The sequence below is a fragment of the Trichocoleus sp. FACHB-591 genome (genome assembly GCF_014695845.1).
GTDB lineage: Bacteria > Cyanobacteriota > Cyanobacteriia > FACHB-46 > FACHB-46 > Trichocoleus.
The window spans coordinates 1-49,633 of the sequence record NZ_JACJPA010000085.1; the positions used below are offsets into that span (position 1 = coordinate 1).

Annotated in this window: 49 protein-coding genes and 1 pseudogene; 23 read left to right on the forward strand and 27 right to left on the reverse strand. The window is 49.3% G+C overall.

What is annotated here, in order from left to right:
• Window positions 1-150 (forward strand): transposase (locus H6F90_RS15430; RefSeq protein ID WP_190550225.1); only part of this gene is annotated, 150 nt, incomplete at its 5' end.
• Here H6F90_RS15430 and H6F90_RS15435 read toward each other — a convergent pair.
• Window positions 131-922, reverse strand: coding sequence for a cache domain-containing protein (locus H6F90_RS15435; RefSeq protein ID WP_190553299.1), 792 nt, complete (start codon window positions 920-922; stop codon window positions 131-133). The two genes, H6F90_RS15430 and H6F90_RS15435, sit on opposite strands and share 20 nt — an antisense overlap.
• 359 nt (window positions 923-1,281) lie before the next feature.
• Here H6F90_RS15435 and H6F90_RS30740 point away from each other — a divergent pair, with 359 nt between their 5' ends.
• The 5 genes from H6F90_RS30740 (at window position 1,282) to H6F90_RS15460 (ending at window position 10,603) form a co-directional block, all read left to right on the forward strand.
• On the forward strand, window positions 1,282-3,477 hold the full coding sequence (locus tag H6F90_RS30740; RefSeq protein WP_190553300.1) for an ATP-binding protein: 2,196 nt from the start codon (window positions 1,282-1,284) through the stop codon (window positions 3,475-3,477).
• Window positions 3,478-3,689: 212 nt separating this feature from the next.
• On the forward strand, window positions 3,690-4,073 hold the full coding sequence (locus tag H6F90_RS15445) for a tyrosine-type recombinase/integrase (protein ID WP_242024489.1): 384 nt from the start codon (window positions 3,690-3,692) through the stop codon (window positions 4,071-4,073).
• Window positions 4,074-4,635: 562 nt separating this feature from the next.
• Window positions 4,636-7,488, forward strand: coding sequence for a hybrid sensor histidine kinase/response regulator (locus tag H6F90_RS15450; RefSeq protein ID WP_190553301.1), 2,853 nt, complete (start codon window positions 4,636-4,638; stop codon window positions 7,486-7,488).
• Window positions 7,439-9,787: a GAF domain-containing protein gene (locus H6F90_RS15455; RefSeq protein ID WP_190553302.1), complete on the forward strand. Its 2,349-nt coding sequence runs from the start codon at window positions 7,439-7,441 to the stop codon at window positions 9,785-9,787. The genes H6F90_RS15450 and H6F90_RS15455 overlap by 50 nt, the downstream gene beginning before the upstream one ends.
• Before the next feature lie 450 nt (window positions 9,788-10,237).
• Window positions 10,238-10,603 carry a hypothetical protein gene (locus H6F90_RS15460; RefSeq protein WP_190553303.1) on the forward strand — a complete coding sequence of 122 codons (366 nt, stop codon included), beginning with the start codon at window positions 10,238-10,240 and terminating at the stop codon, window positions 10,601-10,603.
• 301 nt (window positions 10,604-10,904) lie between these two features.
• Here H6F90_RS15460 and H6F90_RS15465 read toward each other — a convergent pair whose 3' ends face one another.
• From H6F90_RS15465 to H6F90_RS15475, 3 genes are all read right to left on the reverse strand, one after another.
• On the reverse strand, window positions 10,905-11,903 hold the full coding sequence (locus tag H6F90_RS15465) for an alpha/beta fold hydrolase (protein WP_190553304.1): 999 nt from the start codon (window positions 11,901-11,903) through the stop codon (window positions 10,905-10,907).
• Window positions 11,904-12,169: 266 nt separating this feature from the next.
• Window positions 12,170-12,946: an SDR family oxidoreductase gene (locus H6F90_RS15470; RefSeq protein ID WP_190553305.1), complete on the reverse strand. Its 777-nt coding sequence runs from the start codon at window positions 12,944-12,946 to the stop codon at window positions 12,170-12,172.
• Window positions 12,947-13,089: 143 nt separating this feature from the next.
• On the reverse strand, window positions 13,090-13,473 hold the full coding sequence (locus H6F90_RS15475; RefSeq protein WP_190553306.1) for a nuclear transport factor 2 family protein: 384 nt from the start codon (window positions 13,471-13,473) through the stop codon (window positions 13,090-13,092).
• A 99-nt stretch (window positions 13,474-13,572) separates the two neighbouring features.
• Between H6F90_RS15475 and H6F90_RS30095 the strand changes: the two genes are divergently transcribed.
• The 5 genes and pseudogenes from H6F90_RS30095 to H6F90_RS15485 all read left to right on the forward strand — a co-directional run.
• Window positions 13,573-13,893 carry a helix-turn-helix domain-containing protein gene (locus H6F90_RS30095; protein WP_199295948.1) on the forward strand — a complete coding sequence of 107 codons (321 nt, stop codon included), beginning with the start codon at window positions 13,573-13,575 and terminating at the stop codon, window positions 13,891-13,893.
• Window positions 13,817-14,080, forward strand: a complete 264-nt coding sequence (locus tag H6F90_RS31565; protein ID WP_199295949.1) for a winged helix-turn-helix domain-containing protein — start codon at window positions 13,817-13,819, stop codon at window positions 14,078-14,080. Before H6F90_RS30095 ends, H6F90_RS31565 begins: the two co-directional genes overlap by 77 nt.
• Window positions 14,080-14,478, forward strand: coding sequence for a transposase (locus tag H6F90_RS30105; RefSeq protein ID WP_199295950.1), 399 nt, complete (start codon window positions 14,080-14,082; stop codon window positions 14,476-14,478). The genes H6F90_RS31565 and H6F90_RS30105 overlap by 1 nt, the downstream gene beginning before the upstream one ends.
• Window positions 14,415-14,630 (forward strand): transposase, encoded by a 216-nt coding sequence (locus tag H6F90_RS30110; protein ID WP_199295951.1) that lies wholly within the window; start codon window positions 14,415-14,417, stop codon window positions 14,628-14,630. Before H6F90_RS30105 ends, H6F90_RS30110 begins: the two co-directional genes overlap by 64 nt.
• Before the next feature lie 8 nt (window positions 14,631-14,638).
• Window positions 14,639-15,013, forward strand: a pseudogene (locus tag H6F90_RS15485) (transposase); the annotation flags it as partial.
• A gap of 66 nt (window positions 15,014-15,079) precedes the next feature.
• Here the strand turns inward: H6F90_RS15485 and H6F90_RS15490 are convergent.
• The 3 genes from H6F90_RS15490 to H6F90_RS15500 form a co-directional block, all read right to left on the reverse strand.
• On the reverse strand, window positions 15,080-15,817 hold the full coding sequence (locus tag H6F90_RS15490; RefSeq protein ID WP_190553307.1) for a hypothetical protein: 738 nt from the start codon (window positions 15,815-15,817) through the stop codon (window positions 15,080-15,082).
• Between the two features lie 370 nt (window positions 15,818-16,187).
• Complete coding sequence (locus H6F90_RS15495; protein WP_199295953.1) at window positions 16,188-17,024, reverse strand: methyltransferase domain-containing protein; 837 nt, start codon at window positions 17,022-17,024, stop codon at window positions 16,188-16,190.
• Between the two features lie 101 nt (window positions 17,025-17,125).
• A complete protein-coding gene (locus tag H6F90_RS15500; RefSeq protein WP_370588025.1) occupies window positions 17,126-17,857 on the reverse strand; it encodes an SDR family oxidoreductase in 732 nt (243 codons plus the stop codon).
• Here H6F90_RS15500 and H6F90_RS15505 point away from each other — a divergent pair.
• Window positions 17,856-19,076, forward strand: a complete 1,221-nt coding sequence (locus tag H6F90_RS15505; RefSeq protein ID WP_190553308.1) for a trans-acting enoyl reductase family protein — start codon at window positions 17,856-17,858, stop codon at window positions 19,074-19,076. The genes H6F90_RS15500 and H6F90_RS15505 overlap by 2 nt on opposite strands.
• Before the next feature lie 194 nt (window positions 19,077-19,270).
• Here the strand turns inward: H6F90_RS15505 and H6F90_RS15510 are convergent, their stop codons facing one another.
• From H6F90_RS15510 to H6F90_RS15520, 3 genes are all read right to left on the reverse strand, one after another.
• On the reverse strand, window positions 19,271-20,233 hold the full coding sequence (locus H6F90_RS15510; RefSeq protein WP_190553309.1) for an aldo/keto reductase: 963 nt from the start codon (window positions 20,231-20,233) through the stop codon (window positions 19,271-19,273).
• A gap of 339 nt (window positions 20,234-20,572) precedes the next feature.
• Window positions 20,573-21,076 (reverse strand): NUDIX domain-containing protein, encoded by a 504-nt coding sequence (locus tag H6F90_RS30750; protein ID WP_199295954.1) that lies wholly within the window; start codon window positions 21,074-21,076, stop codon window positions 20,573-20,575.
• Window positions 21,077-21,728: 652 nt separating this feature from the next.
• Window positions 21,729-22,571: a helix-turn-helix domain-containing protein gene (locus H6F90_RS15520; protein ID WP_190553310.1), complete on the reverse strand. Its 843-nt coding sequence runs from the start codon at window positions 22,569-22,571 to the stop codon at window positions 21,729-21,731.
• Window positions 22,572-22,670: 99 nt separating this feature from the next.
• Here H6F90_RS15520 and H6F90_RS15525 point away from each other — a divergent pair, with 99 nt between their 5' ends.
• From H6F90_RS15525 to H6F90_RS15540, 4 genes are read left to right on the forward strand one after another with little or no spacing between them, the layout of a single operon-like run.
• Window positions 22,671-23,036: a DUF2834 domain-containing protein gene (locus H6F90_RS15525; RefSeq protein WP_190553311.1), complete on the forward strand. Its 366-nt coding sequence runs from the start codon at window positions 22,671-22,673 to the stop codon at window positions 23,034-23,036.
• Window positions 23,037-23,066: 30 nt separating this feature from the next.
• Entirely contained in the window at window positions 23,067-23,294 is a 228-nt protein-coding gene (locus H6F90_RS15530; RefSeq protein WP_190553312.1) for a hypothetical protein, read from the forward strand.
• Window positions 23,284-23,493 carry a hypothetical protein gene (locus H6F90_RS15535; RefSeq protein WP_190553313.1) on the forward strand — a complete coding sequence of 70 codons (210 nt, stop codon included), beginning with the start codon at window positions 23,284-23,286 and terminating at the stop codon, window positions 23,491-23,493. The genes H6F90_RS15530 and H6F90_RS15535 overlap by 11 nt, the downstream gene beginning before the upstream one ends.
• A 21-nt stretch (window positions 23,494-23,514) precedes the next feature.
• Window positions 23,515-23,844 carry a phosphotransferase gene (locus tag H6F90_RS15540; RefSeq protein WP_190553314.1) on the forward strand — a complete coding sequence of 110 codons (330 nt, stop codon included), beginning with the start codon at window positions 23,515-23,517 and terminating at the stop codon, window positions 23,842-23,844.
• 24 nt (window positions 23,845-23,868) lie between these two features.
• On the opposite strand, the gene H6F90_RS15545 is transcribed toward H6F90_RS15540, so the two are convergent.
• The 7 genes from H6F90_RS15545 to H6F90_RS15575 form a co-directional block, all read right to left on the reverse strand.
• A complete protein-coding gene (locus H6F90_RS15545; protein WP_242024491.1) occupies window positions 23,869-24,228 on the reverse strand; it encodes a hypothetical protein in 360 nt (119 codons plus the stop codon).
• Between the two features lie 254 nt (window positions 24,229-24,482).
• Window positions 24,483-25,310 (reverse strand): IS4 family transposase, encoded by an 828-nt coding sequence (locus tag H6F90_RS15550; RefSeq protein WP_206756182.1) that lies wholly within the window; start codon window positions 25,308-25,310, stop codon window positions 24,483-24,485.
• Between the two features lie 18 nt (window positions 25,311-25,328).
• Window positions 25,329-25,625, reverse strand: coding sequence for a hypothetical protein (locus H6F90_RS15555; protein WP_190553316.1), 297 nt, complete (start codon window positions 25,623-25,625; stop codon window positions 25,329-25,331).
• Window positions 25,626-25,837: 212 nt separating this feature from the next.
• Window positions 25,838-26,146, reverse strand: coding sequence for a hypothetical protein (locus H6F90_RS15560; protein WP_242024492.1), 309 nt, complete (start codon window positions 26,144-26,146; stop codon window positions 25,838-25,840).
• On the reverse strand, window positions 26,128-26,328 hold the full coding sequence (locus H6F90_RS15565; RefSeq protein WP_190553317.1) for a hypothetical protein: 201 nt from the start codon (window positions 26,326-26,328) through the stop codon (window positions 26,128-26,130). The genes H6F90_RS15560 and H6F90_RS15565 overlap by 19 nt, the downstream gene beginning before the upstream one ends.
• A 120-nt stretch (window positions 26,329-26,448) precedes the next feature.
• Complete coding sequence (locus H6F90_RS15570) at window positions 26,449-27,807, reverse strand: NAD(P)/FAD-dependent oxidoreductase (RefSeq protein ID WP_190553318.1); 1,359 nt, start codon at window positions 27,805-27,807, stop codon at window positions 26,449-26,451.
• Complete coding sequence (locus H6F90_RS15575; RefSeq protein WP_190553319.1) at window positions 27,782-28,102, reverse strand: hypothetical protein; 321 nt, start codon at window positions 28,100-28,102, stop codon at window positions 27,782-27,784. The genes H6F90_RS15570 and H6F90_RS15575 overlap by 26 nt, the downstream gene beginning before the upstream one ends.
• Window positions 28,103-28,171: 69 nt before the next feature.
• Between H6F90_RS15575 and H6F90_RS15580 the strand changes: the two genes are divergently transcribed.
• The 3 genes from H6F90_RS15580 (at window position 28,172) to H6F90_RS15590 (ending at window position 30,568) form a co-directional block, all read left to right on the forward strand.
• Complete coding sequence (locus H6F90_RS15580; RefSeq protein ID WP_190442941.1) at window positions 28,172-28,378, forward strand: chlorophyll a/b-binding protein; 207 nt, start codon at window positions 28,172-28,174, stop codon at window positions 28,376-28,378.
• 110 nt (window positions 28,379-28,488) lie between these two features.
• Entirely contained in the window at window positions 28,489-28,944 is a 456-nt protein-coding gene (locus H6F90_RS15585) for a DUF4383 domain-containing protein (protein ID WP_190442943.1), read from the forward strand.
• Window positions 28,945-29,194: 250 nt separating this feature from the next.
• Window positions 29,195-30,568, forward strand: coding sequence for a cytochrome P450 (locus tag H6F90_RS15590; protein WP_190553320.1), 1,374 nt, complete (start codon window positions 29,195-29,197; stop codon window positions 30,566-30,568).
• Window positions 30,569-30,616: 48 nt separating this feature from the next.
• Here the strand turns inward: H6F90_RS15590 and H6F90_RS15595 are convergent, their stop codons facing one another.
• A complete protein-coding gene (locus H6F90_RS15595; RefSeq protein ID WP_190553321.1) occupies window positions 30,617-31,045 on the reverse strand; it encodes an MAPEG family protein in 429 nt (142 codons plus the stop codon).
• A 133-nt stretch (window positions 31,046-31,178) separates the two neighbouring features.
• Here H6F90_RS15595 and H6F90_RS15600 point away from each other — a divergent pair, with 133 nt between their 5' ends.
• From H6F90_RS15600 to H6F90_RS15610, 3 genes are all read left to right on the forward strand, one after another.
• On the forward strand, window positions 31,179-31,883 hold the full coding sequence (locus tag H6F90_RS15600) for a LuxR C-terminal-related transcriptional regulator (protein WP_190553322.1): 705 nt from the start codon (window positions 31,179-31,181) through the stop codon (window positions 31,881-31,883).
• Window positions 31,884-31,905: 22 nt separating this feature from the next.
• A complete protein-coding gene (locus tag H6F90_RS15605; RefSeq protein WP_190553323.1) occupies window positions 31,906-32,172 on the forward strand; it encodes a hypothetical protein in 267 nt (88 codons plus the stop codon).
• 122 nt (window positions 32,173-32,294) lie between these two features.
• Window positions 32,295-32,789: a hypothetical protein gene (locus tag H6F90_RS15610; protein ID WP_190553324.1), complete on the forward strand. Its 495-nt coding sequence runs from the start codon at window positions 32,295-32,297 to the stop codon at window positions 32,787-32,789.
• 30 nt (window positions 32,790-32,819) lie between these two features.
• Here the strand turns inward: H6F90_RS15610 and H6F90_RS15615 are convergent, their stop codons facing one another.
• Window positions 32,820-34,790, reverse strand: a complete 1,971-nt coding sequence (locus H6F90_RS15615; protein WP_190553325.1) for a helix-turn-helix transcriptional regulator — start codon at window positions 34,788-34,790, stop codon at window positions 32,820-32,822.
• Window positions 34,791-35,676: 886 nt separating this feature from the next.
• Here H6F90_RS15615 and H6F90_RS15620 point away from each other — a divergent pair.
• The gene (locus H6F90_RS15620; RefSeq protein ID WP_190553326.1) at window positions 35,677-37,638 is read left to right on the forward strand and encodes a hypothetical protein; all 1,962 of its coding nucleotides are present in this window, start codon (window positions 35,677-35,679) and stop codon (window positions 37,636-37,638) included.
• Here the strand turns inward: H6F90_RS15620 and H6F90_RS15625 are convergent.
• From H6F90_RS15625 to H6F90_RS15660, 8 genes are all read right to left on the reverse strand, one after another.
• The gene (locus H6F90_RS15625) at window positions 37,635-38,048 is read right to left on the reverse strand and encodes a heavy metal-responsive transcriptional regulator (RefSeq protein WP_190553327.1); all 414 of its coding nucleotides are present in this window, start codon (window positions 38,046-38,048) and stop codon (window positions 37,635-37,637) included. The genes H6F90_RS15620 and H6F90_RS15625 overlap by 4 nt on opposite strands.
• A 54-nt stretch (window positions 38,049-38,102) precedes the next feature.
• A complete protein-coding gene (locus tag H6F90_RS15630; RefSeq protein WP_242024493.1) occupies window positions 38,103-38,678 on the reverse strand; it encodes a cupredoxin domain-containing protein in 576 nt (191 codons plus the stop codon).
• 14 nt (window positions 38,679-38,692) lie between these two features.
• Complete coding sequence (locus H6F90_RS15635; protein ID WP_190553328.1) at window positions 38,693-40,951, reverse strand: heavy metal translocating P-type ATPase; 2,259 nt, start codon at window positions 40,949-40,951, stop codon at window positions 38,693-38,695.
• Between the two features lie 16 nt (window positions 40,952-40,967).
• Complete coding sequence (locus tag H6F90_RS15640; protein ID WP_190553329.1) at window positions 40,968-41,165, reverse strand: heavy-metal-associated domain-containing protein; 198 nt, start codon at window positions 41,163-41,165, stop codon at window positions 40,968-40,970.
• 168 nt (window positions 41,166-41,333) lie between these two features.
• Complete coding sequence (locus tag H6F90_RS15645) at window positions 41,334-42,566, reverse strand: hybrid sensor histidine kinase/response regulator (protein WP_190553330.1); 1,233 nt, start codon at window positions 42,564-42,566, stop codon at window positions 41,334-41,336.
• Between the two features lie 67 nt (window positions 42,567-42,633).
• On the reverse strand, window positions 42,634-48,216 hold the full coding sequence (locus H6F90_RS15650; protein WP_190553331.1) for a PAS domain S-box protein: 5,583 nt from the start codon (window positions 48,214-48,216) through the stop codon (window positions 42,634-42,636).
• 251 nt (window positions 48,217-48,467) lie between these two features.
• A complete protein-coding gene (arfB, locus tag H6F90_RS15655; RefSeq protein WP_190553332.1) occupies window positions 48,468-48,893 on the reverse strand; it encodes an alternative ribosome rescue aminoacyl-tRNA hydrolase ArfB in 426 nt (141 codons plus the stop codon).
• Window positions 48,894-48,916: 23 nt separating this feature from the next.
• Entirely contained in the window at window positions 48,917-49,462 is a 546-nt protein-coding gene (locus tag H6F90_RS15660; RefSeq protein ID WP_190553333.1) for a hypothetical protein, read from the reverse strand.
• Between the last annotated feature and the right edge of the window lie 171 nt (window positions 49,463-49,633).

A 49,633-nucleotide genomic window follows, 5' to 3' on the forward strand; every position in this document is an offset into this window, starting at 1 on the left:
CAAGTCGTCTACTTACCGCCCTATTCACCAGACCTGAATCGTATCGAAAAGTGTTGGGCATGGTTAAAGGGCCGCATTCGCAAACAACGACGCAGCGCTACTAGTTTGCGTGAAGCGATGGAGACAGTCCTCAAGGAAGCCGCGTCCTAACTCTTGTGGCGACAGCTATAGCAATCAAGGTGCCGTCCCGCTCCATGATGAATATTTGCCCAAACTGACTGATATTCAAATCACGGAGGAAATCACTAAGTTTCAACAGGTGGATATCAACTGCAATCATTCCTAGCAAGCGATTTTGCGAATCGTAGATAGGGCGGCTAGCAGAGGCAGCAATGTAAGGACCCGTTGGAAGGTTTGAAGTAGTAACCTTTGCCCAAATAGGTTTACCAGCAGCAACGGGTTCGGTATACCAAGGTTCGGTGAAATTATCCCAATCCCACGTAGCGTTAACCTGAGTGCGATTGCCTTGCGTATCCGTAGCGTAGTTGGTATTGGTTTTAGACGGCTCAGTCGTCCAATCATCGATAGTGGTAGTTTTGCCGTCATAACTAGCCGCTGCGATTCCCCCACCTGTAGGTAAACCAATACCGATGTATGTTACGTCATAAGCCTGAACCTGATCCCAGAGGTACTTACCAACGGTTTCACGATCGCCCACCTTTAAAATTCCCCGACGGATAGCGTCTGCATTGATTTGGTTGAGGGCGTGGGGAATTGTCAGATAGGACTTCAGGTGTTCATCCACAACATCGCTCGTGCGAGCCATCAACTGTTCTGCCAAGTCATTGACCGCGCTCTGTCCGTTTTTGAAAGACAAATAACCGACGAGACCCACAGCTGTAAAAATCTGGAGGACGAAGGGAACGACGAGAACAAGTTGTAATGGAAACGCCTTACCTCGGAGGAACTGTTGAATTTTCATTATCGGCAAGGGAATTTCACATCTAGTTGTTGATAAAATTCCCTTGACACCCACACAAATAACTTGATTGAAGCGGGCACAGACAATTGCCATTCTAAGCTCTTCCAGTTGAGCTACAGGACTATGAGAGCGAATGGCGAGAGTCTAGCTCTATGCCATCTTGTTCCTCTTGGAGAGAGCAAGAAACGCTTCGACACTAATGGCGATCGCGAGTCAGGCTACCTTATGTTAGCTTGGAACTCGAATTTTTCTGGAGCACCTTGCTCTACTAAGTATCAAGAGTGCATCAGGTCTCTAATGATCAGGATGCAGTTGTGGGCAGTCTATGAAGAGATGAATGTAAGATTTCCCTTCCTATAATGAAGCCCCAACAGTTCCCTAGAAATCAGGCGTTTCCACTACAGATCGTCCTTGTGTTGCCCTTCGTACTTCAGATTTTTGGAGCTGTGGGTCTTGTTGGTTATTTGTCCTTCAAGAACGGTCAGAAAGCAGTCAATGACTTGGCCGAACAACTAATTGATCGTTCCAGCGATGTGGTCAACGAACGCCTGACGTCTTATCTCGCTATTCCTCAAATGCTGAACCGAATGAATGCCGATGCCATCCGTAGAGGCACTCTGGATGTGCGCAATCGCGAGGCTGTGGCAAAGCACTTTTGGGATCAGATGCAGGTATACAACCTGACTTATACCGGGATTGGACTGACAAGCGGACAGGGATTTGGAGTCGCTCACTATGATAAAAACATCACGCGTGAGGAATGGACAGCTCAACTGCCCAAAAATCTTTACAACTACGCCACGGATAGTCAAGGGAATCAGACGAAGCTGAACGCCCGTTGGGACTACGATAGTCTCAAGCAACCCTGGTACACTGAGCCGATTGCGGCAGGGAAGCCTATTTGGGGAAAAATCTACACAGCAAATCTCTCTGACAGCCCCTACATTACAGCTGCTGCCACTCGCCCAATTTACGATTCGCAAAATCGTTTACTCGGCATGATTGGCACCGAAATCCATTTGCTGAAACTGAGTGATTTTTTACGTGGCTTAGATATCAGCAAATCTGGACAAGTGTTTCTGGTCGAGCGGGATGGTGCTCTGATCGCGAACTCTGGGATAGAAAAGCCCTTTACTTTAGTCAAAGACCAGGTGCAACGATTGCAAGCAATTGAGAGCCCCAATCCCGTTGTTCAAACCATTGCTAAACACCTTCAGACTTCTAATAAATTTCAAACCATCGCTCAAGACGCAGACTTTAAGCTGGAGGTACAAGGAGAACAGCATTTTGTTAATGTGATGCCCTGGCGTGATGAATATGGCTTGGACTGGCTATTGGTGGTGAGTGTGCCTGAGAGTGCATTTATGGCGCAAATTAATGCGAATACACGCACCACGATCGCGCTTTGTTTTGGTGCATTAGCGGTTGCCTCTATCCTGGGCTTCTTTACCTCTCGTTGGATTGCACGTCCCACTCTTCGGCTCAACCAAGCTAGTGAAGCAATGGCAGCAGGTGATCTGGAGCAAGCGGTGGAAGTCAGTAATATTCAAGAACTTAATACGCTGTCTCACTCCTTCAACCACATGGCAGGACGGCTGAGGGAGCTGTTCACAGCTTTAGAGCACAGCAAGGAAGTCTTAGAGGAGCGAGTCGAAGAACGCACGGCTGAACTCAAACATACTTTGGCAGAATTGCAGCGGTCCCAGGCTCAAGTGGTGCAGAGCGAAAAAATGTCGAGTCTAGGGCAACTCGTGGCTGGAGTCGCTCATGAAATCAATAACCCAGTCAACTTCATTCACGGCAACCTGACTCATGTACAGGATTACACTGAAGACTTGCTAGAGTTCATACAGCTGTATCAGCAGTGCTATCCTCATCCTACTCCTGAGATTCAAACAGCAGCGGAAGAGATGGACCTGGAATTTTTGCAAGCAGACCTGCCCAAGATGCTAGCTTCGATGCAGCTAGGAACCGAGCGCATTCGGCAGATTATTCTGTCCTTACGCAACTTCTCACGTATGGATGAAGCGGAATTTAAGGCTGTGGATATTCATGAAGGCATCGACAGCACGCTGCTGATTCTGCAACATCGTCTCAAGGCCAGATCCGACCGACCCGAAGTTGAGGTTGTCAAAGACTATGCTCAGCTACCGCTGGTAGAATGCTACGCCGGACAGCTCAATCAAGTGTTTATGAACATCTTGGTTAACTCACTTGATGCAATGGACGAGAAGCCTGCGAAGTGTACTTATCAAGAGATGAAGGATAATCCCAACCAAATTGCTATCCGCACCTCTATGTTTGAGGCAGGATGGGTGGAAGTGGCGATCGCGGACAATGGAGTTGGCATTCCTCAAGCGGTGCAACGACGCATCTTTGACCCCTTCTTCACGACGAAAGCGCTGGGCAAAGGGACTGGCATGGGGATGTCTATCAGCTATCAGATCATCACGGGGAAACATAACGGCAAACTGGAATGTTTTTCAACTCCTGGAGAAGGAACTGAGTTCAGGATTCGGATTCCTTTGCAGCAACCAGTCCCTTCAGCAACTTAGAGGTAAAGGTAACGCTGATAGAACCAAGGAACTAAGTAAAACTTATCAGTTGACGACAGAATGAGGGTTACAGCCATTTGGAGCAGGAAGTGATCCATAAGCTGGGGTTAACTGCTTCTCCCTAATTGAATGTAACAACGAAGTAGCAATGGTTTACGCCTGCTACCTGAAGAAATTACAGTTAGTTCAGCTAAATGTTGAGGCTGCTTCTCATGAAAGTAGACGGTCACGGCCAAACCAAAGTTTTAACCACCCACGAAATTGCCAAGTTGTTTGAGGCGTTTGAAAGCGCTCGCGATCGTGCCCTCTTCGGCATCTGTCTCTACACAGGGTGCCGCATCAGTGAAGCTTGCTCGATGCTCACCACAGATGCTTACGACGCGGCGGGGGTCAGAATGAAGATTACCCTGCGTAAAGCCAACACCAAGGGGAAGCAGGAAACACGGCAGATTCCCGTTAATGCAGTTTTGAAGGGATACTTGGAAACGTATCGGGCGGGAGCAGGCAAGCAGTATCTCTTCCCTGGACGGCACGGGCGGGGCATATCAATCCGAAGTCAGCCGATGAGATTCTGCGGGAGACGTGCGATCGCCTAGGGCTGGAAGGAGTTAGCACTCACAGCTTTAGATGAACCGCTCTACCCCAGATGAGTAGCGCATGAATACCCCTGAGGGTGATTCAGGAGATCTCTGGGCCCTGGAGCTTACAAGCACTCCAACGATATCTGGAGGTGTCGGAGTTGGAACTAGAGGGGGCGATTGCGGCTTTAAGTTTTTGCGTTGGACAGAATTGAACCTCTTTCGGTCGGAGTATGAAGCGCACATCATGCTGACGACATGGATTGTTCAAACAAATGTCGAGCCTGAATCAACGTCCCCGATTTTGCTGTGACAGGCCTGCGCTGTTGAACAGCACCCCTTCTGCAAGACACGGTTTTGCAAACTCAATGGAGTAGATGACTGATTTACTGAGTTTGACTCAATCCCTAGTTGCTGTATCCTGTAAATCAGGTGGAAATATCAAAGAGCTTGTGAGGACTCAGAGTTTTTCTGCCTTAAATAAAGCCACTAGGCGGGATTGAAGATCAATCGCACCTGAAATATGCAGAAGGTTTCTGCTGCTCGATGGCTGAAAGCGAGCTAAGTGAGAATCTACTATATGGCCCTTCTGAACCAAGATTGTTCAGCTACAGGCAACTCCTACAAGATTCCGCTACGTCTGGTTTTAGTGATACCTTTTATCTTGCAAATTTCTGCGGCAGTGGGAGTAACTGGATGGCTCTCACTACGGAATGGGCAGAATGCGGTTAATGAGGTCGCTAGGCAGTTACGGAACGAAGTTACTGCCCGGATTCAGCAGCACCTAGATACGTATTTGGAAACGCCCCATCTAGTCAATGCCATCAGTGCAGATACTATTTCCCGCTTTTCGCTGTGGAATCCGAATGACATGAGTCGGATGAGAAGCTACTTGTTCTGGCAGTTGCAGCAGTTTCCCAATACAAGTTACATCAGTTTTGGTGGAGAACGGAAAGAATACGCCGGAGCTGGCTATCGGGATGACGGTACGCCTGTGATTGAAATTACCGATCGCTCCACTCGTTTTGTCAACACAATCATCAACGTCGATCGCCAGGGCAACCCAACAGGACGTAGGGAAACTCATCCCGATTATGACCCCCGCATAAGACCCTGGTATACAGGGGCAAAACAGGCGAAAAGTCCTCATTGGAACTCCATTTACCAGTACTACATTCAGCCCAGCTTGGGCATTTCAGCTAGTCAGCCTGTGTATGATCAGACTGGAACTTTCCGGGGAGTGGTCAGTACTGATTTATATCTCTCAAGCATTAGTCAATTTCTACAAAATTTAAGGGTGGGGCGATCGGGGAAGACCTTTATTATTGAGCGCTCAGGTCTCATCGTCGCCTCATCCACTACTGAACAACCATTTTTGACCAAAGCGGATGGTCAGGTTAGTCGGCTCCTAGCTACCGAAAGCAGCATTCCCCTAATTCGCTTTACAGCTCAACATTTAATCGATCGCTTCGGTAATCTTAGGCAGATTAATCACAGTCAGCAGTTTGACTTTATGCTGCAAGGTCAAAGAGAATTTGTGCAAGTCTTGCCTCTTTACGATGAACGGGGGCTGGATTGGCTAATTGTGGTGGTGGTGCCAGAATCTGACTTCATGGCACAAATCAACGCCAACACTCGCGCCACCATTCTGCTCTGCTTGGGTGCATTGGTGCTGGCAGTTATTGTAGGAATTGCCACATCTCGCTGGATCACAAAACCCATTTTACGGCTCAGCGCTGCCTCCCAGGCGATCGCAACGGGCCATCTTGACCAAACCGTGACGGTCAAAGGCATTAATGAGCTAGAGGCATTGGGTCAGTCTTTTAACCAGATGGCAACCCAGTTAAAGCGATCGTTTGAGGAACTAGAAACCCGTGTTGCCGAACGGACCGTTCAGCTCAAAGCCGCGAAAGAAGCGGCGGATACGACAAACCAAGCCAAAAGCAAGTTTCTAGCCAACATGAGCCACGAGCTAAGAACGCCGCTTAACGCCATTCTCGGTTTTTCTCGGTTGTTAGCACGCAATCCAGCTTTAGCATCCGCAGCCGCAGAATTAGAAATTATCAATCACAGCGGCGAGCACTTACTAGACCTGATTAACGACGTGTTAGAGATGTCGAAGATCGAGGCAGGACAAGTAACGCTGTATGAAAATCGGTTTGACCTATATCGCCTGCTCGATACGTTAGAAGAGATGCTTCAACTACAAACTAGCGCTAAGGGTTTGCAGTTGATGTTTAGCCGTACTCCTGAAGTACCTCAATACGTGCGATCGGATGAAAGAAAACTACGGCAAATCCTGCTTAACCTATTGGGGAATGCCATTAAATTTACTCAACAAGGCAGCGTAATCCTGCGTGTCAGCGTCGTAGAGCGGGTAGAAGAAACCGCCACAACAGACGACAAAAATGCGCCCGCCCCCTCCTCCCCCCTGGCGTTACGGTTCGAGGTGGAAGACACAGGTGTGGGCATTGCTGCCAACGAGCTAGGAACCTTATTTGAGGCTTTTTCGCAAACCGAGTCGGGACTGAGGTCTCAAGAAGGAACAGGCTTGGGATTACCGATCAGCCGTCAGTTTGTCCGTCTGATGGGTGGAGACATTACTGTGAACAGCATCTTGGGCAGTGGCACCATATTCACCTTTGAGATCCAGGTGGGCGATGCCGAAGCCGCTGTGACATTACAGCAACCAGTCCAACGTGTGATGGGATTGGCACCCGATCAGCCTACCTACCGAATTTTGGTAGTAGACGATCGCTCAACCAACCGTCAATTGTTGGTGAGAATGCTGACTCCCCTGGGCTTTGAGGTGCGAGAGGCTGAGAATGGACAGGCGGCGATCGCGCTGTGGCAACATTGGCAACCCCACCTGATCTGGATGGATATGCGAATGCCTGTGATGGATGGATATGCAGCAACCCAATACATCAAGGCACAACCACAAGGATCAGGGACCACTATCATTGCCTTATCCGCAAGTGTGTTGGATGCAGATCGAGCCCTGATCTTGGCCGCTGGGTGTGATGACTTTGTATGCAAACCGATACAAGAAGCGGTCATTCTTAACAAGATCGCTCAGTATTTGGCGGTAAGGTATAGCTACGGAACAAGCGATGCTCCGGTAAGCATGCAGCAAGACGGCAATTACCCAAACCAGCAAAATGCTAAGGCTGAGGGTTATAGGTTAGGTGTTGAAAGCTTAACAGTCATGCCGACTGAGTGGATTGCACAGCTCTACCAAGCAGCCGATCAAGTGAATAATGCCTGGTTATTCCAACTGATTGCGGAAATTCCAGCAGAGCAAGCCCTTCTAGCTGACACCTTAAGTCATTGGGTTCATAACTTCCGTTGTGATAAAATTATTGCCCTAGTGGAGCATCTTGATGGATATCCCTCCGAATCAGATCCCCAAGGGAAATATTCTGATTGTTGACGATACACCAGAAAACCTGCACCTTCTGTCATCCACTCTAACGGAGCGAGGATATCAGGTTCGAGGCGTGATTGATGGGGTGATGGCCCTGAGAGTGGTTCGCTCAGCTCCACCGGATTTGATTTTACTCGACATCCAAATGCCCAGAATCAACGGCTACGAGGTTTGTCAACAGCTCAAGGCAGCAGAGCAAACCCGCGAGATTCCGGTGATTTTCCTGAGTGTTCTGGATGAGACCTGGGACAAAGTCAAGGCATTTGAGGTAGGGGGAGCCGACTATATTACCAAGCCCTTCCAGGCAGAAGAAGTCTTGGCCCGCATTGAAAACCAGCTTGCCCTCCAGGCGGCAAAGACAGAGATCCGTAACCTCAATGCAGAGCTAGAACAACGGGTGCAGCAGCGCACAGAAGAGTTAGCTGCCGCGAACCAAGAGCTAAGAATAGAAATTACCCAGCGGCAACAAGCCGAAGCAACCCTACGGCAACAAGCTGAGCAGAAAGAATTGCTGGCAGAAATCACCCAGCGGATTCGCCAGTCCTTAAACCTTGATGCCATTCTGAATACAACGGTAGTGGAAGTTCGCCAGTTGCTCCGTGTCGAGCGCGTGTTAATTTATCGGTTTGAGCCAGATTGGAGCGGAGTCGTCATCGTGGAATCTGTGATTACGCCCAATCTGTCAATTTTAGGCAGAACAGTCAAAGATCAGTGTTTTAGCGACGGCTATGCTAGGCAGTATCGACAGGGACGAGTGCTCAACATCGCGGACATTTATGCAGCAAATTTATCGCCGTGTCACGTTGATTTATTGGCGGCTTTGCAGATTAGAGCCAATCTCGTTGTCCCGATTGTCCAAGAGCAAACCCTATGGGGGCTGCTGAGCGTAAATCAATGCACTCAGCCTCGACCGTGGAGTCCGCTTGAAATTGACCTGCTCAAGCAACTCTCCGACCAGGCTGCGATCGCACTGCAACAGTCACACCTGTATCAACAGGTGCAGCAACTCAATGCCAATCTGGAGCAACAAGTACAGGCGCGAACTGCTCAGCTCCAGCAAGCGCGAGACTTTGATGCCCTGCTAAAGCGAATTACCGATAAAGTTCGAGACAATCTTGACGAGAGGCAGATCCTGCAAACGGCTGTGCGAGAGCTGGCTTTGGGTTTAGCGGTGGCTTCATGTGACACAGCACTTTATGACCTGGGACAGCAAACTGCAACTACCTGCTACGAGTACACGACCCTCAACCGCCAAAAGCAAGGGAAAACTGTGTCGATGGCAGAGTTCCCAGAGATCTACCACCACCTGCTGCACCGTCAGTGGTTTCAATCCTGCGAAGCTTATTTGGAACATGGTGCATTAACGCTCCTTGCCTGTCCTATTTTTGATGATCAAGGGGTCTTGGGTGATCTGTGGCTTTCTCGGCTCCAAGCAACAGTGTTTGTTGAACATGAGATTCGCCTAGTGCAGCAGGTGGCAAATCAATGTGCGATCGCGATTCGGCAAGCACGGCTCTATGCAGCCGCTCAAAGTCAGGTAGCAGCGTTAGAGAGCTTACATCAGATGAAGGATGACTTTCTCAGCACTGTTTCGCATGAACTGCGAACGCCTGTGACTAACATGAAGATGGCGATCAAAATGCTTAAAGTCACCTTAGCTCGTTCTGAAACTGCTGCTACTGACGAGCCAGCGATCACTGGCATTTCTCAGTCAGCAAATGCTACCCCGAACTCGAGAGTTACCCAGTATTTACGAATTCTCGACAGTGAATGTGAACGAGAAATTAGCTTGATCAATGATTTATTAGATCTACAGCGGCTAGAATTTACGTCAGCGCCATTGGTCACTGAACGCATTGATCTTAAACTTTGGTTATCTGCCTTATTAGAATCGTTTCAAGAACGGGCTGATGCTCATCAGCAGTACTTGCAGATTGAAATACCTGATTCGCCACCGCAGATTGAGTCTAATCCAGATGCACTCAACCGGATTTTGGTAGAACTGCTGCACAATGCTTGTAAATATACGCCGCCAGAAGAACGGATTGTGGTGAGTGTTGCAGTCGAGCAAAATCAGCTCCAGCTACGAGTCACCAATTTTGGAGCAGAAATTCCAGCCAGTGATCTCCCACAGATCTTTGACAAGTTCTATCGAGTTGCCCATGCCGATCGCTGGAAACAGGGTGGTACTGGACTAGGGCTGGCTCTTGTGCAAAAGCTAGTGAAGCACTTGGGGGGAGCAATCGATGTCAATAGTGCTCAGGGAGAGACAACTTTTGCAGTCTCCTTACCAATAGTTGTGTAGCTAGTTGAACACATAGCTGTACTGAACGTTATGGTTAAGAACATTTTTTCATAGGTTCAAACTGGCGAAGCCTCAAGGGGTGATAGGAAGCTTGAAGTAACTATGTAGCGGGCAATAGAGCTGCTAAGTACAAAAAAGTAGGCTTGCCACTTGACCACAAAACTACCTCAGGGGGTAACAAGAAAGCTAGAACAAGGACTGGAGGCGGGAAGCAGCATGTAAGCCTTGCTGAAGATAGAGTTGCTTATTGCCACTGAGCTGCATCCAAGACTCTAGCCAAGGAGAAGGCGAAACTAGTGCGAAGAAACACTGAAGAATTCGGGCTAATTCCCGAAATTAGAGGTACTATACGGAAAATTTTTCGGGCTCATGTCCAACTTGGGAGATTGGCAACATTGATTTGGACTAATTAAAAGTTGAGCTGAGACAATTTCATCAACGAGCATCCTTATGCCAAACGAGAGTCCAGATCAGTTATGGGTTGAGCCTGTGGGTGGAATCATCCTCGCGCGAATTCGCGGGGTGGCTACAGCCGCTCTTATACAGGAGTGCCATCAGCGCATTGGGGTGTTGCAGAGGGACACGGAATGCAAACAGGTGATGTACGATGCCTTGGAACTTGAGCGCCCGCCGATAGAAATTGTGCTCACGCAGCAGGGGTTAACCGATGCGCTCAAGCAAGCTGATGTAAAAGTCGCCATAGTTGTGCCCAATACGGGGATTGCTTACCTGGCCCGTCTGGCGTTTGGCGAGGCCAATCATCGCGTGTTCTACAATGATATTGCCGCCGCAGTATCCTGGCTGAGCAGTAATTGATCAATGAAGGCTGAAAGGGCAGAAAGGGCGTGATCAAAACCTGCGATCGCTTGCTCATTCAGCATGAGTGCATCCGATTTCAGGAGTTCAACATCTCCGACTCTCAACCCATCCCGAAACATTATTAACCGCAAAGTGCGGTCACGGGCTCTATGCCGTCCCTGCTTTTGAGAAACATTGCTGAAAATAGATAATGACGTATTTTTTATAGTACGCCTCAAATCATTGAGAGCTCAAGCGATCGCAACTCAAATAATGCCGAAGATAGTCATTTTCGGCATTGTCGCTAGCTACTAAAGCGTTAGGTGATGCTACTACAACGCACTTTTTCAACAATTTGGCGAATTGCATCAATGACAGATTCTGGTTGGTCGAGTTGGATGGCATGTCCACTGTTGTGCACAATTGTGTGAACACCTTGTGGTGACTCACTCGCTAGATCTGCATGTAATTCTTGCAATTTCTCAAGCACCTCTTGGGTGATGTCGAAGTCGGGCTCTCCAGACGACAAGGCGATAAGAGGAATGTCAGGAAATGAATTTGTCTTTCGTACCTGCTCAACCTGATTCATACTGGCTGATGCCGCAGCTGATTCCTGAGCAAAGGCTTTTCCAAACTGAGTTTGAGAATAGATTGCTTTAGCAAGCGGGCGCAGTGCAGGTGGGAATTTTTGGAATAAACCAGCCGCCATCGGTAAAGCATCAAAAGTCACGAGCAAACGCAGCAAACCTATGCGCCCCATGATTGGCAACACATGAACTAATAGCCCTTCAAGCCGTTTGTTCAATTCAACCCACTCGGCTGGGGTCTCCTCGTACATTCTCTCGTGCGCTACATCGACTAAAACCATCCCAGCCACTTCTTCTGGATAGTGATAGGAAAATAAACGACTGACTAAACCCCCTAAAGACATTCCGACTAAGACATAAGGTGGCTCAATCTCAACCTCACGCAAAAGTTGCCGCAACTCTCTAACGATTTGCTCAGCTGTGCGTGGTTCTGAACTGAAATCACTCCAGCCATAGCCTGCGCGATCGTAGGTCAAAACTCTCGTGAATTTCGCAACTTCAGGTTGTACGAGTTGCCAATCAATGTGAGTCCCTCCGGCTCCACTATCCAAAATGACGGTGGGGAGTCCTTCGCCCATCATTTGATAGTGCCAATGATTACCATCGATTGCAATTAATTTTCCAGGTGGCAGAAATCTGCGTCGATCGCGGCTTGTAGCAAGTGTTTGATAAATTGCTCCGAACCCGACTACTCCTATCAATCCTCCCAGAGACACAACAAGCCATAGCATTCCATTGTTCCTTCAAGCTTAAGTTCGTTTGCAATATCCCACAGATGACTTTTCAATGATAATTCAAGCGATCACTTGAGCTGCATAACGATCCCATCACCCGTCGCAGACAACCTCTCGTACTCAACCAACCAAACCGACTCATTTGCGGCAGTGATGCTGGCTATGACGGCAAAAATCAGGGTCGCCATCGGACTTTGCAATCGCTCAGACGAACTTCTTCTGTCCGCTGCGCTGATTGGTTAGCCTGCGCTAGCACTCAACATCTATACTCCACCTCCTGTGGAATTGAGGACTTGTCCTGTAATCCACTGAGCATCATCTGTCACAAGCCACCCAATGAGACGTGCTGCATCTTCTGGTCGTCCCCAACGACCTTGTGGATGAGCTGCCCGAATTGATTCATACAGCTCAGCAGACGCATAACCTGTGTCTGTTGCACCGGGATTGACTGTATTTACAGTAATGCCCCGCGAAATTAAATGAGCTGACAAACTCAGTGTGAGCTGATGAAGCGCACCCTTAGAAGCAACATACGCTAACTCTCCAGGCATCGGGCTAAGATGATGCCCAGAAGTAAGAAGCACCAATCGACCTCCCAGGCGACCATCGTGTTGAGCCGCAAACGCTTGCACTAGCAATAACGTCCCTCGCACATTCACTTGTAAATGCTTGTCAATTTCTGCTGCGGTTAATTCTTCCAAGCTCCCCATCGTACTATAAGCGTGATTGGCAATCAAAATATCGATATGACTAAAGGCTTGTATAGCAGCGTTCATCAGTTGTTGGGGAGCCGTGCAGTCGAGCAGATCTGCTTCAGCATGAGCAATATGAGTGCCCTGTTGCTGGAGGTCTTTAATAATTGCAGAAATTCCATCTCGATCAGCACCCCAAGGTTGACTGGCATCAAAGGGTGAAAAAGAATGAATGAATATGTCTGCACCTAGCATCGCTAATTGTTGGGCGATCGCAAAGCCAATCCCTTTGCGCCGACTCACACCAGTCACAAGGGCAACACGACCTGTTAATGCAGCTTCGGGCAAATCATTAACTCCTCGCCACTATTCAACAGCTAGCTCTAACTCGGAAACGCAGCCAGCTAAGGTTGCCGATCCCCCGCTGTAGATCACCTTTGTAGCATACCGCTCAACTCTCAACAGCTGGTGTGTATGTGCGTTGTTCGTTGTTAAGCACCGAGGCCAGACGATGAAAGTGGGCAGACTTCCATGGCTTGAATCAAGCCATGCTTAATGGTGAAACGGTGGCCGACGTGCTCATCGGCAAGCACGGCTCCGGACAGATCGCGCACAACCTGATGCACCTCGACCCAGATCTGCCCATCCTCCTCGGGGTGAAAGGTAACCGGCTCGACGTGGGGATTGATCTCACTCCACTGCTCCGTCCAGTAAGCGCGAACTGCTTCAGGAGTACGGACAAAACCGCCTTTGAATGCCTTCGGCCAAGCCACGTCGGGAGTCATGAGGACGAGGGCGGCATCAATGTCACGCGCGTTGAAGGCTGCGTATGCTGCGCGTAGCAGCTCGATTTCTGGTACAGGTTGCTCTGGCATAAGCGGTAGGTGAAGGAGATGGGACAGTGTCTAATACCAATTTAATTTTTATCTGCTACAGATAGAGAAGAGGGGATTAGAGTGGGAGGATGAAACAGGATGGTTGGGGTTTGCAAAATCAAGATTGAGGAGAGTGAGGACGAGTTGCGAGAACTGCTGCGGCAGCAGAAAACGGCAAGTGGCAAAGAGCGACTACAACTGTTGTACTTACTCAAAAGTGAGCAGGTCGAAAGCGTGGTTGAAGCAGCAGGGGTGATAGGACGCAATCGAGTGACTCTAGAACGATGGTTAGGCAAATACCGACAGGGAGGAGTGCTCCAGTTATTAGCCCCTCACCCCGGACGTGGGCGGAAGCGACATATCCCCGAGGCAGCAGATACAGAAGCTACAGCAACAACTACAGCAGAGCGAGGGATTTGACAGTTACGGGGGGATTCAGCAGTGGCTCAAACGAGAGTGTGGGGTGGAGGTCAGTTATCCGGTGGTGCATCTGCACGTACGATATCGCCTCAAAGCCAAGTTGAAAGTGCCCCGTCCTGTGAGTGTAGAGCAGCAAGCCCAAGAGGCAGCTGCTTTTCAAAAACCCTGGCAGTTCGGCTTGCCCTGATGTTGGTAGCTCATCCGGCTACCAACGTACGCTACTGGTGCCAAGATGAAACCCGATTAGGGTTAAAGACGATTCAACGACGCAAAATCACGGCCAAAGGCGTGAAGCCGATTGGGCAAGTGCAATGGCATCGCGAAGCGATATACCTCTATGGCATGGTTGAACCGAAGACAGGAGAGAGCTTCTTCTATGAGTTCTCGCCTCTCGATAGCGCGTGCTTTGAGATGTTCTTGAACTTAGTATCCCAGCAATTTCCAGACTCCCTCAACATCATTCAACTAGATAATGCTGCGGCTCATAGCACCAAGCATCTCCAGATTCCAAACAATACTTGTTGGTATTTCAACCCCCCTATTCACCAGAACTTAACCCGATTGAGCGGTTATGGCAGCACTTGAAGTCGAAGTTGGCGTGGAATCTTTACGAAACGCTGGACCATTTGCGGGGAGTGCTAGCAGAGCAATTGCAGCAGTTACATCCCCAGATGATTGCCTCGCTAACAGGTTGGGATTATATCGTCAATGCCCTATCTGTACCAGGTATTTCTTGAATTGGTATGAGGTGCCAGGCTTTCCCGATGACAAGAAGGTGAAACTGTTCCGGGTCACTGTTTCCACCTACAGGACGGATTATGTTGCAACCAACGACTTGTCTCAAAATTCCACTGATACTGTACAAGATGTGTCTGGTATGCGCTGGAAGATTGAGGAGTTTCACCGTGAGTTAAAGCAGTTGACGGGCGTAGAGGCGTGTCAGTGCCGCAAAGCCAGAATTCAGCGCAACCATATTGCCTGTGCTTTGCTGGTTTGGAGTCGGCTCAAATCGCTCGCTGACCAGAGCAGCAAAACCATCTATCAAGTCAAGCATGGGATGCTCTCGAACTACTTGATTGCACAACTCAAGCATCCGTCTGTTCAGATGGCTCTTGCGTAAGTCCTGATTAGCTTCAAAGTGTGAAGTCTTCGCTGCAAGCCATCCTTAGCCTCAGCGGGCGATCGCTCACTCGAGCAAAACCAAGGATTGAACAATTTTCTCCACTTCGAGCGGCGTCAGGCTAGCATTTTGCTCGCAAGCGTAGGTCTCTTGATCATAGGTATCATCCCCCGCACTCACCCAATAGTAGGGAGAGCGAGAAGAACCCGGTGGCGATTGTAAGGCCTCTGGGAAGCTAGAGAGATTGGGTTGCACGACTCGCAATTGCTCGGCGGTGGGCTGTTGATTCTCTCCAGAAGACTTACCAAATAGGATACTCACATCTCCCAGTAAGGTGGTACGAGTCTGAAACTCAAACTCACCCGCTCCACCCCCAACGCCACCTCCGACTGCTCGCACCAGAAAACAGGTGTTTTGAGCATTGCGGTAGACCAAGGTGTAATGGGGGCCTTCTCGGCAAAGACTGCTTCGGGGAGATCTAGCTGTACACGCATTGGCGATCGCCTCAGCCAGGGGGAAGCCTTGGGGCACATAAGCTGGAATGAGCACTGGCATGCCTAACTCGCTTAAAGATGTTTTTTGCGTTTCACTCAGTCCCGCACGAGCGGGAGCGCTCTCGATAGCATCGGGACTAGCGGGACTAGCACTCCCCTGTCTCTCCTCGCGCAGCTGAGGCACGCCAGAATTGCTCCCTGAAGCACTGGGGGTAGGTTTCAGAGTGATCGCATTCCAGCTACAACCGCTGAGGCTAAGCCAAACAGCAGTGCTCAGTGACCAACAAATGATCTGTTCCAGTGATTTCATCAAAGGTGGAGCTAAATGAGGGCAACTGATGTAGATCAACAAACCGAAAGCTCTGATTTCCTAAAAATTGCAGCAATCAACGATGTTGCATAGAGCACCTGGCTTAGGACTTCCAAGGACAAAACCGTACCTGGCGATGAGCACGCAAGCTCTTCAAAAGGATCGTTGAATACTCTGACTCTGCAGTCTCTGTCCAACACGACGGTGACTGAAAACTTGGGGAAGAGGGAGACAAGAGAAAGGAGAGGCGTGCACCCTCACGATTCGACTCCTAATAGGAGCGAGAGGCGATCGCGCTGCAATTTCCCATGGACAAATTGGGAGGATTGCACTTCAGGGAGGGAGAGACAAAGGAGGATATCAATGCTAACTAGAGAGGAGGACTGGCAGGGACAGGCATTCCTCGCATCAGCGCAGCCCAGAGCTGGAACGTCCGTCGCGGTGCTCGTGTCATCACGAGGGCTTGCTGAACCGCCAGCGGTGCATGGTCTAAACACTCCTCTAGTTGGGTCACAGCCGCAGATGGTGTTTGTTGCCGCCTCACCCAATCCTCAAAATCAATTGGTAACCGCCACTGCCTGAGCACCTCAAAATTCATCCCAACTGAAGCGATCGCGGTATGCCATTGAGAGAGTTGCCACTCCCAGTAGTGGGAGGGATCTCGCAACTGTTCGATGCGGTTGACGAAGTAAGCTAATTCGGGATCTTCGGGCGAAATCACATCCACAACTAAAAACTGTCCCTGGGGCTTCAAGACTCGGTGAATTTCTGCCAAGGCAGGTTCGAGCGCTGGAAAGTGATGGGCAACAAAGCGGCAGGTGACTAAATCAAATTGTTGCTCCACAAACGGGAGGGCGGTGGCGATCGCAGATTGAAACCAAACATTCATGAGCCCGCGATCGCTCAAGTTACGCTCTGCTTCTGCCAACATGCCAGCACTGAGATCGATGCCTATTACTTGCTGCACGAAAGGAGCCAAGGCAAATGCTGTGTGCCCTGCCCCACAGCCCACATCTAGTACCTGCCAATTAGAACTCGGGTGAGCGACTTCCACGAGCCACTGCAAGTCTTGGCCGCGCCTAAACAGCGGTGCTGTACTGTAGGCTGAGGCCGTCCGGTCAAACTGTTGCCGCGTGACTTCTTCTTGGTTCATCGTGCAGAGAGGGCTGAGGGGTGTTTCAGCTATTTTGCCATTTGTTCGATTCACACCCCGACGTTAAAGGAGCTAGTAAGCCTTTAGTAGGAGGATGTTGCGAGGATAGACCTTGCGATCGCCACCCAGATTTGAGTCAGATCAAAGCGGCGTGATTACCAAGATAATACTTCTCCATTGGCGTGCCAGAACGTACCTGTGTTCTCCAGCGTTAACTGATCAATTCGAGCTAACAATCCCTGCACAGACTCTTCCGGTGTGATGCCACTGGCCGTAAAGTTCGTCATGCGAGTTTGCACCAGACCAGGATGCAGAATCGCCACGGCAATGCCACGCGGTTTGAGGTCGTGAGACAGAGATTTACCTGCCATCGACAAGGCCACCTTCGACATGCGATAGCCATAGGAACTGCCTGAAGTGTTATCGGCAATCGAGCCCATGCGACTGGTCATCAACACAATCTTGGAACCCCCTTGCAGGTGCGGTAGCAGTGCCTGTGTGACTCGGAGAGGCCCTAGGGCATTGACCTCAAACTGTTCTCGGATGCTGTCGAAGTTGAGGTTGTCCAGCGTCACGCGCTGAATGATGCCTGCATTGTGAATCAAAACATCGATGACCTTGTCACCCAGGCGCTTTTGTAAGTCTGCCACAGAAGCGTCTGAGGTAATGTCAATGCCTACCTCCACTTGCACCCCCAACTGCTGCAATTCCTCAGAGGTGCTGCGACAAACCGCAATGACGCGATCGCCTCGAGCTTGCAGTTGCCGACAGTACTCATAACCAATGCCCCGATTTGCCCCTGTGACGAGATAAGTTGCCATGTGACCTCCAACGCTGGAAAGAGTATAGTGGCCAGTGCAGCCTGTGCCTAGGAGTGGTTCTGTCATGCCTGAGCGTCTCTATGATGTCATTCTTTACGGTGCCAGTGGTTTTGTCGGCAAACAGACGGTGCAATACTTTGTTCGCCATGCCCCACCTTTGCGATGGGCGATCGCGGGGAGAAACCGCCAGAAGCTGGAAGCCGTTCGTGCTGAAGTCGGTGCCACCGTCGATGTGCTCGTTGCCGACGGTCAGGACGAAGCGGCGATCGCCGCTATTGTCTCTCAGACCCGAGTCCTGCTGACCACGGCTGGTCCCTTTGCCCTCTATGGCAATGCCCTGGTCGATGCCTGCGTTCGCTTCAGAACGCACTACGTCGATGTTACGGGAGAAACACCCTGGGTCAGAACCTTGATCGATCGCTACCAAGCTCAAGCGGCGGCTGATGGCACTCGCATCATTCCTTGTTGTGGCTTTGATTCGGTGCCATCGGACTTGGGCACCTACCTTGTGGTACGGCACCTACAACGAGAACTAGGGGTTCCTTGTCAGCAGGTGCATGCCTATTTCCAGGTTTATGGGGAGTTGAATGGGGGGACGCTGGCCTCGGCTTTCCATCTCTATGATTCCGCTGGGGCCGCTCAGATGAATGATCCCTTCCTGCTGAATCCTCTCAACACTTCCTCTCCCCCTCCCACTCAGGCTGAACGCCACCGTGACCCCCAAACGCCCTCTTTTGCTGCCGACCTCAACACTTGGGTCGCTCCCTTCGTCATGGGGCCTGTCAATACCCGCATTGTCCGTCGAAGTGCTGCTCTCTACGAGGAGTGGCAAGACTCCTACGGACCTGACTTCACCTATCAGGAGTATCTCAAGTTCGATGAACCGCTGTCGTGGCTGAAAGCAACGAGTGTTACCGCTGGCTTGGCTCTATTTACAGGCATTGTGCAACAACCCCAAGCGCGATCGCTGCTGCAACCGCTCTTGCCGCAACCAGGTGATGGACCGTCTGAGCAAACGAGGAATGATGGGTGGTTCTCCTGTGAACTGGTAGGGACTGCAACAGATGGCCGCCAAGTGCGAGGACTGATCCGAGGCCAAGGAGACCCAGGCAATCGAGCCACAGTCAAATTTGTCTGTGAATCGGCTCTGAGTCTAGCCTTGCAACTAGATGAACTACCAGGTGGGCAGACACGCGGCGGGATTCTGACGCCTGCGACTGGCTTAGGTAAAGTGCTGGCAGAGCGCTTACGCCGAGCTGGAATGACTGTAGATGTGACTCTATAATTTGTGGGCTAGGATTGAAAGCAGGATCGGTGGATGGATAGCTAAGCACGAACATTCCCTAACGGGAGCAGCCCTGCTCAGGGAAGTGTGTTGGTGAATTCGAGTGACTCGAAGTTATTGAAAGGCTCATCATCATGCTACCTGCCAAGGAGAGCGCGATCGCCCTGCCGCTAAATCCTAATCTACCCTCTAGCTTACGCTAACATTAATTCCTGAATGCGCTCTGGCTCCTCTCCCAACCAATCAGGATTTTGGGCAGTGCCGTCATAAATCGATGACGTTTTGAAGGGTTCGAATTTACCGCTGGCTCCTGCCGTTGCCGTTTTTGCCAAGAGCGATCGCACCTGCTCCTCGTTCATCGGCTGAAAGGTTCGCACCGCTTCCAAGGCTTGATCCAGAATTTCCAGACTATCAATTCCCGTAATCACCACCGACGTCGGCAGATTGAGAGCATAGTGCAGGCATTCAATTGGCGTTGCTGTATTGGAGCGTAAAAGCACGCCGTTTGCCAGACTTTTCATGCCCAAGATGCCAATGTTTTGCTTCACCAGTTCTGGAACCACTAGCTTGGCAAAGCTTTGGTAGTGAGCATCCATCACATTCAGCGGCATCTGCACCGCATCGAACTTAAACCCTTGCTGAGCGGCAACTTCCAGCATGTGGAGATGAATTTGAGGGGCTTTATGCCCGGTGAAGCCAATGTATCGCAGTTTACCAGCTTCTTTTGCTTCAACCAAAGCGGCATGGGCTCCTGCCTCATCAAAAACTCGATAGGGGTCTTCGTAGCGGATGATTTCGTGATGTTGGACCAGATCAATGCAATCTACTTGCAGGCGCTGCAAAGATTCGTCTAGCTGTCTGGTGGCTTCTTGCTTAGAGCGACCGTCAATCTTCGTCATCAAAAATACTTTGTCTCGGTAGCCATCACGCAATGCTTTTCCCATCCGCATCTCGCTGAGGCCACCGTTATAATCCCAACTGTTATCCATAAAGGTGATACCGCGATCGATCGCACTGCGAACAATCCGGAGCGCCAGTGGCTCATCCACCCGCTCCAAGCTGAGGTGCCATCCGCCCAACCCGATCGCAGAAACGGTCTCCCCAGTGCTGCCGAGAGTTCGGTAGAGCATTTCTGATGGTGATGTACTTTCTGGCATCTGTTCTCCTTACTTGCCCGCTAAAGCCTCAGTGCCTCTAGCTATGAGCCAATTCAAACACAAGAAAAAGCTCTCAGTCTCTTCCTAGAGACACACTCAGGCAGACCGGGGATCGCGGTAGTAAGGATGCTTGAACTATCGTATGACTCTTCTCGGTTGAGCGAATTTGCCACCTGAAAAGTGAGTAGTTTTGAGCTCAGTATCCGTTTCAGCAGGGTAGAAGCTACCCCATTAAAATACACAGTTTATCGGTAGGCTACCGTATTATTTTCTTATGGAGCTAGTGCTAATCGAAACGATGGATGCTGTTGAACAGCCATTTCTTGTTATCAATCGCGCCTAATCAATCCACTGCTGAGACAAATACTCCAATACCCGTTGAGTGGCTGGAGCACATTGGTCTAAATCCGCATAACTCAACCACGCGATCGATTCGATTTCAGAGTGTGCAATGATTTCACCCCTGTAGTCTGCCTGGAAGCAGCGCATTGTCACCTGAGTTGGCTCTGTGTAGCCATGCGCGACTTCTTGCACCATCACCTCAGTTAAGGTTTCAGCAATCAGGCTGACATTGAGTTCCTCCTGAACCTCTCGGCACAAAGCTTCCCAATCAGACTCACCCTTCTCCCGCTTGCCACCGGGTAGATAAAACACATTCTTGCCCATTGTCCGGGCACACAAGACCTGTCTATCCCGGATGCAAATCCAGGCAACGACATCAATGGTAGGGCTGTTTATTACTGACATATAAGATTTCAGCTTTGATAAAATCTTGACTAAATTGCCCCGATACAAGGCACGCGCAGCAAAGTTGATTCCCTTCAGGACGCGCTCTGCACTCACCCTGCCTCTCATTAATACCTATCTCAAATGACTTCTATGAGTTGATGATTCAAAGTTTCGAGATTAATGCCGTAACGCTGAAATAACTCGCTCTGCGTTGTTTTATGGGTGTCAGCCAGCCGCATCAAACCCCACGAAAGATATTTTGTTCCAATCGACTTTTTGCCTTGAAGTCGAACGACCTGTAAAGCAAGCTCTTGGAGATTCTGGCAACTGATTAACCATCAAAAACTTCCCCGACACCGCAACGTTGAAAGGCTGAGGCTGATGAATACCAGGCGGGTTTGAGTGATCTTAGGGCTGCACTCGTTTCAACTAGTAGGCATCGATTCGAACAGTTTAGAAAGCAGCTGTAAAAACCGATCTCCGAACACTGCGGAGAGTACCCCACACAGCAACACAAAAGCAGCCGAACCAATACAATGAACGAGATGAACGGCTTCTGGTGTGAAGTACATGCCATAGGAGAGAGGAACCAGGATCAAGAAAGACCCCAGGAGTGAACCCAATAAAAATTGAGTTGCTCTACTCCGCCAAGTTGGAAGACTGGGTTCGTTGTGTTTAGATTGCATCGTCAGATTTACAACTCAAGCTGTGTCTATTCTAGAGCCAGACCAGACAGAGCATTATTAGGTTCGAGTTCTAAAGGATTCTAAGATTTCAGGAGTTGTTGCCAGTGATGCTCTGTCTGGTCATTGGCTGGAAATAAACATTCAATCCTGAGTTCTTGCAAGGTAATGTCGTAGGGAGTGCCGAGGGTGGCGATCGTCGAGAAAAATTGCAATTCCAGCTCTCCTCGTTTGAGATGAACGGTCAGCAGCATGGTATTTTGAGCCGCACGAGCAGCAGCATGCCAAACCCCAGCAATTCCGGGATCACTCATTAACTCATTCAATAAGGCTTTAGATTGTTTACTGTCACCCTCAGCAATGGCTTCTCGCTGCAAGCGTTGTAACAAATGCACTGAAAAATCGTCCCAGTTCACAACAAAGGGACGGAACCCTTGAGGATGAAACATCGCCCGCATCAGGTTGACCTTCCCATTGCGATAGAAGTGGGCTTGCAGTTCCTCGGGGCTAATAAAAGCGTTCAGCAGTCGATTGGCAGCAGGGTTGGTCAGCAGCAGGTTCCAGTAGCGATCGACCACAATTGCAGGGTAGGGTTCCTGCTGTCGCAGCATGAAGTCGAGCGCTTTACGGATCGAAGTCATTTCAGGAGCCGATAGGTCAGTCTCTGTGTGAACGGGGGCAAATCCAGCAGCAGTCAGCATCAAGTTTTGTTGTCTTAACGGAATCTCTAGCACCTCTGCTAGTTGTAACACCATCTCTCGGCTGGGTTTGGCTCGTCCCGATTCCAGAAAACTAATGTGGCGTTGAGACACTTGACTGGTCATGGCTAAATCAAGCTGACTAAGTCCTCGCTGGCTCCGCCATTGCTTCAGGAGCCGTCCAAACGAGTCGAGGGGTAGATTTGAGGCATGGGTGCGTTGCTGCATAACCAGGTTGGCAAAAGATAGTTTTGATTACCTGAGAGGTAATTGCTTTGATTATCTCTCGCTTCCATGATGAAAGCATCCTGATTGAGGGTAAACCCGATGTTGAAGGCAACGAATCTTCCAACAACCTACACATTCAACGGTATCAAAGTTCTGTATTTGATACTGACCATTGCCGGTTCCATTGAACCCTGGTTCTGGCTCCTGCAAGATCCATCAGCATTGCTTTCCCCCTCATTTTTCCTGCAGCAAGCCTTTGCGAATAACATTGCAGCAGGGCTGACAACGGATTTGTTGATTTCTGCGATCGCCTTCTTTTGCTTTGTGTGGATTGAACTGAAGCGGTTAAACATCCCACGAGCCTGGATCATTTTGTATATTGGATTGACCTTTGGCGTTGGACTTTCCTGTTCTCTACCCTTGTTCCTATACCGTCGAGAGCAACTTCTAGAGCGCCCTGTTTGAGATTAGTTGAGATTGACTGGGGAGGCAAACATGAGTTCAAAGCAGATCGCAGGGGCGATCGGAACACCCGATTCTGAGGTTGAAATCGATGCTTCCCTAGTTCATTCTCTTCTGGTCGCACAGCATCCTGATCTGGCGCATTTGCCGCTTCATTTAGTAAATGCAGGTTGGGATAATGTCATGTTTCGATTGGGTGATCAGCTATCTGTCCGGCTGCCTCGTCGCAACATTGCTTTGGTTAGAGGGGGTGACGGCTGACCAGCAAGAACCAGATCAAAACCAAGCACAACGGTTTGCGGCATTTCTGCGATCGCTCCATCGTCCTACGCCACCGAATGCCCCCTCTAACCCATTTAGAGGTGTGCCGTTGCACCGTCGAGCCGCTTTTATTGAGGAACGAATACAGCGGTTAGAACAGAAAACAAACTTGATGACTCCAGCCATTAAACACGTTTGAAATCAGGCATTAGATACACCAATGGATGTTGAAGCAACCTGGATACATGGTGATCTTCATCTCCGCAATGTATTGGTTGAGAAGGGTGTGATCACAGGCGTTATAGATTGGGGAGATATCACAAGGGGTGATCGGGCCACAGATCTAGCTGCAATCTGGATGCTTTTTTCTGATCCACAAACCCGTCAACAAGCTACTTTAGAATATAATGCTTCTGAAGCAACCCTGCAACGGGCGAGAGGATGGGCAATATTCTTTGGCGTTGTGCTGCTAGACACGGGATTAATTGATAACCCAAAACACGCAGCGATTGGCGAGAGGACATTGCGACATATGGCTGAGGATATTTGATGGTTGAACTCTGCCTATCATTCATTACGACTGCAAACGTTTAAAAGACTGTTCAAATCTAGCCAATACTCGAAACGGACTTTTACCCCGTATAGGAGCTGCAATTACAGCTTCATAGGGATTTTTGCCCGTTTGGCGAACTGCCTGAACTCCTGCCTGCCGAGACAAACCTCGTCCAAATACAAGCCATGCACTAAGAACCTGCCCCGTTCGTCCAATCCCCCCCGAACAATGAACCACTGGTTTTTGCTGACATTGATTTGACGTTAGGAGAAACGGCAAAATGATGCGCTGAAGGGTGGGGCAATCGCAAATCTCAAACTCCGCGATCGCTGCCCAGCAGACATTCTTGATTCCAAAGGCTTGCTTGTAGCAGCCCAACAAATCTGGATAGCAAAATAGCTGCTATTTGTCCAATAGACAGCAAACTCGCTGAATCCCTTGACTCTTCATAAACAAAATCCAAGACTGGATTTGTACCTCTGCATATCCTGGTCTAGATGCGCCAAAAACAATGGATTCGGTTGTACAAGCGGCGGCAAACTGATACACAGTTCCGCTGATCTCCAGGTAACAATTTAATTCTAGATAAATAACTAATTACTAGACCTTACTTAGCTCAGGGGGTAACAAGAAGGCTAGAACAAAGACTGGAGGCGGAAAGCAGAATGCAAGCCTTGCTGAAGATAGGGTCGCTTATTGCCACTGAGCTGTATCCAAGACTCTACCCAATCGGTGGCTAACTCCATCCCTCCTAACCAGGCTTGGGCATACAAACCTATCCAAAAATCGCTATGTCTGCGACGCATTCTTCGGCTTTCTTTGGCTCGACAAACATAGCTAGCTAAGCCTTGAGTGCGAACTTCATGACCTTGAATGACTGCACTGGTATAGGCAAGGGCTAAGAGGACAAATAAACCCGATAAGCGTTGGGGATTGAGACGAGTAGATTCGACTTGATACCTTCCACTTTTGTAGTCCCGAAAAAAAGCTTCGATGCCCATGCGCTGCTGGTAAGCCTTCACAGCAGCGCCTAAAGAGGGCAGATTGGTTAAGAGAAACCAAGCCCTTTTCTCGCAATGGCCTCGATAAGCTCGTTTCCAATAACTCGCCACGTTAAACAATCCCAGCCCCGCTTGTTTCGTCACCCTCACCTGCTCGAAGAATTGGGATTGACCCGGTTTTAATCCCAGGTGTTGGAGTTGCTCAACCAAACCCGTTTCATCTTGAACGTACTCGTTACAGCGTAAGCGTAAATAGAAGCTGAACTGCTCTTGGCCCAACCATTGTGCCAGATGCACCGAGCAAAATTCCCGGTCACCTAAGACCACAACTTGATAAGGCTTCAGCAGCGCTAAAAGGGGACGCAAAACCGCTTGTTGTGGCGCTAAGCCCGAACTCCCTGAATGTGACAAGAACTGCCAGTACAAAGGCAAAGCTCGTCCTCGATAAATCACACTGGCCATCAGCACATTCACCCCTTGCTACTGCGTGCGGTCGAGGACCAAGTAAAGAGTTTGTCCGACTCGAAATTGGCAAGATAGCAAGTAGCCCACCAAAGGCAACCAGAGGGTATCAATGTGCAATTGAGGACTCGAAAACAAGCGTTGCAAACAGCGGCGACGACCCTCGAATCGAATCGGTAGTGGCAAGGTAGCAGCGAGTCTTTCGAGGCGCACTTGTTTGTGCCATTGCAATAGCAAGACCAGCAGATTCACAAGTAGGTAATGGCGAGGACTGAGGCACTGTTGGAGGTGAGCTTGGTAGAATAGAGGCAGCATTTTTAGGGGTAGGCTTGTGCTCAAGTAGCAAGCCTATCTTTTTTTGTGCTTGGCAGCTCTATCCCTTGCTACACATCTGCTTCAAGCTTCCTGTTACCCCCTGAGGCCTTGACCTTCAAGTTCACGCTAGGGCACATCGTAGCGCTTGGGGCCAATCAGAGCGAAAACATCTCCTTCTTTGCCATCTTCACGAATCAGGGTGATGGTCAGTCCTAGACGTCGGCGGGCTTGCAGTTCAGCCGTAATGCGGAAGATGGGGCAGGCAGCAGATGCACTTCGTCATAGATAATCAAACCCCACGATCGCGCATTAAACAGTTGAAAGTGCGGAAACTTCCCGTCTTTGCTGGCACGATAGCTCAGGATTTGATACGTCGCTAACGTGATCGGAGCCGTCTGTTTTGACTCCCCGCTGTATTCGGCGATCGCATCTGGAGGTAGTGTCGTTTTATCCAGTAGTTCGCGCTGCCACTGGCGAACGGAGGTGAGGCTGCTGGTGAGAATCAGCGTATTTTCCTGCACCTGGGCGATCGCAGCGATTTGGCCTGCATCCGTTCCATCACATGGCTGACAAGCTCGGCTTTGCGCGTCGGAATTTTACCATCTGGCAACAGTTGCGCTAGTGCTTTTAGCTGATCGACGGTTTGATGATTGAGGGCTTCGAGCCGTGTGGGAATTTTCTCAAGCTGGCTGTAGTAGGGCATAGCGCTATCCCTGCTGGACTCCATCAGCATAAGCGCTTGTGGGGCAAGTTGATGAACGGTCTGATTCCTGATGCAGCATGATTACTAATGAGCAGCAACTCAGACCATTCTTGCCAAAGTTTAGCGGATTAAAGTGCGATCGCGCTCTACTTCTGCGGTAAACTCGCTCTCATTCAATTTGCCCTCCTCACCGGTAATGAGGCGAGCTCCACCTTTGCGAGTAAAGTAGTGCCAAAACCATTGGATCATCACGATCATCTTGTTATCAAACTCGATCAAATAGTAGATATGAACAAAGACCCAAATCAGCCAAGCTGGGAATCCTGAGATTTTCAACCAACCGAAGTTTGCCACAGCGGCATTATGACCAATCACCGCCAAGCTACCCGCGTCTGAATAGCGGAAGGGAGGTAAATCTTCTCCTTGCAAGCGACGTTGAATCAACTTAGCGACATAAGCGCCTTCGTGCATCGCCACTGGGGCAACGCCTGGTAGCGGCTTATCATCCTGATGGGCGTAATGTGCAAGATCCCCGACGACAAAAATGTCAGGTTCTCCCGGCAAACTTAAGTCAGGATTGACGATGACTCGGCCCACGCGATCGAGTTCTGCACCTGCCCGCTCCGCTAGCACGGTGCCCATCTTAGAAGCACGAACCCCGGCTGCCCAAAGCACCGTTTTGGTCGGGATTTGCCGAGTTTGTTCACCTTGGCGAACTGTTACGGCATCTGTGGTAATATTTGTCACCAAGGTTTGGGTTTCAACGACAACGCCTAAATCTTCGAGCGATCGCGCAGCCTTAGCTGAAAGGTCGGGTGGATAAGGTGGGAGCACGCGATCGACACCTTCGAGCAATAAAATCCGAGTCTCCTTCGTATCAATGCTGCGAAAATCATCCTTCAGTGCCGTATAAGCCAAATCTGCCAGGGCTCCTGCCAACTCTACTCCCGTTGGTCCGCCACCGACTACCACAAACGTCAACCAAGCTCGCCGTTTCTCGGGATCTGTTTCTTTTTCAGCAGCTTCAAAGGCGAGAAAAATCCGTCGCCGCATTTCCAGGGCGTCCTCAATGGTTTTGAGGCCCGGTGCCACATCTGCCCATTGTTCGTTCCCAAAGTAATGGTGGCTAACCCCCGTCGCGACAATTAGAGTGTCGTAGGGTAAAGTTCCACTCGATAATGTCACCTGGTGCTGTTGAGGATCAATGTCTAGCACTTCATCCATCAAAACCTTAACTTGACGATGACGGCTGAGGATAGCTCGTAGGGGGGATGAAATGTCGCCAGGAGAAAGTTTTCCGGTGGCGACTTGGTATAGCAGCGGTTGAAATAAATGGAAGTTACGTTTGTCAATTAGGGTGACATCGAATTGCTGAGAGCGTCCTAGTTCTTTAGCGGCATATAAACCACCAAAGCCACCCCCAACAATGACAATTCTGTGAGTAGGTTGCTGATCACCAGATGGCTTTGAGAGCTTCATAGAGTAATGGAGATCGCTGGAACGCTTCTTTGTAGACAACATTAGCTTGTGGCTGGACGACACTTTGTTCTTGCAGCACAATTTTAAGTGCAGTCGTCAAGTTAGGATAGGCACCCACCTCAACCATCGCTAATATTGCAGCCCGGTAAGCGGCTCCTTCTTCCTCCTGAGGTGCGATTATTTCTGGATTAGAACATTTGCTAAAATTTGCCGCCAAACTCGCGATCGCGCCCCTCCTACGTTGGTGATCCGACTCCTTAGCCAATCCTGAGACATAGACAGAAGCCAATCCCAACGGCAGACTCTTTCAGGAGATCAACTCAATAACATGGAAGCGAAATAGTCTCATTGGGAGCGATTCACCATGAAAACTTCAACCATCAATACAGCCCAAGTCCCTGCAGTAGCTCCCGCTTACAACGGTGCCGATCGTAATGCTTGGATCTTTGGCTGGAACCCACAGCAGGAGTTATGGAATGGCCGTTTAGCCATGATTGGTTTTGTTGCCTATTTGCTTTGGGATCTGGGCGGGTACAGTGTACTTCGGGATGTACTTCACCTAGTTCGGTAATCCTCTACTAAGAACCCAAAGGGTTAGTGATAAGCGGTCTGGGTTGCTCTCAAACCAGGTCTAACAGTTTCGATCCCACGTCAAAAACCTTTAAGAACCAAAATACTGTCATGCAAACATCAACTACTTCAGCTTCAGGAATTCGTTATGCGGCGCTTAGTCTGGGTCTACTCTTCTTATTACTGGGCCTAGCTGGATTTTTGCCTGCTTTTGTCTCTCCCTCTGCAAACTTTACCTCCGAACCAGGCTTTGGCTATATATTTGGGGTATTCCCAACCAACTATTTCCATAATGCCATCGGCCTTTTAGTAGGTATTTGGGGAATTGCTGCATCTACAAGTTTAACTGGAGCGATTGTGTTTAATCGCATCTTTGCTCTCCTTTATGCAGCAAGTGTTGTTTTAGGACTGCTTCCTTCTACCAATACTCTATTCGGACTCGCTCCACTTTTTGGCAATAACGTCTGGCTCGATGCCATTACTGCTGCGATCGCTTTCTACTTTGGCTTTGTGAAGTCAGCAGAAGTCGAGGGGCCGAGTGTCTCCAGAACACAGCCTAGCGTCTAAGCGGCCCAGTTTTTTCAAATAGACTCAGGGTTTTAATGTAGGTCGTCAGAACCCTGATTGAATAACACACGAGTAGTCTTATGCGGACTACTCTTTTTGTGCTTGCTGAGAATTTACCGTGAGAACTCCTAGAGCGATCGCCTGAGAGCCCAATTGCCACCGACTTGCCCACAAATTGCCAGTTAACATGAAGTGGCACCTTTTAACTGCAATCTCAGTCTGTACTTAGTCTGTACTTACTCTCTTCATCATGGCTGACACCTCTCCACGGCTCCTGAATGGTCCTACTAACCCTTCCCTCTGGCAACGTCGCCTCTGGGGTCTGCGTTTTCTGTTTCGCCCGCTAGAAACCTTAGAAGCTCGCACTCAAGCGTATGGCGATGACTATCGCGTCTCTCCTCCAGACACCAAACCCGCCTTGGTCTATTTCAGCACCCCCGAAGCGCTGGAAGCTATTTTCACCGCCAAACCAGAGCAACTGAGTGCTGGAGGAGGCAATCAGATTCTTAGAGTCCTCCTCGGTAAGCATGGCATTGTCTTGCTGGAAGGCCAAGCCCACCAACGCCAGCGCCAGCTCTTGATGCCTCCCTTTCATGGCGATCGCATGCGCTCCTATGCTCAAATCATTCAGGATATTACTACTCAAGTGAGGAGCCCGTGGAGGGTGGGCACCACATTTGCTGTGCGGCCTGCAATGCAGTCAATTTCTTTGCAGGTGATTCTCAAAGCTGTATTTGGTCTCAACGGCGGGCCACGTTATGACCAGTTGCAGCAAGCGCTGACTCAAATGCTCGATGGTTTTGGTTCTCCCTTCGGAGCGATGTTCCTGTTCTATCCTTTCTTGCAGCAGGACTGGGGAGCCTGGAGTCCTTGGGGACGGTTTTTACGGCTCCGTCAACAAGTGGATGACCTGCTTTATGCTGAGATTGCCGATCGCCGGAGTCAGGCGGAGGTGGGGCGAACGGATATCTTGGCTTTACTCATGGCAGCCCGTGACTCGGAAGGGCAACCGCTGAGCGAGGTCGAACTGCGAGATGAACTGATCACGCTCTTGTTTGCAGGGCACGAAACCACAGCCTCAGCCCTTGCTTGGGCTTTGTACTGGATTGCCTCCTTGCCGGAAGTGCGTAGCAAGCTGCTCGCAGAAGTAAAGGGATTGCAACCCAGTCCTGATTCGATGGCGATCGCACGGCTGCCCTATCTCAGCGCCGTGTGCCAGGAAACCTTGCGGCTCTATCCAATCGCTCTCAGTGCGTTTCCTCGGGTGGTGAAGCAACCGCTGGAGATTGCAGGCTATGCTCTCGAACCCGGTACCTTGGTCATGCCCTCGATTTATCTGGCACATCACCGAGCAGAGGTTTACCCAGAACCGAAGCAGTTTAGACCAGAGCGGTTTTTGGAGCGGCAGTTTTCTCCTTACGAGTACTTTCCCTTTGGAGGAGGCGATCGCCGCTGTATTGGAGCAGCCTTTGCCTTGTTTGAGATGAAGTTGGTGCTGTTTGAGTTGGTATCGCATCTAGAGATGGCGATTGTTAACCCTAAGCCGATTCGACCGATGCGGCGGGGATTGACGGTTGCTCCTTCTGACCGCTTTCAACTGCGGGTGACTAACATTCGTCGATGACCGACAGGTTTATGTCATGGTGATGAGGGTTGCAACGCCCAAGAAACTCTACGTACCAAAGTGGATAAAGGCTGCACGGAAAGCAATAAACCACACTGCAAGCGTGGAAAATAGGTAGAGATAGAACCGAAGCATGATGAGATTGAATGTACAGTGGACAATGCTATGCAATACGCGGAATCCAACAAAAATCCATGCAGCGTTTAAGTACACTGCATCAACTTGCTGTGTGACGAAAAGATATAGAACTAGCGCATAGAAAAGTACCGGAATCTCAAATAGATTTTTTAGGTTATCTGATGGACTGGAGACGCTGGGTGGTGAAATCTGCGCCAGTACACCAGGTGCAGCGAGTTCCTTCGGGCGGAGTTTCTGACTATTGATGAAGCTGATCCGACGAACGTACATATACACCCAGACTAGGAGGGTTAAAAACATGGTTGCAAAGAATGGATTGAAGATGGCAGTTTGGGTCATTTTTACTTCTTAATACTCGCTCGTTCTGCTGATCATCAAGCAATGCTGAATTGCTGTTGAGATTATGGCTAACATAGGCTGAGTGCTTTAGCGTTTCTAGACCTCGATCGGGTACACTTAGTCCCCTTCACTTATGGCAAGTTCCTTAGGGTTTCTGTTTGAAACGATCCGCCAAACCCCTAGCAAATCTGCTCTCCGCTTGCACATTGCCCCTAAGATCGGTGAATATTTTGCCGCGAAGCGATCTGCCATCTTTTTCTTTGATCAAAAACGTTTCAGCGATCGCAATCTTCAGAAAATCCTGAAAATTGCCCTCTCCACCGAGCTGAATCCTGTAGCCCGTTATCTAGCAGAGCGGCATGCTCCCGTTCATGAAGGCTTAGTCACAACGCCCAAGACTTGGAAATTAATCTGTCCTCGCCCTGATCACTGGCATGTAATGGCAGGACCAATTATTAATCAAGGTCAAATTGTAGGCACAGTTGGTTGTACTCGTGAACAAACGATGTCTGCGTTTAATAGCGAAAATTTAGTTGATTTGAGTGCCATTTGCTTACACTTATCAACTTGGGTGGCAACCGTGGAGACACCTGGCATTATATTGCAGCACCAATCACTCAACAGCACATCTCCAGGAAAGCTACGCCAACATTTAACACCCCGTGAGTTGCAGATTGCCGAACTAGTGGCGTTGGGACAAACCAATGCAGAAATTGGCCATCAACTTTGGATTACGGAAAACTCTGTAAAGCAAGCTTTAAAGCGAATGTTCCGTAAGCTTGAGGTTTCCTCTCGCGCAGAAATGGTTGCAAAGCTCTTAGATAAAAGGCTCCACTGAAAACTGATAGGAAGCGATCGCTATGCGGATAAAACTAAAGGAAATTGCGTTTGCCAATGGGGTAGTGTTCGTAGACTTGTACAACATTGGTTTTAGAGTTAAAGCTTTTGTCAACACTCAATCTGCAAACGGGTCAGCGGAAAATAGGCGGGGATGGCTCTTACAGGGTGAAGAAATGGCTATTGAGCGAGTGTTCACGAATGCTGGTCGCCTGTGGGTCAGTGGCAAAAATCCCAGAGGTGAGCGGATGGATTTAGACCCAAAAGATTTGCTTTATGTGGAGGAGTAGCGATCGCTCTCTTTTTAAAGTTTAGAAAGAATTACAGGTCTATCCACTAGGATAAGCACATATCCATTTTTGAAAGTCCACCAATTTCCGATGGATTGGTTATAACAAGTGAGTTTGTCCTAGTGGATACTTTCCCAAACTTCTCGCCTGCTTTATCAGAAGCGATCGCCCTAGTCGATCAACTTTCTAGTGACGATCAAAAAAAACTGGCGCTTTACCTGCTTCTGTACTTATACCAACGTTCCGTTGTATCACGCGCAGAAATTGATGCTTTAGTCCTAGTGGATAGCGAGCCACCTGATCCGCTAGGACCAGCTTCTGCGGTAGCGGTAGGGTGGAAGCAAGAGAAACGGGTGGTGAAGGAACGAGACAGCGGTGCGATCGACACTTACATTGAATATTGGTTCAATTGTGAGGTGTGGAGCAGTAAAGAAGAAGCATGGAAACATAAATCCTGCTATATCTGTCAACATCCCGAAGGGCGATCGCCTAGCCCCGGTGCTGCCCGCAAGATTGAGCTATTGAACCGTCAAATTGCCAACAAACGCCCGTATTGGGAAACGATGCAACTGCTCAACAAGCAACGCAAGCTAGAACAGTGGCAGGGAAATTTATAGAGCCGCTTTCAGTTCGTTCTTGCGTACCTACTAAAGTTTCAGAAGTGTACGAATTTGGTTTTGGTGTTTTGGTTGAATGGATCGCTCTCCCTTAATCCACCGCGTAATTAGGGAGCGATCGACCCCCAGTTTCTTTGCTAGTTGGGCCTTAGACCAACCTAGATTATCTAAAGCGATCGATAAATCTGCGCTTGTTAATGCTTTTGAGCGTTCTAAGGCGCGCTGAATTGGCGTAAAAGGTTCAGATTCTGAAGTTGCATCTGAGCCTAGGACTGCCCCTAATTTTTCCTGAATTAGAATCGTTGGCTGGATGATGACGATCGCCTTGAGCCAAATCGTTAACCAGTTGCGGGGACGTACTTTAGCCTGCTTAGAATTTTTATCGATACCCCATTCTGGTCTGATACAATCTGGATATGTTTCTGGATCGAACTCAATTTGCCAGCCTAACTCATGAAGCGTCAGCAACGCATGATTCCACTGGCTAATCAATGCATTGCGCCGCTGCTTATTGGTTTGGAGCGCCATCATCAGCTCTTTGGGTTCCAATCGTTCTAGCAGTGTTCCGACTTCGTAACGACCATCACAACGAATCCGACTCATGATGGTTAGAAAGATAGCTAGTTTAGAAGCTAAGCGTTGACGATAAGGATTGATCTGCAACGTGCTTTTGGCTAAATATCCGTACTGACAAAGCGCTTGCTTACCACCACTAAAATCCTTGGCATTGAGAAATTTCTCCGTCCAGCTACCAGGGCGGACTTTAATGTATAGCTCGTCAGGCTCTCCTGCTTCATATTGGAGAGAGCCAGGCTGTTCGGTATCGACTGTGAGCGCTAACTGCCCGACACATTCTAGTTCTTCTAACATCCACATCGGTCCACGCGCCACGTTATAGCGATTTGCGCCCACGTTGATGTTGCTAATGAGCACCGATAGGCTACAAACTAGTTCGACTAAGTGGCTAATCTTCCTGAGCTTCTGTCCTAAGGTAATATCTGTGCGCTTATCCCAGCCGAACAGCTTGATTAAGTCAGTTCCTCTCAGCCGAATTTGCTGTTCCCAAGGTTGCTCCGAATCTGTGGCGTAGGATGAGAAAATCAGCAGAACATAAGCCGCCTCCGGACCAAACTGCTGGATGATCTCCCATGCAGCTTTGCCCGGAACTAGCTCGATCTGGCGGCTTGATGGACTCTGACGAACAATGTTATGCTGAATAAACCCTTCTCCAACCAGCTTTTTCCAGTAGGGATATTCTCCATCCTCCCACTGATTGTTGATTAGTGCTTGTGCTCCTGTCAGAATTGGATAACCAGTGGCTACTTGTTCGATCTCTCGCCCTTGAAATAGAGCTGGGTCAGCCACGAACTCATCGGTTGAGCGAATTCCTAGGAGTTTTTCAACCTCATCGACTGAGAATCCAGATAGGTCAAGGTTGCCTAGCCACTCACTCGCCGTATAGAAAGCACAGGCACTGATAACGATTGATTCTTGCCAAGCTTCTTCTTCAGGTAAAGTGGGGTCTGCTTCTACAGATAACATGCCTGGGATTGAGCAATCTACTGGCATGCGTCTGTCTACTTTCCATTGCTCTAGCCGAGTTAGAATCCAATTGGCTCTTTGGCTCCAGAACTCTTCTTGTTTCAAAATAGCTCTGAATAGTTTCTCTAAACGAGCGATCGCTGGCTTTTGTAATGCGCCGATTTTTTCAGTTTCATTGTAGAGGTTGATTAAATCACTGCTGCCTTTGCTCTTAGAACGGGTTTGGCGCAATCGATGCTGGTTAATGCCAGTCGCCACGTTGACTAATACCAGGTTGAGGAATGATTTGCCCTGACGTAGTTTCTCGGCGTACTCTGGTGCCGTGCTAATCTCCACAATGGCATGGGGACTAAGTGCAGCGCTGCTCTCCTCTAGGATGACTGTTGCGCTGTAAGAATGCTTATCTTCTTCGCGATTTGCTGCACTCATGGGCATGGCTTCACGGAGGCTGGTCAACATCCTTGTAAAACCTCATCAGTATAGCTGGTGAGTTTGTTGACAATGGTCTTGCCTTGATTAACCAGTAAAGTTGTCAACACGATCGCATTGGGTCAACTTAGCAAAGCGCTAAGCTGAAACCTGAAAATCCTTGTGTATTGAGTGCCCTAGCTTTTAGAACTCATGACTTATTGTTGCCAAAACCTCTAGAATCCCGTGACTAAAACCTCTAGAATCCCCTGACCAACTCTACTAATTTTGCTTAGCTCGTCTTACTTCTGTGTGACAGTAGCAGCATGAATTTGCTGGAGAGCTTTCCCCTTGGCCTTTTTGCTCCAGTCCAATTTAGGCTGGAAATGAAAATTTCTTTTGATAAAAGTTTACGTTGCCCTGTTGTTGACAGTGTTGCCAAAACCTCTAGAATCCCCCGACCATTGTTTTAAGCTTGGATCGTTTGCGCGATCGCCACCTACTTGTATTTCTCTCTTGGAGGCTAACTGAAGTAACTCTGGGCCTCAAAGAGTTGTTGACAATGTTGACAAGTGCTCTAGAATCCCCCGACTTCGCTTTCTCAGGAGTTGTTGACAATGTTGACAAGTGCTCTAGAATCCCCCGACTTAGTCTTTCTACTTCTTTCTGTTTTCGGAGCGAGGGCGATTGCTTTTCTTGTTGACAGTGTTGACAATCTCTCTAGAATGGCGCGACTTTAGCTCTAGAATCCCCTGACCAAAAAAATTTTTTAGCTCTAGAATTTCCCGATTTATCTTTTTTGCAAACCCTTTCCAGTATTGGTCTTGGGCCTTGTTGACACCCTTAAAGGAAACGTGTTGACAAACCTCAGATCGCCAAAAAACGCATGTTATATGTGCTCTATTCCAATTCTTCTTAGGAACAGAGCAATTTTGATATGCAGGTACAAGACTCCTTATGCTTTCAGGGGGTACGTGAATGGGATAGTGAATTTCTGGCACTTTTCCCCCACCGCTTCGATTACATTTATGCCCATCACCCAGAGTTTCAAGTTTCTCCGGTTTGGCAAACTGAGAGCCGCCACCCGCTATCGGATCGGCTGATTCAGCAGGCTGCTTGTCTCTATGGCGTACGGTTTGGTGCAGAGACTCAGTACTGCTTACTCGATATTGATATTGGTAGCCGCTACCACCCTAACCAAGATCCCTTGGCTATTGCTCGCTTGCTGGCTGCTCTGGAACCTCTAGGACTAGTTAGCTATCTTGCTTGTACTTCTAGTTATAGTAGCGGGCTGCATCTCTACTTTCCTTTTAAGCACCCCCAGAAAACTTGGCAGCTTGCGATCGCCCTCCAAACGCTCCTAGAGAACGCAGGTTTTAAGCCAACTCTGGGTCAGCTAGAGCTTTTCCCCAATCCCAAGCTTTACAGCAGTGATGGTACGCCTAGTCTCTATGCTGCTCATCGTTTGCCGCTGCAAACTGGTTCCTATCTACTAAACCGTAGCTGGGAGCCTATCTACACTTGCCAAGCTACTTTTGTGCAGCAGTGGCGATCGGCACAACATCATAATGATATTGATGTTCAAAGCCTGCAACAGACGCTTAAAATCGCTCATCGTCAGCGCTATCACCTCTCTGGGAAAGCTGATAAATTCCTCAATGACCTGAACGCAGAAATTGAACCTGGCTGGACAGGTCGAGGACAAACTAACTACCTTTTAGGCCGCATTGCTCTGCGTAGCTATATCTTTGGTCATCTTTTCTATGCTTCCCAGCCTCTAGAAGGTAAGGCTTTAGTAGATGACATTGTTCAAATTGCTAAATCGCTTCCGGGCTATCACGATTGGTGTCAACATCAGCATGAAATTGCCAGACGAGCTGAGGAATGGGCGCTTTGTGTAGAGAACAGCCGCTACTTTCACTTTGGTCAACGCAAACAGTCTTTAGTTGGTTCTGCTGATCACCTCATTACTGAGCAGTTAACCACTACGGAAGTTGTGCCTTGGAATCAGCAACAGCGAGAGGGGGCGAGAGAACGCATTAGAAGCGCGATCGCTGACCTACTGAACCAAAGTCAACTGCCAAGCAACACTACCGCTCGCTTTAAGGCACTCACAGAATACGGCATTGGTGGCAGTACTCTCTACCGCCATCGTGACCTTTGGCATCCAGATCACCTTGGGGAAAACCCCCCGTACCCCCCGACTTCGTTAGATATATCGAGTGAGGATTGCTCTGGAACAGCATCCTCACTCGATAGCTTTACAAGCTTATTAGTTAGCAAGGACCGTAATGCCTCTCCTAGCGGACCCTCCAGCGATTTTCAGCCTTCTGAAGATTCAGCTGCGGGTCGTAATTCTAATCTCAGCCAGTTAATGCCTGAGGCTGCTCTACTTGATGCTTCATTGGAGCAACCCAGTTTGCAGGGAGTTCGCTACATCCAGCAAGTGTTATTGGAGGTTAAAGAGCGACTGAGAAGCCAGCAGAAGCCTCAATCTATGTCTGGTTCTGTTCCTTACTCAAAAGCTGATCAGACCGCTCACAGGCGCAAAATGGAGCAGTATTTAGCCTCTGGTGATCCAATCTTGATAGCTGAGGCTCGGCGATCGCTGCCAGCGATTCAAGAAGGGCTACCTAGGCAACTGTCACCTTTTAGGCAACCGGAGCAACAGGCGATCGCAGATGATTCCATAGATAATTCTGTCGATGATTTCGCAGACTGGTCTGAGGTGCTAGCGCAAATTAGCATTCATCGACGGCGTTTAGGTTGGGCTGTGGCACAAGTCCAAACTGCACTGCGACAACTGTTTGGCAAAGCTAGCCAAGCTCTGTTGACAGATGCAGAACTGGCTGCGTGGTTGCACTGGTTACAGCAGCAACCTTTGTCCTCTTCGGATTAATAACCTTGGATGATTGGACAAATGGTGGTTTCGGGGTTGGCGGGTTTGGTTTCCCAGCCAGAGAGTAAACCTTCTAACTCCAGCTTAAGAACTTGCAATTGCTGGATTTGCTGGTCAATTTCGGCCACTTTGTCTTCTAGTTTGATTTTGACGTGATCGCAAGGTAATTCTCCTTGATCATGCACATCGAGAAACTCTTTAATCTCTGCCAAACTCAATCCCAACTTCTGCGCCCGTTTGATGAAGCTCAAGCGGGTGAAGATTCCCGGATCGAAAAGGCGATAGCCTCCCTCAGTTCTGCCGATGGTTTTGAGCAGTCCTAGCTCTTCGTAATACCGAATAGTTTTAATTGGCACACCGCTAGCTTTAGCAACCGAACCAATTTGTTTTCCTGCTTCTTGAGCTATCATGGCTAATCTCCCAGGGTTTAGTCTCCCAGTTGCCTATAATTCACTACTTTGATCTTAGATGCTCGATTTTCGCACTTCCACCACGCCTCGAAACATATTCATGCCGCAGGTGAACTCATATCTGCCTGGTTTGTCTGGGGTAAACTCGATCGCGGTGGTTTGATGCAGTAGTAAGGCTTGGGCAATGTGAAAGTCAGGAAATCGGATTTCCTCAAGACAACTGCTAGGGTCTTGGCGATCGAAATTTAAGCGTACGGGTTGCCCTGCTTGTACGACAATCTGGCTGGGTTCATAGCCACCATCCACGGTAATTGTGACTTCCTGAACTTCCCCCTGTGTAGTGGCTTGACGGGATTTAGGTTTGCTGAGCAGGAACCACCATAACTCCAGACTCACTAATCCCAGACCCCCCACAGTGACTGCTCCTTTTAGCCAGAAGGGTTGCTCAATCCGTTGGAATTGTCCTGTTTGCTCGGTTGGATGCCCCGTTTCGTGGTTCGCTTGTGCTATTACTTGCGCCACTGCTGGCCTAGAAGCTATCTCTGCCACTACTGGCCTAGAGGCCATGCTCAACAACAATCCCCAACCTAAAACGCTACCGAGTAGTGGTGTTTTGTTGATCATGTTCATCTCGGAAGAACCTCCTACCCCGCCAAGTGTTTAGGGCTGAAATGACGCAACCGCAGGGCATTAGTTACGACTGAAACCGAGCTAAATGCCATTGCCGCACCCGCAATGATCGGGCTTAAGAGCCAGCCGAAGACAGGGTAGAGAATGCCAGCAGCGATCGGAATCCCCGCCACGTTATAGATGAAAGCAAAAAAAAGGTTTTGCTTGATGTTGCGAATCGTGACTTGACTGAGTTGGATGGCGGTGACAATGCCTTGCAAGTCCCCAGAGATCAGTGTGATATCACTCGCCGCGATCGCCACATCGGTTCCTGTGCCAATGGCAATCCCTACATCGGCTTGAGCTAGGGCAGGCGCATCGTTAATTCCATCACCTACCATCGCTACCACTTTACCTTCTGCCTGAATTGTGGCTACGGTTGCCGCTTTTTGATCAGGGCGAACTTCGGCAAAGATCCGCTGAATCCCCACTTCACGAGCGATCACATTAGCGGTGCGTTGGTTGTCGCCTGTCAACATCACCACTTTCAACCCCATCTTCTGCAAAGCCCGAATGGCATTGATTGAAGAAGGTTTTACAGCATCAGAGATCCCCATAATTCCCTCAGCTTTACCGTCCACAGCTATCCAAATGACAGTTTTGCCAAGATATTCCAGTCTGTCCCAATGCGGTTGGAGAGCGCTGGTATTAATACCTAACTCATGCATCCAACGGTGTGTACCAATCTGCACCCATTGGTTGGATACATAACCTTGCACACCACTCCCAGCGATCGCCTCAAACTCCTGCGGATGTGCCAACTCAACTTCTTGAGACTGGGCATATTGCACCACGGCTTCTGCCAAAGGATGTTCGGAGTTGCGTTCAATGGATGCGGCTAGACGCAACAGGTTTAACTCGTTGTGGTTGGCTGTCCCCTTCGTGGTCACATAATCGGTGACAGTCGGCTTGCCTTGCGTAATCGTGCCTGTTTTATCCAGAATGATTGTTTGCAGTTTATGGGCCAGTTCTAAACTTTCTGCTCCTTTGATCAAGATGCCATTCTCTGCCCCTTTGCCTGTGCCAACCATGATTGAAGTCGGAGTTGCCAAACCCAGCGCACAAGGACAGGCAATAATCAGCACGCCCACTGTGGTAATCAACGCCATCGTCACGTTGCCCATGATGTTGAACCAGACAATGAACGTGAGGATGGCGATCGCGATTACCGCTGGGACAAACCATCGAGTCACTTGGTCGGCTAATCGCTGAATCGGGGCTTTCGACCCCTGAGCCTGCTGCACCAGCTTCACGATTTGGGCTAAAAAAGTATCTTTGCCGACTCTGGTGGCTCGAAACTTAAAGCTACCTGTTTTGTTGATTGTCGCCCCAATGACTTCATCTCCTGCTTGCTTCTTCACCGCCACGCTCTCACCTGTGACCATTGCCTCATCGATGGTGGAAGCACCTTCCACAATTTCTCCATCCACCGGAATGTTTTCACCAGGACGCACCAGAATGATGTCGTTTACTTTAACTTCAGCAATGGGAATGTCTACTTCGCGATCGCCTCGAATCACCCGAGCGGTTTTTGCTTGCAGGCCCATCAGCTTCCGGATTGCCTCAGAGGTTTGCCCTCTAGCGCGATTTTCTAGTAAGCGCCCTAACAGAAGCAGCGCGATGATCACAGCCGCCGCTTCAAAGTACACATCTGGTTGCAGTCCTTGAGCAATGAACCACTGCGGCAGCAATGTAGGGAACAGAGAGTAGAGGTAAGCAGTCCCCGTTCCCACAGCGACTAATGTATCCATTGTGGCAGTGTGCCGCTTCACCGCCTTCCAAGCATTGATGAAAAATGAATTGCCTGCCCAAAACATTACCGGAGCAGTCAGCACCAACTGGAGCCAAGGATGGTGCAGCCACATGGGGATGAATGGAATCTGCAACCCTGTCATCGCAGGCAAGGAGCCGATGACTAAGATGGCGCTAATAATGCCGCTGACTCTGACTTTGCGAGTTAGCTTGCGGTTTTCTGCCTGACGCTCTCGGCGTTCGACATCATCTGGCTCGAAGACATCCTCGGACAGAGGTTGCGCCGCATAGCCCGCAGCAGCGACGGCCTCCTGAATTGCTGCCACATCAGTTTTTTTGAGGTCATAGGTGACGCTGGCTTGCTCGATCCCAAAGTTGACGTTGCAAGTCTCAACTCCCGGTACAGAGCGAATGGCATCTTCAATGTTGTTAGCGCAGGCAGCACAACTCATGCCCCGCAATTTGAGGGTGGTGTTCTCCATAGCGGCTCCTCCTGCCCTAATCTGAGATAGTGTAGCCAGCCGTCGTGATGGCAGTGCGGATCGCTGCTTCTGCCGCCTGAGTCTCAATGTCAACAAGTTTGGTTTTGGGGTCTGCCTGGACCGTAGCGGTAGGATCAATTGCTTGCACAGCCTTCGCGATCGCCTCGCTACAAGCAGAGCAAGCCATATTGGGAACTTTCAGTTGCAGTGTCATGGGTCAAATCCTCGTTAGTTGATCTGACTCTATCCTGCATCCTCCAGTCCACTGGAGAGTCAAGAGGCGTTAGCAAAAAATTTATAGAGACTTTGAGGTGGATTTGAAGCGAGCTAAAATTTGCCTCAAAGACTAAGCTGAGACTCCACAGAACTAGTGCGTGGATTGCTACTGAGCGGCTAGCGGTAGCGTAAACCAGAAGGTTGTTCCTGCGCCAGGAACGCTGGTGACCCCAATTTCTCCGCCATGCGCTTGGATAATTTGGCGGCATAAGTAAAGTCCTAAGCCAATCCCGATTGAGCGGGTCCGATCGCCCCGGACATAGCGCTCAAATAGGCGATCGCGTTGGGCTTGGTTGATTCCGATCCCATTATCCTGAACGGTGCAGTAAATCATATCTAACTTGGCTTCTGGAGTGGTGGTTATCTCCGCGTCGGACGTCAGACTCGGCTCACTCATGTCCTTGCTGACGTCAGACTGGGCCGCACCAGAGAGGGTGGCATTAACCGTTAGACTCAGCCCCGCGGGATTATGGTTGAGGGCGTTGGTGAGGAGGTTTTCAAACACCCGTCTGAGTTGCAAAGGATCAGCAGCGGCAGAAAGTAGCTCTGGCGCAATCCGATTAGTCAGGGTGGCCCCATTCTTGACTAGCAACGGCTCCAAGTCTTCAGTCAGCCCCTGCACGAATGAATGTAAGCTAATCGGCTCTGGTTGCAGCACCAGACTACCCGCTGCATTAAAATGAGCATCTAGAAGCAGGTTAAGCAGGCTCAGTTGGCGATCGCTACTTTGGATCATGCGCTGCACAACAGACTGAGGAATAGAAACTGTTGCTTCAGCTTGCTTCTGAGCTCTTTGCTGCAAATTTTCTAGGACTAACAAGGTGCCCACGATGGGTGTGCGGAGATCATGGGAAATGGCGTGCAAAAACTCTTCTTTGAGTTGATTTAGTTCTTGCAGTTCCACCATTTTTTGCTGCAATTGCAGATTCTGAGTTTGGAGTTGCTGTTGTAATCGACGGACGGTGAGGTGAGTTTCAATCCGAGCTAACACTTCTTCAATTTGGAACGGTTTGACAATATAGTCCACCCCACCCACAGCAAAGGCTTTTACCTTATCTAAAACGTCTTCTAGCGCACTAATAAAGATCACTGGGATGTCACGACTTTGGTCATCCGCTTTGAGTTGTTGGCAGACCTCATAGCCGTTCATTTGGGGCATGTTGATGTCTAGCAAAATCAGGTCGGGTGGTTCCGCGCCGACTCCCATTAACGCCATCGCCCCATTAATTACACTGCGGACCTCATATCCCTGCCCCGTTAGCATGGTGGATAAAAGGCGCAGGTTGTCTGGTGTATCATCCACGATGAGGATATTTCCTCGAGAAGCATCAGGTTGCATGCAGTCAGCGATTTAGCTTGATCAAGTAAGAGATGCTGAAAATCTTACAGTGAATTGCACCCAGTCTCTAGCTAATCAAAGATTCAGTTAACTCCACCAGAAGGTCAAAGCGATAGTGCTTGACGAGATCTTTTAAGCTGTTAGCTAATCGGCTATGGTTTTGCGGAATCTGTTCCAGCAGTTGTAGCACTAAATTGGCATTGACTCTAGTTGCGGCTGTGTGTAATTCGGCAATCCAGGCCAGCGGCATTATCCTCAAATCCTCACATTTGACATTTTGAATTCGAGGTAGCGAGTTGCTCGTAGATCGAGCTCCGATCGCGGCAAAGCGTTTTGCCAACTCTGCATCGGTTTTTGCGGGTTCATAGAGATACTCGGCTCCTAAATAAGCGGCAATTTTGTCAAAAATTACTTGTTCTCGGAATGGCTTGCGGACGAGATCATCACAGCCTGAAGCCAAAATTGTGGCTCGTTGTTCTTCAAAGGCGCTGGCGGTTAAGGCGATGATCACGGTTCTATGGGCTCTGGCGGGAGCAGTGGCTTCTAAGCGGCGAATTTGGCGAGTGGCTTCATAGCCATCCATCACAGGCATCCGCATATCCATCCAAATTAGGTGGGGTTGCCAGCTTTGCCATTGGGCGATCGCTTCTTGTCCATTGGTTGCTAGAGCCGTCTCAAAACCCACCATTTGTAAAAGTTGCTCGATGAATTTGCAGTTTTCTGGGCGATCGTCTACGACTAGAATTCGATAAGTTGGTTGGTTGGGAGCTAACCGGAGGACTCGGCCTCTAGCACTCGCTTGAGCTGATTCTACAGGTAAAGCGGCCAGGGTCAGGGGCACCCAAAACTGGAAGCTTGACCCCTGCGCAATGGTGCTGCTGACCGTCAGTTCACCCCCCATCAACTGCACAAATTGGCGGCTAATTGTTAACCCCAGTCCCGTGCCTTCCCTGGCTTGAGTCCCACTAGTGGTTTGGACAAAGGGTTGAAACAGGCTGTCTATCTCTTCCGGCGCGATGCCACTTCCGGTGTCTTCAACGGCTACACAGAGGTAATGGCCAACTCCCGCAGATCGGTTTTCGGTTTGAATGCTGGCTCGTAGCCGCACCTCACCCCTGTCTGTGAACTTCACGGCATTACTTAAAAGATTGATCAAAACTTGGCGGAGTTTGCCTTCATCTATCAAGACGTAGGGAGGCAAATCAGGTGCAAGTTCAAATTGCAGAGACAGTTGCTTCGCTTCGGCTCGGATTTGAAACATCTCCTGAAGCGTGTAGAGTAGCTGATGCAAGTTGAAGGCTGTAGGATGCAAGGTCATCCGCCCCGCTTCGATCTTGGACATCTCTAGTACATCATTAATCAGGTTGAGCAAATGTTCTCCACTACGATTAATGATTTCTAGAGATTCTTCTTGCTGATCTGTTAGGGCAGGGTCACGCTCCATCAACTGGGTAAAGCCGAGGATGGCGTTCAGGGGTGTTCGCAACTCATGGCTCATATTAGCTAAAAAGATGCTCTTGGAGCGGTTGGCAGCTTCCGCAGCTTCTTTGGCAATGCGTAGCGCTTCCTCAGCTTGATGTCGCGCCCGCCCAATGGCAATCAGCTCGCCTACCAATTTCAGCAGGCTCAATTCCTCTTGGCTCCAAGTTTTAGGGTTATGAACCACATCCATCCCTAGAAAACCCACGACTTTATCGGCGTGAGACATGGGAACTGCCACCAGCGACTGCACAGACTCATGCTCAAACAAACGCCTCTCTGGCATTTCTGGTGAGAGCTGAGCCAGATTGGGAATGTGAACCACATTGCCGCTCAGAATCAGACGATGGAAACGCAGAAACATTTCTACCGGATTTTCTCTAACCTCAAGCGTTAAGGGCAGAACTCCGGGCGCACACCACTCATGGACAATCTGGGCGATCGCTTGATCTGGAGAGTACTCAAAAATGCAGCTCCGCTCCGCTCCAAAAAATTGCGCGATCGCCTGCAAGCTGAAGTCAACGGCTGTCTCTAAGCCTTGGTCAATAAACTGCCGAGAAATGCTGCTGAGTAAGCTTTCTACTTGGGCTCGATAGTGCACGGCCTCATCGGCTTGCTTGCGTTCTAGCTCTGCACCTGCACGAGCTGCAAAAATCCGCATGATCAGCTCTCGTCCTGCATCGGGTGACATTGGTTTCACATCCATCACCCCCAAAATGCCCAGGATATCTCCTGCTGCATCGACTAACGGAATCCCTAAGTAGCTCTCAACTGCGATCGCGGTGAAGTCGGAAATGCTGGGAAAAAGGGTTGGCAAGTCTTCCGAGTAATAGCAAACTTGGCCTTTAATCACCTGGCCGCAGGGCAAATTCTCTGTGTTGTACTCGAAGTTCTCGCCAATTTTGCTATCTCCCCACACTGCCAAAGTACAGGCTTTGGTTTTAGTTGCGTTGATGAAGCGACTGACAAAGGCGTAACGGACTTGCAGCACCTCCGCTAGGTAGCGCACACAAGACTGAAAGAATTCATCTCCTGTTTTGGCTGCCGTTCCTTCCACAATCAAGCGCAGCGCTTCTTCTCGTTGTTTGCGATCGGTAATATCCTCCATGACAAAATCGAGATGGTTTTCTTCCGGGTTCAGACGGAACGATAGTAGAACCCAGATTATGGTTCCACTACGCTGACGCAATTCAAGTTCAAAGTTTTTTACTTCTCCATATTGCTGAACAATGTCTGCAATACGCTGGCTATCATCCGGATTAACGTAAACAAACTCTGGAGAGAGCGGTGTACCAATTACCTCAGCGACAGAAGCATATCCAAGCATTTCCGCACATCGTTGATTGGCCTCTAAAATGCCTCCCACTTCTAAACGAGCGCGACCAATCCCCACCTGAGAGTTCTCAAAAATATTGCGGTACTTGATCTCACTCTGGCGTAGCGCTTCCTCCGCTTGCTTGCGCTCAGTCACATCATGAGCGATTCCAAGGATGGCGATCTGACCACTAGGATCTTCGATCGGAGAAATATTGGCGCTAACCCAACGCCAACTACCATCTTTATGACGCGCTCTGAGTTCTATGCCCGACTGCTTTTCTCGAAATTCGGCAGCTCTGCGCGTCGAGGCCAAAGGTACATGAAGATCTTCAAGATGGACAAGTTCAGCAAACGAGCGGCCTTCCATCTCTGAGACGCTATAACCCAAAATAGCAGTGACGTTAGGAGAGATATAAGTAATCACACCCTCTAGATTATGCAAGAAGATAATGTCGTTGGCATTCTCCACAATATTGCGGAACTTTAGTTCACTCTGCTGAAGTGCTTCTTCTACCCGTTTGCGTTCATTAATGTCACGAGCTACACCAATAATGATTAACCGACCATTTGTATCTTTTGAAGCGGTTAGATTAGTAACTAGCCAGGAATAGGTGCCATCTTTGCATTTAGCTCGATATTCGATTTCTGAAAGTGTCTCGCCTGTTGCGGCGACATGACCAACTGCGCTGACACATCGGTCTAAATCATCAGGATAAATGAAAGGCGTAAAGGACTTCCCTTCTAGCTCGATGGGTTCATAACCCATGATGTTACGCAAGTTGGGCGAAAGATAAGAAAAGGTACCTTCATCATTAAGCACATAGAGAGTGTCATGAGCATTCTCGACAATGGTGCGAAACTTAAACTCGCTCTCCTCCAAAGCAGCTTCCATTCGCTTGCGCTCAGTGGCATTGGTGCCAACCGAGAGAATTTCCACTAAATTTCCCTGCTCATCTAGAATCGGTTTATTGGCCCAAACAATCCAGACGCGATCGTCGTTCTTGCACAGGTTTTCATTCTCATTCAGGAGATAGTTTTCTGGGTGCAGACAAATATCTACCATCAACGCTTGTAAGTCGCGCCCAGAGGTTTCGGTCTCCGGAACAATCGTGCCAACCACATTACGACCGATGATCTCATGGCTCTCGAAGCCAAGCAAACGCTGGCCGTAATCATTCATGAACAGGATGTCACCATTGGTATCCCAGCGTAAGATGATGCAGTTGGCTGTCTGCACTAAATCTCGATACTGAAGTTCGCTAGCTCGGAGGGCGGCTTCGGCTCGCTTCAGTTCGCTGATGTCTCGCCCTAAAACCACCAAGCCTTTGCGCTCCCCATCTGGATCAAATAAAGGCACCTTAATAAGGTCAAGAATCTTCACTGTGCCATCAGCGCGAAGACAGATCTCCTCGATGCGCTGAATTGCTTGGAGTTGCCAAGCTTCTTGGTCGGTCAGGTGGCAAGTACTGAGGATGTCCCCATAAGAGTGACTGAATTGAGCCAACTCAGCATCTGTTTTACCTTTATACTCCAGTTCTTTGAGTTCAAAGAAGTCTAGGTTAGCTTGATTAGATTCTAGCCAGCGTCCTTCCCCATCCTTAAAGCAGATAATATCGGGTGTGGCGTTAATCAGAGTTCGGAGCCGTTCTTCACTTTCTCGCAGTGCTGCTTCAGTTTGCTTGCGAACGATTTCTTCGCGCTTCGCTTCGCTAATGTCTCGGAAATAAAAGACTCTGCCGTAGTAATGGCCTTGGGGCGATCGCGCTGCAATAGAATAGCGCTCTAAAGTGCGTCCATCCTTCAGCGAAATCTCATCGTAAGTGATTTCTTCTATATGTTGGTAGAGGTACTCAATTTGCGCTCGAAACACCTCAGGCTGTTCTACTTTATCAATAACGAGTTCTATTAATTGACCGGAATGCTGGTTTTGCATCGCTAGCTCTGGAATTCGCCATAGCTGACAAAACCGCTGATTGTAAGAAACGATGGAGCGGTTTTCATCAACTACCAAAATCCCATCGAGAGCAGCTTCTTGTTGAGCTTTCAATAGAGCATTACTACAGCGTAACTCGGCGGTCCGACTCTCAACTTCTTGCTCTAAATTCGCGTTGAGTGCTGCCAATTGTTGAAATAGTTTTGCCTGCTGAATGGCGATCGCTACCTGATTGCCCAGTTGTTCTAGCAGCTCAATCTCAAACGGTTGCCACTCACGAGTTTCCGAACACTGGTCAGCCATGAGGATCCAGAAGCCGCGATCGCCATCATAGGTACTCGATGAGCGGGTGCTAGATGCGGGTAGAGGGGTAGCTTGAAACGGTTGTTCTAGCTTGATCGGCACGCCTAAAGAAGCTTTGATCTGGCATCGTTCTAACAAAAGCTGACTGGCGCTATCAGAAAGTCCCAGTTCAGATATATCACTGATCGCCAGAATGCCTGACTCAAACCTTGCCAGCATTTCTTGGCTAAACGTGACATCAGTAATCGTTGTGCCTAAAAGAGAATGCCAGTTAGGGAGAACCGATTCTGCCACTATCTTCGTTTGCCAATCGTCCGTAATAAAGCAAAGACAAACGCGATCGGCTTCTAGAAACTGCTGTACTTCTACGACCGTCGTATTGAGAATTTGCTCTAAATCGAGAGATTGCCGAATCCGTAGAGCAATCTCACCCACAATATGGCCTTGCTGGTTCGCTAGATGTAATTGAGCTTCAAGCTGCTTATACTCACTTTTTAGCTTGGAGTACGCTGCTTCTCTAGCTTGCTGATCCTGCTGAAGACGTTGGACTTCCTGTTGCAGTTCTGCGATCGCGGCATGGAGTTGGGCTGGTGTGGCTGGGTTTCCTGGGGTGTTCATAGATTCTTTCAGGCTTCAATCCGTGCTTCCAATTGTCCTATCCGCTTCAGTAACCCTTCAACCAAGGCAATGATCGCACTTCCCCTTGTCGGTAACCGCACGAATCTCTGCTCGGCTGACTGTCTCGTTATGCTTAGATCGGCTCACCTGATTTTGCCTCTATTAGGCTTGAATATTTTAGACCCTATCTTATCCCTACTCACGCCCCTTCAATCGTCACGAAAACTTAATTCTGAGTAGTCACGATAGCTTTAACTCATATCCTCGTTGATGATTTTTCCTCTCGTGGTTTTAATCTGCGATCGCTTGGTTTTACTGTCCAATCGTTTGCGTTGAGAACTCCGGGTAGGTTTGCTGGGTTTTCGGGGTTTGGGTAGGGCGATCGCGCTTTTAATCAGAGCTTGCAGCCGTTCTAGAGCTTCCTCTCGATTTTGCTCTTGACTGCGATGCTCCTGAGCTTTGATTACGATGACCCCATCTTTGGTGAGCCGCTGGTCATTTAGTTGCAATAGCCGTTCTTTGTAGCGATCGGGTAATGAAGAAGCCAGGATATCAAAGCGCAAGTGAATGGCAGTCGCCACTTTGTTGACGTTTTGCCCACCTGCCCCCTGAGAACGAACAGCACTCATCTCGATCTCTTGCTCAGGGATACTCACGGTATTAGTGATTTGCAGCATGACTCAGCTTTGCTCTAGAACGTTTAAGGCTGGATTGCAGCCCGTTCTTTATTTTTGATCAAAATTTCCGCTAGCGCGCTAGGACGAAACAGACCCGATTCCACACAACCGACTTTCTGGGCGGAAAACTTAGTGCAGAGATCGTTCCAGGCTAGAAAGACCGTTTCTGCGGGAAGCGCTTCTACGAACTGTTGAGAACCCAAGGTTGCAGGGCTAAACCAGGTAATCCGCACAGCTTCTCCGCGATCGACTAAACGATCCAGTGTTTCTGTTTGCTGCACGGTTAAATCACCACGACTCGACTGAACCACGGGCGCTCGCATCCCTGTCTTCAACACATAGACAACCGTTCCAGGGTTATTGGCCCGCAATGGGGTAGAAATGGCACAGCCATTCTCGAAGGGTGAGGGTAAGGTCTGAATCGGACTTCCAGAGAAGCTTGTGAGGGTTTGGCACTGCGCCGTTTTTGGTGTGGGTGGCTGCTTCAACTGAGGTTTTCCTAAGCCCGTTGCCACAGAGCTAGCGGTTAGTAATCCAACTAAGAGGGCGATCGCGGGAAGTTTCACCATTTTGAGTATTCTCCTCAAGCCAGGGGCATCACGTTTCTCTAAGCTAGGCAAACTTAGACAGGACTTACGCAAGAGTCATTTGTACGGACGGGTGCTTGAGTTGCTCAATCAGGTAGTCCGAGAGCATCCCATGCTTGAGCTGATAAATCGTTCTGCCGCTTTGGTACGCGA

Coding starts and splice junctions, on each gene's coding strand:
- H6F90_RS15435 (WP_190553299.1), bottom strand. CDS start 922: ATGAAAATTCAACAGTTCCTCCGAGGTAAGGCGTTTCCATTACAACTT.
- H6F90_RS30740 (WP_190553300.1), top strand. CDS start 1,282: ATGAAGCCCCAACAGTTCCCTAGAAATCAGGCGTTTCCACTACAGATC.
- H6F90_RS15445 (WP_242024489.1), top strand. CDS start 3,690: ATGAAAGTAGACGGTCACGGCCAAACCAAAGTTTTAACCACCCACGAA.
- H6F90_RS15450 (WP_190553301.1), top strand. CDS start 4,636: ATGGCCCTTCTGAACCAAGATTGTTCAGCTACAGGCAACTCCTACAAG.
- H6F90_RS15455 (WP_190553302.1), top strand. CDS start 7,439: ATGGATATCCCTCCGAATCAGATCCCCAAGGGAAATATTCTGATTGTT.
- H6F90_RS15460 (WP_190553303.1), top strand. CDS start 10,238: ATGCCAAACGAGAGTCCAGATCAGTTATGGGTTGAGCCTGTGGGTGGA.
- H6F90_RS15465 (WP_190553304.1), bottom strand. CDS start 11,903: ATGCTATGGCTTGTTGTGTCTCTGGGAGGATTGATAGGAGTAGTCGGG.
- H6F90_RS15475 (WP_190553306.1), bottom strand. CDS start 13,473: ATGCCAGAGCAACCTGTACCAGAAATCGAGCTGCTACGCGCAGCATAC.
- H6F90_RS30095 (WP_199295948.1), top strand. CDS start 13,573: ATGGTTGGGGTTTGCAAAATCAAGATTGAGGAGAGTGAGGACGAGTTG.
- H6F90_RS30105 (WP_199295950.1), top strand. CDS start 14,080: ATGTTGGTAGCTCATCCGGCTACCAACGTACGCTACTGGTGCCAAGAT.
- H6F90_RS15490 (WP_190553307.1), bottom strand. CDS start 15,817: ATGAAATCACTGGAACAGATCATTTGTTGGTCACTGAGCACTGCTGTT.
- H6F90_RS15505 (WP_190553308.1), top strand. CDS start 17,856: ATGCCTGAGCGTCTCTATGATGTCATTCTTTACGGTGCCAGTGGTTTT.
- H6F90_RS15500 (WP_370588025.1), bottom strand. CDS start 17,857: ATGACAGAACCACTCCTAGGCACAGGCTGCACTGGCCACTATACTCTT.
- H6F90_RS15510 (WP_190553309.1), bottom strand. CDS start 20,233: ATGCCAGAAAGTACATCACCATCAGAAATGCTCTACCGAACTCTCGGC.
- H6F90_RS15520 (WP_190553310.1), bottom strand. CDS start 22,571: ATGCAGCAACGCACCCATGCCTCAAATCTACCCCTCGACTCGTTTGGA.
- H6F90_RS15525 (WP_190553311.1), top strand. CDS start 22,671: ATGTTGAAGGCAACGAATCTTCCAACAACCTACACATTCAACGGTATC.
- H6F90_RS15530 (WP_190553312.1), top strand. CDS start 23,067: ATGAGTTCAAAGCAGATCGCAGGGGCGATCGGAACACCCGATTCTGAG.
- H6F90_RS15540 (WP_190553314.1), top strand. CDS start 23,515: ATGGATGTTGAAGCAACCTGGATACATGGTGATCTTCATCTCCGCAAT.
- H6F90_RS15550 (WP_206756182.1), bottom strand. CDS start 25,310: ATGGCCAGTGTGATTTATCGAGGACGAGCTTTGCCTTTGTACTGGCAG.
- H6F90_RS15555 (WP_190553316.1), bottom strand. CDS start 25,625: ATGCTGCCTCTATTCTACCAAGCTCACCTCCAACAGTGCCTCAGTCCT.
- H6F90_RS15565 (WP_190553317.1), bottom strand. CDS start 26,328: ATGCCCTACTACAGCCAGCTTGAGAAAATTCCCACACGGCTCGAAGCC.
- H6F90_RS15570 (WP_190553318.1), bottom strand. CDS start 27,807: ATGAAGCTCTCAAAGCCATCTGGTGATCAGCAACCTACTCACAGAATT.
- H6F90_RS15580 (WP_190442941.1), top strand. CDS start 28,172: ATGAAAACTTCAACCATCAATACAGCCCAAGTCCCTGCAGTAGCTCCC.
- H6F90_RS15585 (WP_190442943.1), top strand. CDS start 28,489: ATGCAAACATCAACTACTTCAGCTTCAGGAATTCGTTATGCGGCGCTT.
- H6F90_RS15590 (WP_190553320.1), top strand. CDS start 29,195: ATGGCTGACACCTCTCCACGGCTCCTGAATGGTCCTACTAACCCTTCC.
- H6F90_RS15595 (WP_190553321.1), bottom strand. CDS start 31,045: ATGACCCAAACTGCCATCTTCAATCCATTCTTTGCAACCATGTTTTTA.
- H6F90_RS15600 (WP_190553322.1), top strand. CDS start 31,179: ATGGCAAGTTCCTTAGGGTTTCTGTTTGAAACGATCCGCCAAACCCCT.
- H6F90_RS15605 (WP_190553323.1), top strand. CDS start 31,906: ATGCGGATAAAACTAAAGGAAATTGCGTTTGCCAATGGGGTAGTGTTC.
- H6F90_RS15615 (WP_190553325.1), bottom strand. CDS start 34,790: ATGTTGACCAGCCTCCGTGAAGCCATGCCCATGAGTGCAGCAAATCGC.
- H6F90_RS15620 (WP_190553326.1), top strand. CDS start 35,677: ATGCAGGTACAAGACTCCTTATGCTTTCAGGGGGTACGTGAATGGGAT.
- H6F90_RS15625 (WP_190553327.1), bottom strand. CDS start 38,048: ATGATAGCTCAAGAAGCAGGAAAACAAATTGGTTCGGTTGCTAAAGCT.
- H6F90_RS15630 (WP_242024493.1), bottom strand. CDS start 38,678: ATGAACATGATCAACAAAACACCACTACTCGGTAGCGTTTTAGGTTGG.
- H6F90_RS15635 (WP_190553328.1), bottom strand. CDS start 40,951: ATGGAGAACACCACCCTCAAATTGCGGGGCATGAGTTGTGCTGCCTGC.
- H6F90_RS15640 (WP_190553329.1), bottom strand. CDS start 41,165: ATGACACTGCAACTGAAAGTTCCCAATATGGCTTGCTCTGCTTGTAGC.
- H6F90_RS15645 (WP_190553330.1), bottom strand. CDS start 42,566: ATGCAACCTGATGCTTCTCGAGGAAATATCCTCATCGTGGATGATACA.
- H6F90_RS15650 (WP_190553331.1), bottom strand. CDS start 48,216: ATGAACACCCCAGGAAACCCAGCCACACCAGCCCAACTCCATGCCGCG.
- arfB (WP_190553332.1), bottom strand. CDS start 48,893: ATGCTGCAAATCACTAATACCGTGAGTATCCCTGAGCAAGAGATCGAG.
- H6F90_RS15660 (WP_190553333.1), bottom strand. CDS start 49,462: ATGGTGAAACTTCCCGCGATCGCCCTCTTAGTTGGATTACTAACCGCT.